This is a genomic window from Streptomyces sp. NPDC008125 (assembly GCF_042957125.1).
Lineage (GTDB): Bacteria > Actinomycetota > Actinomycetes > Streptomycetales > Streptomycetaceae > Streptomyces.
The window spans coordinates 1-50100 of record NZ_JBIBHR010000031.1 but is presented as its reverse complement, the minus strand read 5'-3'; the positions used below and the strand labels follow the sequence as shown (position 1 = coordinate 50100).

Genomic DNA, 50100 nt, shown 5'->3' with positions numbered 1-50100 from the left:
GAACACCTCATCCCCACCCACCTCACCACCCTCGACAAACTCCCCCTCACCCCCAACGGCAAAATCGACAAACGCGCCCTCCCCCAACCCGCCGCGGTCGAGTCGGGCGGTCGCGCCCCGCGCAACCCGCTCGAAGAGACCCTCGTCGCCCTCTTCACCCGCGCACTGGGTGTCGACGCCGTGCTGAGCATCGACGACGACTTCTTCCACCACGGCGGCCACTCCCTCCTCGCCGCCCGCCTCACCAACCACATCGCTGTGGCCCTCGACGTCCGGCTCACCGCCCGCGACGTCTTCCAGCACCCCACACCAGCCCGGCTGGCCGCGCACATCAGCGCGCAGCAGACCGCGCCGGCCAAGAAGGCCCGGCCCACCCTCCGCCGTCGCACCGAGACAGAACGGATCACCTCATGACCGCCTCCCCCGCCCCCGAAGACGTCGTCTGGGACCTCCCCGGTGACACCCCGCACAGCCTGTCGCTGCTGGTGCTGCCGCACGCCGGGGGCAACGCCCACGCCTACGGCGGCTGGCGCGAGCACCTGCCGGCCGATGTGCGCCTGCTGATCGGCCAGTACCCGGGACGTGGCGCCCGCTACTGCGAGGACCTGCCGTTGTCCGTGGACGATCTGGCGCAGCCCGTGGTGGACTCGCTGCCGGCCGACACCGGCGAACTGGTGGTGTTCGGGCACAGCATGGGTTCCCTGGTGGCCTTCGAGGTGACCCGTGCCTTGCGGGCCGCCGGGCGCGGCCCGCGCGGGCTGATCGCCTCCGCGTGCCGGGCGCCGGTGCTGCCCAACCAGTGCCCGGTGCACCCGGAGCGGCTGGACGACGACGAGTTGGTCGCCGCCATCAAGGCGCGCGGCGGCACCGACGACGGCATCCTGGACGACCCGGAGTTGCGCGAGATCGTTCTGCCGTCCATCCGGGCCGACTTCGCGATCGACGACGCCTACCGGTGCACCGCCCCGGACACCCGGCTGGACTGCCGGGTCACGGTGTTCGGCGGGGACGCCGACCCGATCGTTCCGCGGGACATGCTTGCCGGGTGGTCGCGGGTGTCCGGCCACGAGGTCCTCCCGCACGTCCTGCCCGGCGACCACTTCTACTTCCAGCAGGACCTCCGCGGCTTCTTCGACCGCCTGATTCCGGTCCTGGACGTCCATCGCGACTCCGCCACCGCGGCCGCGTAACCGCACCGGCCGCCTCCGCACTCCACCGAAACTTCGCTCAGGGAAGAGGAACCACCATGACCGCTCTCGCACAGCTGCCCGCCGCCACCGGTATCGCCGTCGTCCGGGAGCCCGGCAAGCCGGCGATCGTCAGCACACCGGAGTTCGCCACCATGGCGGAGGCCACCGCGTGGCTGGCCTCCCAGCGGCCCGCGATCCAGGCGGAACTGCACCGCTCCGGTGCGGTCATGCTGCGTGGCCTGCCGGTCACCGACGCGACGACGTTCGCCAGGGCGCGGGACGCGCTGATCGCGGAGCGGGCCGGCTACAAGGAGAAGGCGACCCCCCGCACCGACTTCGGGGAGGGCGTGTTCTCCTCGACCGATCTGCCGGCCGTCCAGCCCATCCGGCTCCACAACGAGAACAGCTACACCCTGGACTTCCCCGGCGTGCTGCTCTTCGGCTGTGTCACCGCCCCCGAGACGGGTGGCGCCACCACCGTGGGTGACATGCGCCGGGCCCTGGCCGAGCTGCCGCCGGAGCTGACCGCGCGGTTCGCGGAGGCCGGCTGGCTGCTGGTGCGCAACTACTCCGACCTGGCGGGCATGCCATGGCGCAAGGCGTTCTCCGCCGACCGGCCCGAGGACGCCGAGGAGTACTGCGACGCGCACGCCATCGGCTGCGAATGGCTGGACGAGGAGACCCTGCGTACGCGTCAGAGACGTGCGGCCATCATCACGCACCCGGTGACCGGTGATCGGGTCTGGTTCAACCACTTCGCGTTCTGGAACGCGCGGACTCTCGACGAGGACGTCCGCGACGTGCTGATCGACACCTTCGGTGCGGACGGGCTGCCGTTCAACACCTACCTCGGTGACGGCACCGCACTCACCGACGCCGAGGTGGACGCCGTCAACGAGGTGTACCGGTCGGTGACCGTTCGGGAGACCTGGCGGGCGGGCGATCTGATGCTGGTCGACAACATCCTCTGCGCCCACGGCCGCGAGGCGTTCACCGGTGACCGGAAGATTCTCGTCGCCATGGGTGAGCCGGTGCCGCTGTCCGATTGCTCACCGGCCTCCGCCCCCTCGACCACCCTGTACGGAAAGTGAGCCCCGCCATGACCGCCGTACTCCCGGAGCGCGCCACCGCCCCCGCCATGACCGCCGTACTCCCCGAGCGCGCCACCGCCCCCGCCACGATCCACCCGGCGGCCTGCCCCTGCGACGTGTGCGTCTCGGCCGGGACGGGCGCGGCGGACCTGATGGCCCGGCTCGCCGTCGTACCCGGTGACCGCACCGCCGTCGTCGCCGGCGGCCGGGAACTGAGCTTCGACCAGTTGCGCGAGCGGGCCTCGGCCTTCGCGGCGGGGCTGGCCCTGATCGGCGCCGGGCCGGAAAGCGTCGTCGCCCTGTGCTTGCCGCGCGGCGCCGATCTGGTCACCGCGATCATCGGCACGCTCGCGGCGGGCGCCGCCTACCTGCCGGTCGATCCGGCGCTCCCCGAGGAGCGGCGGCGTGTGCTCGTCGAGGACTCGGGCGCCGAACTGATGGTCGCCGACGGAAGCGGCCCGGAGTTCCCCGGGCTGCGCACCCTGACGCCGGCGGAACTGTCGGCCTCCGCCGGCGGCGCGGGCACCGGCTGGGCGCCGGTGGCGGTCGGCCCGGGCACGCTCGCCTACGTCATCTACACCTCCGGCTCCACGGGCAGGCCCAAGGGTGTGGAGATCGGGCGCGGTGCGGCATCCCTGCTGCTGCGTGAGCTGGAGGAGGCGGGCGCCGCGGCCGGCGCGGGCCGGCGGGTGGGCTGGAACGCCTCGCCGTCGTTCGATGCCTCGGTCCAGCAGTGGGTACGGCTGTCGCGCGGCGACACGCTGGTGATGATCGACGAGGAGACCCGTCGAGACCCCGCCCTGCTGGCCGCCTTCGTCGATGCCCAGGCCCTCACCGATCTCGACATCACCCCGTCCCACGCGGACCCGCTTCTGGACCTGCTCACGCCGGACGGCGGCCCCCGCCCGCTGACCCTGCTCGTCGGGGGCGAGGCGATCGGTCCGGTGCTGTGGGACCGTCTGGTCGCCGCGCACCGTTCCGGTCTGCTGAACGCCGTGAACGTGTACGGCCCCACCGAGTGCACCGTCGACGCGACCGCCGGCTGGATCGACGAGCCGGGCGAACCGCACATCGGGGCGGTGCTCCCGGGTCTGCGGATGCGGCTGCTGGACGAGCGCCTGCTGCCGGTCGGCGCGGGTGGGGCGGGCGAGCTGTATCTGGCGGGTCCCCGGGTCGCACGCGGCTACCGCCGCAGCCCCGGCCTCACCGCCCAGCGTTTCGTCGCGGACCCGTTCGGCGCGCCGGGCGAGCGCATGTACCGCACCGGGGACCGCTGCCGGCTGCTGCCGGACGGCCGTCTCGTGCACCTGGGACGGCTCGACGGCCAGGTGAAGCTGCGTGGCCACCGCATCGAGGTGCAGGAGATCGAGGCGGTCCTGAGCCGGGCCGGTGGCGCCGCCGAGGCAGCCGTGATCCTGGGCGAGGACGCCGGGGGCAACCCGTGCCTGATCGCCTATCACCGGGGCGGGGACGCCGCCGCGTTGCGTGCCGCCGCGGCGTCCACGCTGCCGGCCTACATGACGCCGTCCGCCTTCGTCGCCGTCGACCGGTTCGCGACGACCCCCAGCGGCAAGCTCGACCGCTCCGTCCTGCCGGCCCGGATCGAGGCGGCCGGAACCACCGGGGAGGCGCCGGAGGGCCAGGGCGTCGAGGGGCGGGCCGAGGAGCTGATCGCCCGGGTCTGGGCGCACGTCCTGGGCGCGGCCTCGATCGGCCCCGACGACAACTTCTTCAAGCTGGGCGGCCATTCACTGCTCGCCATCAAGCTGGTCTCCCGCGTCCGGGCCGAGCTCTCGCTGGCCCTGCCGGTGAAGGCGGTCTACGCCCACCCGAAGCTGTGCGACCTCGCCGCCCACATCGAGGAGTTGCTGGCCGCGAAGGATGGCTGAGCGCCGACTCCGCCCCGCCACCGGCCCGTACGTCCACCCGCCCCCGCCCTCACCGAGGAGCAGCAACCGTGATCCCCCTCTCGTACGCCCAGCACCGGCTGTGGTTCCTGAACCGTCTCGAAGGCGCGTCGGCCGCCTACAACGCGCCCGTCGTGCTGCGGCTGGAGGCGGTCCCCGACCGGCCGGCGCTGGAGGCGGCGGTACGTGACGTGGTGGAACGCCACGAGGTGCTCCGCACGGTCTACCTGACCGAGGACGAGGAGCCGTACCAGCACATCGTCGGCGATCCCGACGTGCCGCTGGAGACCGAGGAGTGCGTCGCCGGCGACGACGTGGACGCGCGGGTCACCGCCTTCGTGCGCCTCCCCTTCGACGTCACCCGCGACCTGCCGCTGCGGGCCCGGTTGTTCGCCGTGCACGACGGGACCGCCGTGCTGGTCCTGCTGGTGCACCACATCGCCACCGACGGCTGGTCCGTCAACTGCCTGCTCACCGATCTCGACCGGGCCTACCGGGCCCGCGCCGAGGGCCGCGCCCCCGGATGGGAACCACTGCCCGTCCAGTACGCGGACTACGCGCTGTGGCAGCGGGACATGCTCGGAGATCCCGGCGATCCCGACAGCACGGCCCATGAGCAGCTCGCCCACTGGCGGGCGGAACTGGACGGCGTGCCGGCCGCGACCCGGCTGCCCGCCGACCGCCCCCGCCCCACCGAGCCCAGCCATCGGGGGGCGGTGGTCACCGACCGCCTCGGCGCCGGCGCCCACAAGGCGCTCGCCGGCATCGCCCGCACCCGACGTGCGACGTTCTTCATGACCGCCCGGGCCGCTCTCTGTGTCGCCCTGCGGGCGGCCGGGGCACAGCCGGACGTGGTGGTGGGGACGCCCGTCGCCGGCCGGCCCGAGGAGGACCTGCACGACCTCGTGGGGTTCTTCGTCAACTCGCTCGCCCTGCGTGCCGACCTGTCCGCCGACCCGGACCTCGGCACTCTTCTCGACCAGGTCCGCGAACGGGACCTGGCCGCCATGGCCCACGAGGACCTGCCGTTCGACCTGCTGGTCGAGAACCTCGACCCCGAACGGTCCCTCGGCCTGCACCCCTTCTTCCAGGTGATGCTCACCACGCAGACCGCGCAGGACACCACCTGCCGTCTCGGTGCCGTGTCCGGCACCCTCGACGCCGCGGACCTGGCCACCGCCAAGTTCGATCTGAGTTTCAACTGTGCCGAGACGTACCGCCCGGACGGCGAACCCGACGGAGTACTGCTCGGCCTCCAGTACGCGACGGACCGCTACGACGAGGAGACCGCTCGCCTGCTCCTCACCCTGTTCCGACGCGCGCTGGACGCGTACGCCGAGCAGCCGGCCGGCACACCCGTCAGCCGGACCGGTCTGCTCTCCGGCACGGAGCGCGAGGCTCTCGACCGCCGTCACGAGGCCCTCACCCGGGCCGAGCAGCGGAACGCCGCCACCCCCGGCGAGCCGCGTGACGGCGGGAAGACGCGCACCCGTGCCGCGGCCGACCCCCGCGAGGAGATCCTTCGCGGCCTGTTCGCCGAGGTGCTGGGACGGGACGAGGTGGGGCCCGGCGACAGCTTCTTCAAGCTGGGCGGGCACTCCCTGCTCGCCGGGAAGCTCACCAACCGCATCCGCAAGGCGCTGGGCGTCCAGGCCGCCATCCGCGACATCTTCCTGGCACCCACCCCGGCCGGGCTGCTGCGCCGTCTCGCGGAGCAGGGCGACGGGCCCGTCCGGCCGCAGCTGCGGCCGGTGCCCGCCGCCCTGCGGCCCGAACGGCTGCCGCTGTCCGCCGCGCAGCAGCGGCTCTGGTTCGTCGGCCAGATGGAGGGACCGAGCGCCACCTACAACATCCCGGTGGTGACCCGGCTGCACCACCCGGTCGGCCAAGCCGCCTTCGCCGCCGCCCTCGCCGACGTCGTACGCCGGCACGAGGTGCTGCGCACGGTGCACAGGTCGGCCGGCGGCGAGCCGTACCAGGAGGTGCTGGAGCACGCCGGACCCGTCCTCGAAGTGGTACGGACGGACGGCCCGGACGAACTGCGCGCCGCCGTGGACGCCGCGGCCGGTCATGTCTTCGACCTGGCCGAGGAGATCCCCTTCCGGGCCTGGCTCCTGGAGGACACCGCCGGGGACCAGGTGATGGTGTTGCTGGTGCACCACATCGCCGGTGACGGCTGGTCCACCGGATGCCTCCTGGCCGATCTCGCCGCCGCCTACGCGGCCCGCGCCGAGGGCCGGGCCCCCGGATGGCAGCCGCTGCCCGTCCAGTACGCCGACTACACCCTCTGGCAGCACGAGCTGCTCGACGGCGAACACGGCATCGCCGCCGAACAGCTGGCGTACTGGCGCACCGCCCTCGACGGGATACCGCCGCTGCTCGCGCTGCCCACCGACCGGCCCCGCCTGCCCGAACCTGACGGCAAGGGCGCGCTCGCCCAGTTCGAGGTGGGCGCCGACACCCACCGGGCACTGCTGCGACTGGCCCGGCACCACGGGGCCACCCTGTTCATGGTGGTGCAGGCCGCTCTCGCCGCCCTCCTCACCCGGCATGGCGCGGGCGAGGACCTGGCGATCGGCACCACCGTCGCCGGCCGGGCCGACGAGGCGCTGCACCCGCTCGTCGGGTTCTTCGTCAATACGCTGGTGCTGCGCACCGACTCCTCGGGCGACCCGGCCCTCACCGAGCTGGTGTGCCGGGTTCGCGACGCGGGCCTGGCCGCCTACAGCCACCAGGACCTGCCGTTCGACCGGCTGGTCGAGCACTTGAGTCCGCACCGGTCGACCGCGCACGCGCCGCTCGTGCAGGTGATGCTCCAGGTGAACGCGGCGGGGTCGGACGACGCCCCAGCCGTCCCGTCGGCCCTGGACGGCGAACCGTTGGTCGTGCCGGGCACCGGCGCCAAGTCCGACCTGACCTTCGCGCTCACCGAGACCGTCGGCCCGGACGGGACGCGGACCGGTCTGCGAGGTGTCCTGGAGTACGCGACCGCGTTGTACGACGCGGACACCGCCCGCCTGCTGACCCGGCGTCTCGTCGACACTCTCGAAGCGTTCGCCGAGGACGCCGGGGCTCTGCTCTCCGCCCTGCGCTACGGGGAGCCCGCGCCCGGGGACGGCCCGGCGGTGGTCCTCGACGCGCAGGGGCGTCGCACCGCCGTCCGAGTCCCGGGCGAAGTGCACGAGCCGGCCCCCGGTGGCGGGCTGCTCGCCACCGGGCGGCGCGCCTACCGGAGCGCGGACGGCGCCCTCCGGCCGGTGGCCGTCCACACCGTCCACGGCTATCCGGTCGAGCCCGGTCAGGTGGAGAGCGTCCTCGTCCGGCACCCCGCCGTGACCGGTGCGCGGGCCCTCGTCCGCGACGGCCGGCTCCTCGTCTTCGTCACCTGCGCCCCGGGGGCGCCACCGGCCGAGAGCGCGCTGCTCGGCTGGGCGGCGGAGCGGCTGCCCGAGTACCTGGCTCCGGCCCGGGTGATCCGGACGGCCTGGCTGCCGGCGCCCGGTGAGGACCCGGCCGTCGCGGAGGAGACCGTGCCCGCGCCCGGCGGCGGCACCGACGCCCGGCTGCTCGGTCTCTTCCGCGAGGTTCTGGGCGGCCGTGACATCGGGGCCGGAGACAACTTCTTCAAGTCCGGCGGACACTCGCTGCTGGCGGTGCGTCTGCTGAACCGCATCCGCACCGAATTCGGGCAGGACCTCACCTTGCGGGACGTGTTCCGCAACCCGACGGCAGCGGGCCTCTCGCGACGCCTCGCCGGTGCCGTCGCCGACGCGGTCGAGCCGGAGGACGCGGGGCCCGCCCCGGCGGACCGGCGCAGGGCCGCCCCGGCGCTTCGCCGTCGCACCCGGGCGGGCGCCCGCCGGGGCTGAACGCTCCGCGTGGAGAGCGGGGCGCGGAGCGGCAGCTCCGTGCCCCCGCTTTCTGCCGCTCCGAGCTGCCGGGCCGACTGCCTCGGGAGAAGGCCCCGGGCCCCTAGCGTGAGGGCACGGAGGCGAGAGGAACCGTTCGCCCCGGTCCCTCGCCCCGACAGAAGGAAAGCCCAGGATGCCTCCCATCGGAACGGAAGACCTGCTGGACGGCGGTCCCTCTCCCTCGGCCGCCCCACCGGTGCTCGACCTCATCGCGCATCAGGCGCGCACCCGGCCCGACGCGGTGGCCCTGATCCACGACGGCACCGCCCTGACCTACGGCAGGCTCGCCGACGCCGTACGGGAACGTGCCCGGGCTCTGGCCGACGAGGGCGCCGCCCCCGGCCGCCTGGTCGCCCTGCACCGGCCGCGCGGAATCGACGCCGTCGTCGGCCTCCTCGCCGTCCTCGGCACCGGTGCCGCCTATCTCCCTCTCGACGTCCGGGCCCCCGAGGCCCGTAACGCGGCCGTCCTCGAGGCCTGCTGCGGGAGCGGGGCACCCGCGCCCGCCGAGGTGGCCCGCAGCGGCGAGCTCGTCCTCCCGGGTCCCGGCGCGCCGGCCGGGGCCGCCTACGTGATCTACACGTCCGGGTCCACGGGCACCCCCAACGGTGTCGTCGTCGCCCACGACTCGCTCGCGCACTTCATAGCGGGCGCCACCCCCGCGTACGGCGTCGGTCCCGCCTCCCGTGTCCTGCAGTTCTCCCCTCTCCACTTCGATGCCAGTGTCCAGGAGCTGTTCACCACCCTCGGGGCGGGCGGCACCCTGGTGCTGCGTACGGACGACATGCTCGACGTACGCGATCTGCTCGCCGGCTGCGCAGACCACGGCATCACCCTGCTCGACCTGCCGGCCGCCTACTGGCACGAGCTCGTCCACGTCCTCGCCACCGGCTCGGTCACCCTCCCCGCGTGCCTGGAAACCGTGATCATCTACGGGGAGGCGGCGCTGCCCGAGCGGGTCGCCCAGTGGCGCCGGCTCACCGGCGAACGGGTCCGGCTGCTCAACGCGTACGGACCCACCGAGACCACGGTGGTCGCCACGGTCGCCGACCTCACCCGCCACGGTGACGGGCCCGTCCCCATCGGCCGCCCGCTGCCCGGTGTGCGCGCGGCCGTCGTCTCCGGTGAGCTCTGGCTGCTCGGCGGGGGCCTCTCCCGGGGCTACCTCGGCAACCCCGGGCTGAACGCCCGCCGCTTCACCGAGCTCGGCGGCGAGCGCGCCTACCGCACCGGTGACCTGGTCACCATCGGCGAGGACCGCCAGATCCTGTACCACGGCCGCCTCGACGACGAGGTGAAGATCGGCGGTCAGCGCATCGACCCCGCCGCGGTCGACTCCGTCCTGTCGGGCCACCCGAAGGTCCGCGAGGCCGCCACCGTCGCCCAGCAGGACTCCGACGGCACCAAGCGGCTCGTCGCGTTCGTGGTCACCGAGGGCGGCGTGGGAGCTGAGGAACTGCGCGGTCTGGTGCGGGAGCGCATGCCCGCCGCGGCCGTGCCGGCCGCCGTCTCCGTCGTCGCCGCCCTGCCCCGTACCAGCTCCGGGAAGATCGACCGCAAGACGCTGAGGACCACGGATCCGCGCCTGTCCGTCGTGCACGAGGACCCGCTGCCCGCCGAGGACCGGGTGCTGCTCTCCCACGCCCAGCGGCGGCTGTGGCTGCTCGACCAGCTCGAAGGTCCGTCCTGCGCGTACAACATGCCGATCGTGCTGGAACTCGACGGTGTGCCGGACCGTGCGGCGCTCGCCGCCGCGGTCTTCGACCTCGCCGAACGCCACGAGGTGCTGCGAACCGTCTTCCTCGCCCCCGAGCACGAGCCCTACCAGCACGTCCTGGCACCCTCCACGGTCCGCGCCCGGACCGTCGAGTGCCCGGTCGGCGAACTCCACGCGAGAGTCGCCGAGTTCACCTCGGAGACCTTCGACCTCTCCCGCGAACTTCCGGTGCGCGTCGCACTGTTCGTGCCCGACGGCGAGACCGGTTCCGGACCGGCAGCCGTGCTGGCCGTGCTGCTCCACCATGTCGCGGGGGACGGCTGGTCACTGGCCCCGCTGATGAACGACCTGGCCACCGCGTACGGGGCCCGCGCTCTGGGCCGCGCCCCCGAACAGGATCCGCTTCCCGTCCAGTACGCCGACTACACCCTCTGGCAGAACGACGTCCTCGGCACCGCCGACGACCCGGACTCGGCCGTATCGCGCGGGCTCGCCCACTGGCGGAGCGCGCTCGCCGGTCTGCCCGCCGTCACGGACCTCCCGCTGGACCGCCCCCGCCCCCCTGTACCGGGCCACCGCGGCGGCCTGGTCACCGCACACCTCGGACCGGACGCGCACGCACGCCTCGTCCGGCTCGCCGACTCGCTGGGCGCGAGCATGCTGATGGTCCTCCAGGCGGCCCTCGCCCTGGCCCTGCGCGCGGCCGGCTGCGGCGACCGGGTCGCCGTCGGAACCCCGGTCGCGGGCCGCGACGACGAAGCGCTCGGCGCCCTGGTCGGCTTCTTCGTCAACACCCTCGTCCTGCCGACGGACACCTCCGGCGACCCGTCCTTCACCGAACTGCTGGAACGGGTCCGCGACACCGACCTCGCCGCCTACGCCCACCAGGACATCCCCTTCGACCTGCTGGTCGAGCACCTGAACCCGCCGCGCACTCCCGGTGTGCACCCGCTCTTCCAGACGATGCTCACGCTGCGCGGCGCCGCCCCGGCCGACGTACCCTTCGCCTTCGGGGGGCTGACCGGCGTCTTCAGGGCGGACGGCCCCACGACCACCAAGTTCGACCTCACCGCCGCGTGCGTGGAGCACCGCGGGGCGGACGGCACTCCGGCGGGTCTCGAACTGGGGGTGGAGTACGCGCGGGACGTCTTCGACGAGGCGACCGCCCGCCTTCTCGTGAGCTCCCTGGAGCAGGCCCTGCGCACGGGCGCCGACCGGCCCGGGGCGCCCGTCGCCGACAGCGCGCTGCTCGGCACCGGGGACCGCCGGTCCCTCGACGACCGCCGTGCGCGCACCGCCGTCCGGGCGGCCCGGGAAGCCGCCGCCCGGGCTGCCGCACGGACCGGCGACGGGGCGGACGCGGAACACGTCGAAGCGCTGAGGGAGATGTTCGCCGAGATCCTGGGCCTGGACCGGGTGGGGCCGCACGAGGGGTTCTTCACGATCGGCGGGCACTCCATGAGCGGGGTACGCCTGGCCAACCGGATACGCGCCCGTCTGGGCGCCGACGTCCACGTGCGCGACCTGCTGCTGGCACCGACCCCGGCCGCCCTCGCCCGCCGTATCGCGGACGCCCGCGACTGCGGGGGCGCCGAGCCCGGGACGACGCCCGCGCTGACGGCCCGCACCGCCCGGCCGAAGCGGCTGCCGCTCTCGTACGCGCAGCGCCGGCTCTGGTTCATCGACACGCTCGAAGGCCCCGGCTCCTCCTACAACATCCCGCTGGTGCTGCGTCCCACCGAAGCCTTCGACGCCGAGGTCCTGGCCCTCGCACTGGCCGACCTGACGGAGCGCCACGAGGTGCTGCGTACCCGCTACCCGTCGGTCGGGGGCGAACCGCACCAGGAGGTCCTCGACTCTGCGTGGCCCGTGCTGGACGTCCGGACCGTCCCGGCCGGGCGGTTGCAGGCCGCGGTCGCCGCCGCAGCGGGGCACGTCTTCGACCTCGCCGAGGAGATCCCGCTGCGGGCCTCTCTGCTCGGCCCCGACGACGGCGGCGACCGGCTCCTGGTCCTGGTCGTCCACCACATCGCCGCCGACGGCTGGTCCACCGGCCCTCTCCTGGCCGACCTGGCCACCGCATGCGCCGCCAGGGCCGGGGGCCACGCACCGGACTGGGAGCCGCTTCCCGTCCAGTACGCCGACTACACCCTCTGGCAGCAGGAACTGCTCGACGGCCCGGCCGCCGCGGAGCACCTCGCGTTCTGGGAGCGGGCTCTCGCCGGTGCCCCGCCGGTGCTCCGGCTGCCGGCCGCCCGCCCGCGCCCGGCGGAGGCCACCCACCGGGGCGGCCACGCCCCGCTCACCTTCGACGCGGCCACCCACCGGGCGCTGGAGGAGACGGCCCGGCGCAGCGGCGCCACCCTGCTCATGGTCCTGCAGGCCGCCCTCGCCGCGGTCCTCACCCGCCACGGCGCGGGCACCGATCTGCCGCTGGCCACCATGACGGCGGGCCGCGACGACGAGGCCCTGAGCGATCTGGTCGGCTTCTTCGTCAACACCCTCGTCCTGCGTACCGACACCTCCGGCGACCCGTCCTTCACCGAACTGCTGGAACGGGTCCGCGACACCGACCTCGCCGCCTTCGCCCACCAGGACATTCCCTTCGACCGGATCGTCGAGCATCTCAATCCGGTCCGCAGCACCGCCCACCACCCGCTGGCCCAGATCGTCGTACAGCTCCACCACGACTACACCGCTCGCGTCGGTGACGGCCCGGTGCTGCGGACCGAACCGGCCCCGCTGGAGACGCTGTCCACCAAGTTCGACCTGACTCTGGCCCTGGCGGAGCGACGGGACGGCGAGGGCCGGCCGGCCGGGCTCGCGGGCGGTCTGGAGTACGCCACCGACCTGTTCGACCCCGCGACGGCCGCCCTGCTCGCTGCTCACGTCGAGCGGTTGCTGCGCGTCGCCGCCGAAGATCCCGGGGTGCGCATCGGCGACGTGGACCTGCTCACCGACGCCGAACGGTTCCGGCTGGTCGCGGAGTACAACGACACGGCCACCGTGACGCGGGACCGGGCCACCGTCCACGAGGCGATCGCCCGCCGGGCCGTGCTCGCTCCCGGGGCGCCCGCCCTGATCGGTGAAGGGGAGAGCGTGTCCTACGGCGAACTCGACTCCCGTGCGACCACGTTGTCCGCCCGGCTGGCAGCGGCCGGGGTGCGCGTGGGCGACGTCGTCGGGGTGCTGCTGGAGCGCGGCGTGCCGCTGGTGGTGACGGCACTCGCCGTCCTCAAGTGCGGCGCCGCCTACCTTCCGCTGGACCCGGGGCTGCCCGGGGTCCGCCTCCGCACGATGATCGACGACGCGGGGGTCCGTCTCGTCGCCACGGGTGCTGAACACGCGGGAATGGTGGCGTCGCCCGGACGTCCCGCCCCTTCGGTGCTCCTGATCGACGAGCCCGCCCCGGAGGCCGGGCCGGCGGAGCAGCGGGACGTGGCGGTCGGTGGGGACGATCTGATGTACGTGATGTTCACGTCCGGATCGACCGGCCGCCCCAAGGGTGTGGGCGTCACCCACCGCAATGTGGCGGAGCTCGCCGCGGACCGGGACACCGCGCCCGGCGGTGCCGGCCGGATGCTGGTCCACTCGGCGACCGGGTTCGACGCCTCCGTCTTCGAGATCTGGGTGCCGCTCCTGAACGGCGGCAGTCTGGTGATCATGCGGGGTGACGGCACCGACCTCGCCGAGACCGACCGCACCGTCCGTGAACACGGCGTGACCTCCGCCTACTTCACGGTGGGTCTGTTCCACGTGATGGCCGACGAGGCGCTGGACACGCTCCGGCTGCTGCGCGAGGTGTGGACGGGCGGCGACGTGGCGTCGCCGACGGCCGTCCAGCGGGTCCTGACGCACTGCCCGGACACCGTACTGGTCCACTCGTACGGGCCGACGGAGACGACCTTCGCCTCGCACAACCAGTGGCTCACGGGCGGCCGGAGCTCCCTCGGCGACAGCGGGCTGCATCTGGGCCGTCCGATGGACAACACCCGCAGCCACGTGCTCGACGAGGCGCTGCGGCCCGTTCCGCCGGGGGTGCCGGGCGAGTTGTACATCGCCGGGTCACACGTGGCGCGCGGCTACCTCGGCCGGCCCGACCTGACCGCCGAGCGGTTCCTCCCCGACCCGTTCGAAGCCGACGGCAGCCGGATGTACCGGACGGGCGACCGCGTGGTGTGGACGTCCGACGGCGAGCTGCGGTTCCTGGGCCGCGCGGACGGCCAGGTCAAGCTGCGCGGTGTGCGGATCGAGCCCGGGGAGGTGGAGCACGCGCTCGCCGCCCACCCCTCGGTCGGCCAGGCCCTCGTGGTCGTCCGGGAGGACCGGCCGGGCGATCGGAGCCTCGTCGGGTACGCCGTACCGCGTGCGGGGAGCACGGTCACGGAGGCGGAACTCCTCACCCTGGCCCGCTCCTCCCTGCCCGGACACCTGGTACCTTCCGCGGTGGTCGTCCTGGACGCCCTCCCGCTGACCGTCAACGGCAAGCCGGACCGCCGGGCGCTGCCCGCGCCGGACCGCCCGGCCGCGTCCCACCGTGCGCCGCGCAACGCCCGGGAGGAGGTGCTGTGCGGGCTGTTCGCCGAGATCCTGGGGGTCCCGAGGGTCGGCCTGGACGACAACTTCTTCGCCCTGGGCGGCCATTCGCTGCTCGGCGTACGCCTGGTGAGCCGGGTGCGCTCCGTACTGGGCGTCGACCGGACGGTCCGCGACCTGTTCCGGTCCCCGACACCGGCCGGGCTGCTCGACCCGCACGACCACGACGGCGCCGCGGGTGCCATGGACGTCCTGCTCCCGCTCAGCGACCGCGGCTCCCGGCGCCCGCTGTTCTGCGTACACCCCGGCACCGGGGTCGGCTGGTCCTACGCGGGTCTCACCCGTCACCTCGGCGAGGACCAGCCGCTGTACGCGCTCCAGGCCCGTGCGCTCAGCGAGCCCGGCTACCGCCCGTCCACCGTCGAGGAGATGGCCGACGACTATCTGGAACGCATCCGGCAGGTCCAGCCCTGGGGGCCCTACCGGCTGCTCGGCTGGTCCTTCGGCGGCATCGTCGCCCACACCATGGCCGTGCGGCTGCGCGAGGCCGGCCAGCGGGTCGAACTCCTGGCGCTGATGGACGTGCACCAGACCGGCCCCGGCAGCGTGTCGGTCCTGCCGCCCGAGGAACGGGCGGCGGCCTCCGGCGCGCTCCACGAGGACGACGTACCGGCGGCGGTGGAGCGCGTGCGCCGGGAGGACCCCGTCCTCGGCGGCTTCAGCACCGAAGAGCTGCGAGCCGTGCTGCGCGCCTCCCGGACCCACGCGGCCCTCATGTCCCGGCACACGCCGGGCGTCGCCGGCACCGGTGCGGTCTTCTTCACGGCCCGCAGACCCGGTGAGCCGGAAGGCGCGCTGGCCGCCACCTGGAACGCTTTCCTGGAAGGCGCGGTCGAGAATCACACCGTGGAATTCGGTCATCTGCGGATGGCCGAGGAGGAACCTCTCGCGTACATCGGAAGAATCATCGCGGAGAAACTCTCCGCACTGCAGGGGAAGACCCTGCGGGAAAACGAAACGAGGAGTTATTCATGAGCGACAACGTGAACCCTTTCGACGACTCCGAGGGTGCCTTCCACGTCGTGGTGAACGACGAGGACCAGCACGCCCTGTGGCCCGCGTTCGCCGACGTCCCGGCCGGCTGGACCAGCGTGTGGGGTCCCGGAGAACGCTCCGGTGCGCTGCAGTACATCACCGCCAACTGGACCGACATCCGCCCCCGGAGCCTGGTCGCCCAGTACGCCTGAGGTCCCCTCGTCACCCCGTGCCGCGCCCCGCAGATCCTGCGGGGCGCGGCCCTTTTCGTACGCCTCGCGGGAGACCGCGGTGCCGGCACACCGGAGGCGGGTGGACGAGGAACCGGCGGAGCAGCGAGACGGGAAAGACTCGTGGAACGCCCCCGGAAGGCGACCGGGAGGGAACTTCCGGACCGACCACCGGGCGTGAAACTGCCGCCCGTTTCTGCCGCTCGACTTCCTCCCGGGGGGCATCGGGAGAAATATCGTCGGAGGCATGAAGATACTCCTGAGCGGAACCGCTTCGGACTCCCACACCTGGAACCTCGTATATCTCTGGCTGTTCCTGGAGGAGCGGGGGCACGACGTCGTCACGCTGGGCCCCTGCGTGAGTCCCGGCCTGCTCACGGCCGCCTGCCGTCAGCACACTCCCGACGCGGTCGTGCTCAGCAGCGTCAACGGCCACGGTTACCGGGACGCCCTCGCCGCCGTACGCACGCTGCGCGCCGAACCGGACCTGGCCGCACTGCCGGTGGCCGTCGGCGGCAAGCTCGGCGTCGTCGGCCACGGCCGCGGGTCCGAGGCGGCCGGGCTGCGCGAAGCGGGCTGTGACGCCGTCCTCGGTGACGAGGCCGATGACCTGGAGGCGCTGTGCGCCTTCCTCGCGGGCCGCGCCCGGGCGGCGGCGGCATGAACGACGGCCCGCGTCCCTTCGGCGCGTTCGTCGCGGACTCCGCCGCCGCCGGCCGGCTCGTCGTCCAGCCCCGCATGGGATTCGGCGACCCCGAGGCCATGCGCGCCGGTCTGGCGCGGACCAGGGCCGCCACCGCCACGACCGTCGGCACGCTCACCATCGACAGTTACACCCGCGTCGGCGACCTCGCCGGAGCCCGTGCCGCGCTCGCCGAAGGCACCCGGCTCAACGGCTATCCCCTCGTCACCCACCCGCTCGCCGTCACCCGGGCCCTGCTCGGCGGTCTCCACGACGACGGGTTCCCCGTCCAGGTCCGACACGGTTCGGCCCGCCCGCAGAACATCGTCCGGGCCCTGGTCGCGGCGGGTCTCGACGCGACCGAGGGCGGTCCCGTCTCGTACTGCCTGCCCTACGGCCGCACCCCGCTGCGGGAGTCCGTCACGGCGTGGGCCGAGGGCTGCGAGCTCCTCGCCGCGAGCGCCCGCTCCGGCTCCGTCCCGCATCTGGAAAGCTTCGGCGGCTGCCTGCTGGGCCAGCTGTGCCCGCCCGGGCTGCTCGTCGCCATGAGCGTGCTGGAGTGCCTGTTCTTCGCCCAGCACGGCCTGCGCAGCGTCTCGTTGAGCTACGCGCAACAGACCGACCCGGGGCAGGACGAGGAGGCCGTACGGGCGCTGCGAAGGCTGGCCGGCGAATTCCTGCCGGCCGGTGTGGACCACCACGTCGTCCTCTACACGTACATGGGTGTCTACCCACGCACGGAGCGCGGGGCGACCCGTCTGCTCGAGGCGTCCGCCCGCCTCGCTCTGCGGTCCGGGGCACAGCGGCTCCTCGTCAAGACGACCGCAGAGTCCCGGCGCATCCCCACCGTCGACGAGAACGTCCGTGCCCTGGAGACCGCCGCCGCGGCCGCGGCGCTCGCCGGCCCACCGGACCCGGCCGCCCACGACACCCGGAGCGAGGTCTACGAAGAGGCCCGCACCCTCGTGGAGGCCGTCCTCGGCCTCCACGCCGACCTCGCCCGCGCGCTGCCGATCGCCTTCGAACGCGGCCTGCTCGACGTGCCGTTCTGCCTCCACCCCGACAACGCGGGCCGCTCCCGCGGCGTCATCGGCGCCGACGGCCGCCTCCGCTGGTCGGACACCGGCGCCATGCCGATCCGCCCCGACGCCCCGGACGACCTCACTCCGCTCACTGCCGACGGCCTGCTCACCGCCCTCCACCACATGGCCGTGCGTTACGACCGGGCGCCCCGCGACCCGGTGGCCGTCCGGGCGCCCGACAGCCTGGCACCCCGCCCGACCTGACCGCCCGGCCACTCCCCGACCCGGCCCGCGGCCCTTCCCCGCGGCCCCCGCGCCACGCCCCCTCACCACGGCCCTCCCGCACCAGCTCTCCCGCCACGTCCCACGAACAGGAGCCCTGCCATGGACCACGCCCCGCAGCCGACCGGCCCCGCCCTGCCGCCTCCGCTCGGCGAACACCTGCGCTCCCCGCAACTGCGCGCCGCCATGCTCGTGCAGCAGGAGGTTCTGCAGGCGACCCGCGATCATCTGCGGCAGTCGGGCTTCACCGAGCTGCTGCCCCCGCTCGTCGGCCCCGTCACCGACCCGGGCGGCCGGGGGGCGAAGGCCCTGGACGTCGACTACTACGGGCGCCCGTACAAGCTGATGACCAGCGCCATCCTCTACAAGCAGGCGTCCCTGCGGGGCTTCCCGAAGCTCTTCTACATCGCCCCCAACGTGCGTGTGGAGCCGGAGGAGACGGCCACCACCGGACGCCACCTGGTGGAGTTCCACCAGATCGACGTCGAGATCGCCGGCGCCCGTCGTGAGGACGCTCAGGAGATCGCCGCCGGGCTGCTCACCCACGTCGTCGAGCACGTGTGGACGGCCGTCCCCGACATCCTCACCGGACTCGGGCGCCAGGAAGCCGACTTCGCCGACATCCGCAGCGGCAAGTACGACGTGTGCACCCATCAGGAAGCCGTCTCCCGCCTGCTCGGGGCCGGTCACCCGCAGAGCCCGGACAGCGAGATCGACTGGACCGGCGAACGGCTTCTCTCCCTGGAGAGCGAGCGTCCCTTCTTCATCAACGACTACCCCAAGGGCTCCCGTGGCTTCTACGACCGTGAGGACCCCGACCGTCCCGGAGTTCTGCGCAACTTCGACCTCATAGCCCCGCACGGCTACGGCGAGCTGGTCTCGGGGAGCGAGCGCGAATCGGACTACGCGACCATCGTCACCCGCATGCGTGAGAGCGGGGAGAACCCCGCCAAGTACGCCTGGTACCTGAAGGAAGCGCGTGAGGGCATCCCGGCGAGCGCCGGATTCGGCATGGGTCTGCAGCGCCTGGTCCGCTTCCTCACCGGCCTCGATTCGCTGTGGCAGGTCAGCGCCTACCCGAAGCTCCCCGGGGTGGTGGCCCCGTGAGCGCCCTCACCGCACCCGGCTTCCCGGAAGGGCGGATCCGCGCCCGCGCCCGGCGCGGCACCGCGGAGGTCTTCCCGGACCCCGACTCGTACGGCGCCGAGCTCTTCGGTCCGGCCGCCGGGGCCGCGGCCGGCGACGCACTCGACGGGGCCCGCGTCGCCCCGCCCGTCTTCATGCCCGAACGGCTCGAAAAGCTCATCGACCTCGCCCGCGAGCCGGAGTACGGCGACGTCGACCTGACCACTCGGACCGGCGGCTTCGACGCCTCGCTGCCGCTGTACCTGTCCGCGTTCGGATCCACCCGTGCGGGCAGCGGCGACCTCGCTCTCCACGCCTCGCGCCAGGCAGGCCGGCTCGGCATTCCGATGGTCGTCGGGGAGAACATGGTGCCCGTCCACGGCTACCGGCGCGGCGGGGAGGTCACGCGCTCCGCACTGCTCGACCGTATCGAGGCCTACCTGGACGCCGCGCCCGACGGTGTCGGCGGGGTCGTCGTACAGCAGTCCACCGAGGACGCCGACTCCGAGGTCTGGAACCTCCTCTACAGTGACCCCGCCACCCGTCCGCTGCTCGAATCCGGGCGCCTCGCCTTCGAGTTGAAGACAGGCCAGGGCGCCAAGCCCGGTCTCGGCGGCATGACCGTCGTCTCGGGGGCGGAGGCGGAGCAACTGGCGGGCCGGTTCACCGTCACCGGGCCGTTCGGCGAGGACGACGACCGCCGTCTGAGGTGCGCCACGCCCGGGACCTTCACCGACGAGATCCTGCGCCAGCAACTGCGCTTCATGCGGAACAACTTCCCCAGGGCCCGCACCTGGGTGAAGTTCCACCCGGGACGGGACGTCGCGGACGCCGCCCGTGTCGCCTGGGCCGCCGGAGCCGATGCCGTCACGGTCGACGGCGCCGAGGGCGGCACCGGCTGGGCTCCCCGGGTCTTCCTCGAACAGGTCGGGCTGCCGCTCTCCGAGTGCCTGCGCCGGATCGGCCGCCCCGACGGCTGCCTGCTCGCGAGCGGCGGCATGTGGGAGGGCGGACGCGCCCTGCGCGCCCTCGCCCTCGGCGCCCGGGCCGTCGGGCTGGGCCGCGCCGCCCTGATCGCCGTCGACGAGGACCCCCGACACGGCCTGGAACGCCTCGTCGAGAGCATCGCCCTCGAACTGCGCCTGCTGACCAGCGCCCTCGGCAAGTACGACGTCGCGGCGCTGGACCGCGACGACCTGTGGTGGCCCGACGGTTCCTTCGACGGACGGCTGCCCCTCGCCAGAGGGCAGGCGGTCGCCGGAGCGGCGACGTGACCGCCCGGGCGTACCTCCCGCACGGCCGCACCGTCCGGGCCCGGTTCCTGGTACGGGAGTCGCCCGGTGTCACCGTGGCGGCCCCCGGCGACGGCGCGGGGCGCAGGGAGGGTGACGGCCGGGACACGCTGTTCGACGCGGCCCGCCGCGCCGCCGAGCGCGCCCTCGCCGGAGAAGGACGGGGCTACCTCGGCGGCCATCTGGAGCTGCGCACCCCGGGTGGCTTCCGCGGTGTGCGCGGCCGCCGTTCCCTGCACCACGCCGTGAGCCGCGCGGCGTCCCTGGCCGTCACGGCCTCCCTCCGCGGCGACGACGCCGGCGACGACACCGGCGTCACCGTGCGCGCCCCCCGATTCCCTGCCTGAACCGTCCACCCCTCCCGCGCCCCTCCGCCCCGCCCGAACCGTCCAGCCCGTCCACCCCGGCCGCAGTGCTGTGCGCCCTCTCAGAAAGCCGACCCCATGACAACCAATTCCTCCGCCCCGTCGTCCGACGCGGCCCCCGCACCGGACTGGCGGCGCATCGGCAGCTTCGTCACCGGCCAGGCCGCCGTCCAGTGCGGGAGCTTCGCCCTGATCATCGCCATGAGCTGGACCGCGGTCCAGATAGGTGGGCGGGGCGCCGTCACCGTCGTGATCCTCGCTTCCACGCTGCCGCGCGCCCTGATGCTGCTGTTCGGCGGCGCTCTCGCCGACAGCCTCGGCCCGCGCGCCGTACTGCTGCGGGCCACCGCCACCCGACTCGTCGTTCTCGCCGTCGGCGCCCTGGTCGCCGCGAGCGCCGACAGCCTCTGGCCGCTGATCGCCGTCGCCGTGGTGGAGGGCTCCCTGCTCGGCCTGACCGGCCCCGCCTCCGGCGTCCTGCTGACCGGTCTGGCTCCCCAGGAGCACCTGGGCCGCGCCAACTCCCTGTTCTCCATGGTGATGCGGCTGGCTCCGATCGCCGGTTCACCGCTCGGGGCCTGGCTGGTGGTGGCGGGCAGCCTGTCCCACGTCATGCTCGTCTCGGCCGGCGGATGCGCCGTGTGGCTGTTCTGCGCCTTCCACGTCACCCGCGGCATGGCCCGCCCCGAGCGTCGCTCCGACGCGAGCCCCTCACTGCTGCGCCGTTCCGGCGACGGTCTTCTGCTGCTGGGCTCTCACCCCAGGCTGCGCTGGATGTTCATCGCCTGCTTCTGCATGGACTTCTCCTTCCTGTGGCCGGCCGAAGTCGCCCTGCCGCTGCGGGTCTCCGGCGAGGGATGGGGCATCGGCACCGTCGCGGCGGCCCTGACCGCCTTCAGCGCGGGCGCCCTGGCATCGGCCGCGGTGGGCGCCGCGCTTGCCCACCGCATCCCGGTCCCGGTCAAGCTCATGGTCACCGGCACCGGGCTCGCCGTGGGCCTGGGCTCCATGGCGCTGGTCTCCTCACCGGCCCTGCTGGCCGTCACGGCGTGCGCCGCCGGTCTCTTCTCCGGACTGAACGGCCCGGCTCTGGTCACGGCCTACCAACAGGCGGTCCCCGAAGGCCGGCTGGGAGCCGCGATGTCCACCTTCTCCCTCTCCAGCATCGGGGCCGCGCCCCTCTCGCTCGCCTTCTTCAGCGCGCTGTCCACGCCGCTGGGCGTGACCGGGACCTGGTTGCTCTGTGCAGCCGTCGCCCTGTTCTCGCCGGTGGCCGCCACCCTCGCCCTGCGCTCCCCCGTGACACGGAAGGCCCCCGGCACGGCGGAGGTCTCCGTCGCCGCCGAGCCCACGGCCACAGCCGTGTGAGACGGACACCCGCCTCAGCGCAGGCGCAGCGTCACTTCGGCGACGTTCTGGTCGTCGAAGGTGACGCTGAACGTCTTCCGGGTGCCGGATCCGCAGGCCTGGAACTCCCGGGTCCCGCCCGCGGCCGGGCCGATACGGACGACAGCGCATTTGCCGTCCGTACAGGTGTCATCGACCCACCCGTAGACCTTCACGTCGCCCCTGTCGCAGGCGAGAGTCCACTGCGCCTCGGCGCCGTCGATCCTGGGGTGGCGGCCGGAGGGGCAGCGGTCGGCGTTTGCCGTCGCGCCGGTGGCGACGACGAGGCCGGCGGCGAGGACGCAGCTGAAGGCGGCGCAGGCCAGGGTTTTGGAAAGCGAGGGTTTTGGAAAGCGGGTGTTGCGGTCTTTTTTGATAGGTGGACGACGTCACGAGGTACGTCGTCGAGTGAGGTCAGCCGATGGTGACGCTTCGCTGTGCTGTCAGGTGGCGGGACGAGCTTGCCGTGGCAAAGGTGTACAGGCCCGGGCCGAGGGTCCAGCCGCTCGACTGCCAGCTGGACAGGTCTTCCTGCGGGATGGTGAAGGTCAGCCGCCGGGAACCCGCCGCGTCGAGCGTGAGCTTGCGGAAGGCGACCAGGCGGCGGGGTTCCGCTGCTGCCGCCCCCGGCAGGGTGGCGTAGATCTGGACGACTTCCGTGCCCTTGCGCGGCCCTGTGTTGGTGACCGACACGGAGAGGCTGACGTGTCTGTTCGCGCGGTCGTAGGCGACTTCCAGGGAACCGTGGGCGAAGGATGTGTAGGAGAGGCCGTGGCCGAAGGCGAAGCGTGGTTGCTGGCCTGCGGCGTCGTAGTAGCGGTACCCGACGGAGATGCCCTCGTCGTAGGTGACCGTGCCGTTCGTGCCCGGGTAGGTTGCGCCGGTGGTGCCGGGTCCCTGGGAGGCGTCGGTGGGGAAGGTGACGGGAAGGCGGCCGGAGGGATCGCTGTCGCCGAAGAGGACGGCGGTGAGGGCGGTGCCCATGCCCCGGCCCCCGTACCAGAGCTGTATGACGGCTTCCACCTCGTTCAGCCAGGGGGTGGCCACGGGGCCGTCGGTATTGAGGACGACGATCGTGCGCGGGTTCGCGGCTGCCACGGCGCTGATGAGCTGGTTCTGGTCGCCCGGCAGGTCGAGTTGTGCGTGGTCCATGGCCTCGCCGGCGACCCGGTTGACGAAGACGACGGCGGCGTCGGCCGCTCGTGCCGCCGTGGCGGCTGCGGGGATGAGGGAGTCGGGCTGCCAGCCCAGGGTCAAGCCGCAGGTGCCGGTTTCGGCGGGGGCGTTGGTATAGGTCAGTTCGACGCTCACCGGGCGGCCCGCGGTGAGGCGGGTGGTCCCTTGGAGCGGGTAGTCGAACGGTCCGAGGAAGAAACGTCGCATCTGGCGGGTGCCGGAGACCACCGTGGCCCCGTTGATCTTCAGGGTGGCCGTACCGGCGGGGAGCAGGGAGAAGCGGTGGAGGCCGGTGGTGGTCGGCAGGAGGGTGCCTGTCCACTTCACCGACCAGACGGCGGGCAGATTCGGAGCGGGGGTGGTGGTGAAGTCGACCCCCGCGTCGGTCCTGGTCAGTAGCGGAGTCCCGCTGAGGTCGGCGCCCGCGAAGTAGGCCGCGGTCAGGCCGGCCGCGCCCGCGTTGTCGCGCAACACCGTCGTGGGGACCGTGGTCAGGGGAAGGTCGCCCTTGGTGCCCTGCGCATGAGTGACCGTGACGGTGCTTCCGGCGCGGTCACGGATGGACTGGAGGGGGGTGGTCCAGGTTCCGGGATCGACGTAGCTGGATCCGCCGACTCCGGTCAGGGCGTCGGTGCCGGCGGGGCCGATGACGGCCAGCGACCTCACCGAGGCGGTCAGCGGAAGGGCGGAGGAACGGTTGGCGAGCAGGACCGTGGAGGAGATCACGGCCTCATGGGCAAGGTCCCGGTGGGCCTGTGTGCTGACGTCTGCGGCAGGGACAGGAACGGGGCTGTCGAAGAGGCCGTTCGCGAACATGGTGACGAGGATGCGGCGAGCGGCGTCGTCGAGCCGCGCGGCCGGGATCGCCCCTCCCGTAAGGCCGCCCTCGGGAACCGTCACCGCGCCGGTGCCGAGTCCGGCGAGGTCCATGCCCGCCCGGGCGGCGGCGACCTGGTCGTCGCCGGCCCAGAAGTCCGGCACCGTGTACCCCTGGAAGCCGAGACCCGTCTTGAGATCGTTGAACAGCGCAGGGTTCTGCGTCGCGAAGACGCCGTTGACCTTGGGGTAGGCCATCATCACCGACGTGGTCGGCGCGGCGGCGACCACGTGGCGGAAGGGCGCCTCGTAGATCTCGTGCAGGGCACGATCGGACACCCTGGTGTCGGTGAAGAACCGGTTGGTCTCCTGCGTGTAGGCGGCGAAGTGCTTCACGGTGGCGACCACCTGCCGGCTCTGCAAGCCGACCGTGGCAGCCGCGCCCAGCCGGCCGGCGAGCAGAGGGTCTTCTCCCATGCCCTCGGACTGGCGTCCGGAGTGCCAGGTGCGCGTCACATCGACGGTCGGTCCCAGTACGTTGTTGTAGCCCTTGCCCCTGCCCTCGGCACCGATCGCTTCTCCGACGCGCCCGACGAGGTCCTCGTCGAAGGTCGCCGCCTGAGCGACCGGAACGGGAAAGGCCGTCACCCCCTTTTCCCCCCGGAGGCCGGCGGACCCGTCGACCATGGTCAAGGCGGGGATGCCCAGGTGGGCGACGGCCGCGAAGTCGCAGCGCACGAGCGCCTCCTTCTCGGTCGCCGTCATCCTGGCCAGCAGGGCGTCGGCCCGGTCCTGCGTGGCGGAGTCCGTCACGCCTACGGCCTGGCCGCCCATGACCGGGACCATGGCAGCGGCCAACGCGGTGAAGGTGGCGGCAGAGAGGAATCGTCTTCTGTTCACAGCGGCTCTCCGGATACCTATGGACGGCTGCTCCGCATTCCGTCACGGGGAAAATGGGGGCCACTCAGGATGTCAGGATCCCGAGTGGCCTCCGGCTGGCGGGAACAGCATGGAATTCATGCGTCGCACGCATGCTCATGCCTCTTCTTTTCCGCTTCTTTCGAGACATCCCTGCCGCGTCCCACGGCAGTGGATTTCGCACGCCTCGGCGCCGACTCGTGAAGCGTTTTGCCCAACAGACCGAAAGCTATTGCCTGTTCACCTTCGGGTCAACCCTCGGAGGAGACCTCTTAAAATAAGTCGCTGACCAGCGGATACGATTTCTCTCCGGATTGAAACAGATTGAAACGGATTGAAAATTCCCATGGACGCTCGCCTGGAACCCCCCTCCATTGTCCTGCCGGATAGCAGGCATCCACCACATTGATACAGGACTCATGAACAGATACCGAAAACGCCTGGGCCGCCCGGCGCAGGAAGGGGTCGCGCCGGGCGGTCCAGGGTGGGGAGATACGTTTCGTTCAGGCGGTCGCTCCGGCGATTACGGCGGCTTCCAGGACGTGCTCACCCGGACCGAGGGAAACGGACGGGCCACCGGGCAACTCGGCGACGGCGCGGGTTCCTTCGGGAACGGTGCAGCGGGCGGTCAGGCCGGTGCCGGTCAGTTCCCAGGAGAGGGCCGCGGTTCCGTACGGGGTCTCGTGGCGGGTGCGGGCCCAGGTGATGCCTCCTCCTGGCCGCGGCCGGAAGGCGATTTCCCGGTAGCCGGGGCCCGTGGCGGTGATCCCGCCGACGACCCGGTGCAGCCAGTCCGCGACGGCGCCGAGAGCGTAGTGGTTGAAGGAGGTCATGCCGCCCGGGTTGAGGCTGCCGTCGGTTCGCAGGCTGTCCCAGCGTTCCCAGATCGTGGTCGCGCCCTGGGTCACGGTGTACAGCCATGAGGGGCACTCGGTCTGGAGCAGCAGCCGGTAGGCGACGTCCAGGTGGCCGGTGTCGGTGAGCGCGTCGCAGATCAGTGGGGTACCGACGAAGCCGGTGGCTATACGGGCGTCGTCCGCGAGAACGAGTTCGGCGAGCCGGTCCCCCGCGTCCCGGCGCTGTTCGGGGGTGAGCAGGTCGAAGACGATTGCCAGGGCGTAGGCGGTGGGGCTGTCGCTCGTCATGCGGCCGGCCGGCCGGACGTACCGGTGGCGGAAGGCTGCCGTCACCTCGGCGGCCAGGGTGGTGTACCGGTTTGAATCCGCGGTCTTCCCCAGCTCGGCCGCGGCACGTGCGAGATGACGGGTGGAGTGGGCGTAGTAGGCCGTCGCGACGAGGTAGCGGTCGGTGACGCCGGCGGCCGGGTCGTCCGGCGGTGCGGCGGGGTCGAGCCAGTCGCCCAGCTGGAAGCCGGTGTCCCACAGGCGCGTCGGGCCGGCGAGGCGCTCCACCAGGTCGACCCATTTCTTGGCCATGGGGTAGTGGCGCCGGAGGAGACCGAGGTCGCCGAAGCGCTGGTGGAGGGTCCAGGGGGTGAGTACGGCGGCGTCTCCCCAGGCCGCCCCGGGGTGGATCGGCGTCCACGTGGGAGCGCCGGGTATGACGGGCACGTACCAGGGGACGGTGCCGTCGGGGAGCTGTTCCAGGCCGACGTCGGTGAGCCACGAGTCGAGCATGCCGGCGCAGTCGTAGAGGAAGCTCGCGGTGGGTGCGAAGACCTGTATGTCGCCGGTCCAGCCGAGGCGTTCGTCGCGCTGAGGGCAGTCGGTGGGTATGTCGACGAAGTTGCCGCGCATGCTCCAGAGGACGTTCTCGTGCAGTCGGTTGACCAGGGGGTCGCTGCACTCGAACCAGCCGGTGCGGTGCATGTCCGTGTGGTGGACGCGCGCTGTGACCATGTCGGCGTTCAGTCCGCCCGGCCAGCCGGTCACTTCGGCATGGCGGAAGCCGTGGAGGGTGAAGCGCGGCTCCCAGGTGAGCGGTCCGTCGCCGGAGAGGATCAGGGTGTCGGTGGCGTACGCCTCGCGCAGCGGCCGGGTTGCCAGTGCGCCGTTCTCCAGCACTTCGGCGTGGCGCAGGACGATGGTGGTGCCGGCCGGCCCGTCGACGGTGACGCGGAGGCGGCCCACGAGGTTCTGACCGAAGTCGAGGAGGTGCCCGCCCTCGGTGGGGGTGATGGCGACCGGGGCGATCTCCTGGGTGCAGCGGACCGGTGGCCCCATCGGGGCGACCAGCGTCGCGGGGTCACGGTGCCCCGTCCGGACGGGGCTCCACGTGTCGCAGGCAGTACGTGAGGGCGAAGGTGTGCACCACTGCGGATCGTGGAGCCGGGCGTCGAAGATCTCGCCCTCGTAGAGGCCGCTGGTCAGGATCGGGCCGGGAGCGGCGTGCCAGGTTCCGTCCGTGGCGATGACGGTGACGGAGCCGTCGTCGTGCACCACTTCGAGTTGGGCGACGAGCGCCTGGTCGGTGCCGTAGATGTTGCGGGTGCCGCCGTCGAAGCCGTACTTGCCGCGGTACCAGCCGTCGCCGAGCCAGGCCCCGATGGTGTTGGCGCCCTCGGTGAGGAGGTCGGTGACGTCGTGGGTGCGGTAGCGCAGCCGGCGCGGGTAGACGGTCCATCCCGGGGCCAGTGTCTCGTCCCCGACGCGGCGACCGTTGATCTCCGCCTCGTACAGGCCGTGGGCGGTGGCGTACAGGCGGGCGTGGGCCACGGGGCGGTCGAGCCGGAAGTCCTTGCGGACCCGCGCCGGGCGGCGCTCGGCCTCCGGCTCCTCGTCCCATCCCGCGCCCACGGGCACCGCCTGCCAGTCGGTGGGCGCCAGCAGGCCGGCTTCGACGGTTCGCGGATCGCTCCATCCCGATGGCTCCGGGGCGTCCGGGGTCCAGACGCGGACCCGGACGAGCGCGCGTTCCCGGGAAGCCAGCGGCTCACCCGGCCAGGGCGCGAGCACGTGGGTGTCGACGTCGACACGCCCCGTGCGACGGACGGTGCCGGAGCGGTCGACCTCCAGTTCGTATGCCTGCTGTCGGCCGGATCCCGGTGGCAGCGTCCAGGTGAGCCGGGGGGCGGCGACTCCGATGCCGAGTCCGTCCGGCAGATGCTCGAAGGACACCGGGGAAGGCTGAGGGGGGAGCAAAGGAGGGACCTTTCTTGCACGTGCGGGAGCGGGCGTGGTGGTGGGCGGGGGTCAGCCCTTGACCGCTCCCGAGGTGAGGCCCTTCATGACCTTCTGGTTGAGGAAGAGGTAGATCAGGAGGGTGCCGAAGACGTTGATGCAGATGGCGGCGAAGAGGGGGCCGTACTGGGTGGCGCCGAAGTCGCCGGTGAAGTTGAGCAGCCCGACCTGGATGGTGCGCAGGTCCTGGTCGTTGGTGAAGGTGAGGGCGATGAGCAGGTCGTTCCAGATGAAGAAGAACTGCACCAGACCGACGGTGAGCAGGGCGTTGCGGACCAGGGGGACGCTGATGGTCCAGAAGGCGCGCAGGATGCCGGCACCGTCGACGGTGGCCGCCTCGAACAGCTCGCGCGGGACCGTGCGGTAGTAGGTGGCCATCATGAAGACGGTCAGCGGAAGGCCGGTGCCGGTGTAGGTGAGGATCAGCGGCCACAGCGTGCCGGACAGGCCGGTCTGGAAGTACACGGTGAACAGGGGCAGCAGGATCATCTGCGGCGGGATCATCATGCCCGCGAGGAAGACGAGCAGGGTGAGGCTGCGGCCCTTCCAGACCATGATCTGGAGGGCGAAGCCGGCGGCGGTGCCCAGCAGCAGCATCAGGGCGAGGGCGGGGACGACGGCGAGCAGGCTGTTCTGGACGTACAGGCCGATGTGGCCGGTGTTCCACGCCTCGCCGTAGTTGCCCCACTCCCAGGAAGTGGGCAGGCTCCAGGTGGAGTTGTTCAGGTAGTCGTCGTTGGACTTCAGCGAGGTGAGGAACATCCATATCAGCGGGTAGACCTCGACGACCAGCAGAAGTGCGACGACGGTCTTGACCCACAGGCGGCTCCCCCGGCGGCCGGCCCGGGGCCGTCGAGCCAGGTCCGGGGCGCGGGCCGAAGTTCTCGCGGGGGTCGTCTTCGGGGGTGTGTCGATGGTGGCCATGGGTCTCAGCCCTCCGTGAGGTCGCGCCGCGAGACGCGGTAGACGACCAGGCTCACCAGCAGGCTCACGACGGTCAGCAGCAGGGCGATGGTGCTGCCGTAGCCGTAGTCGCCGTAGGTGAACGACGTCTGGAACATGTACAGGGTCAGCGGGGTGGTGCCGTTGCCCGGACCGCCGTTGGTCAGGGCAACGATCGAGTCGAAGGCTTTGAGCGTTCCGTTGATGCTGAAGATCAGCGAGGACATCAGGACCGGCAGGGACAGCGGCAGCACGATGTGGCGTACGAGCCTGAGTCCGGTCGCCCCGTCGAGACGGGCCGATTCGAGGACCTCGTCCGGGATGTCGACCAGGCCGGCGAAGAGCAGCACGGCGTAGAAGCCCATGGACCGCCAGATGTCCATGGTGACCAGAACCCAGAAGGCGCTGCCCGCGCTGCCGAAGAAGTCGATCGAGTCGATGCCGACCGCGTTGAGCAGCGAGTTGACCGGGCCGGTCTGCGGGGCGACCTGGAAGAACTTCTGGAACAGCAGGCCGACGGCGACGGTGGGCAGGACGACGGGGAAGAAGACCAGGGTGCGGATGAGCGCCGAGGCCCGTCTGAGGAAGAACACGTAGAGCAGGGCCAGGAGGTAGCCGGCGACGACCTGACCGGCCGTGACGATCACCGCGTATTTCAGGGTGAACCAGAGCGCGTCCCGGACCGCCGGATCGTCGACGAGACGCGAGAAGTTGGCGACACCGTTGCCGGTGAAGCCGTCGATGGTGTTGCCCTTGGTGAAGGAGTAGCCGAGCGACCACACCATGGGGACCAGCATGATCAGCGAGTAGACGAGGAGGGCGGGACCGAGCAGGAGCGCGATCGCCCTGCGGTCACCGAGTACGCGGTGCATGGATGGTGTCCGTCTCGTTTCCGTTGGCGGGATCCGCGGCGGTGCGCGGCGGCTGGACCGTCGGGGCCGGGGCGGCTCGCACCCGATCGTGCGAGAAGGCGGGCGGGCCGCCCCGGGGAGGTCACTGGGCGGCGAGTGCGTCCTGGACGGTCCGCATGAACTGCTGGGGGCTCATGCTCCCCGAGACCAGGCTCGCGGCGTTGGTCTGGCTGATGGTGGTGGCCTTGGTGCTGAACAGGGCCTCGAACCACAGCACGTTCTGCCGGGAGGAGCTGACGGTGTCGCGGACCTGGGCGGTGACCGCGTTGGCGTCCTTCACCTCGGTGTTCACCTTGAAGCCGGTGATGGTCCCGTGGTCCTTCAGCGCCGTGGCGCCGTAGTTCCGGGTGATGCAGGAGACCCAGGCGCCGGTCTTCTCGTCGAAGGACTTCGCGGCCAGGGTGATGCCGAGGCCGACGTTGGACGGGTACTGGTCGACCGAGCCCTTGCCTCCGGCGACGGCCGGGAAGGGCATGAAGCCGACGTTCGCGGCGCCGACCTTGTTCTGTGCGGCGTCGGAGATGTTCGCCAGCGCCCAGCTGCCCATGTAGAACATGGCCGCCTTGCCGCTGAGGAACTGGTTCATCGCGGTGTCGTAGTCGATGGAGCCGACACCCTTGCCGAAGTACCCCTTCTTGCCGAGCGCGGCGACTTCGTCGGCTGCCTTCACGTATTCCGGGTCGGTCAGCTTCGCCTGCCCGTCCGCGACCTTCCGCAGCGCGTCGGGGCCGAGGCTGCGGAAGAGGTAGTCGCTGATCAGCCGGGTCAGCGGCCAGCCCTGCTGGCCGGAGGCGGAGAAGGGCTGGACGTCCTTGGACTCCAGCTTCGCGGCCGCGGACACCAGTTCGTCCCACGTGGCGGGCACGGCCAGACCGTTGTCGGCGAAGATCTTCTTGTTGTAGAAGATCCCCTCGATGTTGTACTCGTACGGCAGCACTTCCAGCTTCCCGCCGTACAGGGCCTTGATCGTCGAGACGGCGGCGGGCTCCAGCTGGTCCAGGACGCCGAGCCCCTTGAGTTTCGGCTCCAGGTCGGCGACCTTGCCGGACTTCGCGAGCTGCTGGGTGAGGGCGGGGGCGTTGCCGGCGGCGAACTGCACGGGCAGTGCGTTCTGGCCGGCCAGAAGCTGGAGCTTCTGGTCGAGGCTCGCCTGCGGGACGGTTTCCACCTTGAGCGGCAGTGCGTCGTTCGCCGGCTTGCACGCGCCCTTCGACAGCGTGGTGAGAGCAGTCTTCACGGTGGTGTTCTCGGTGACGCCGAGGTAGTCGAAGGTGCCGGGTGCGGCGGAGGAGCCGCCGCCGCTGCCGCCGCAGGCGGTGGCGAGCAGTGCCAGCGAGGCGGTACCGGCGGTGAACAGACTCAGTCGCGTACGACGGCCACGGGGCATGCGCAGAGACACGGGAACTCCCAGGTCATGGAGGAGGACGGAGCAGGACGCAGTGGTGCAAGAGCGCCAGGGCGGGGCAGGGCCCGGCAGCACGGGGAGAACTTTGTAAAACGTTCTCTACGTCGAGTGGGCAAAACCTTGCACTCCACATCAGGACCCGTCAAGACACATCCCGGTAACAGCACGGCGATACAGAAGGACTTGACAGCTACCCGGGGCTACCGTGTAGACCGTTGCACGACACGCATCAGAGAGCAGAGGTAGATCGATGGAGCGGGCCGGCGAAGCCAGGCAGAACAGACGCGTGACGATCACCGATGTGGCCCGGCACGCCGGCGTCTCCACGGCAGCCGTCTCCAAAGTGCTGCGCAACGCCTACGGCGTGAGCGGGAGCATGCGTGAGAAGGTCACGGCGGCCATCACCGAGCTCGACTACCGGCCGCACGCGGCGGCCCGCGGCATGCGCGGACGGACCTACACGATCGGCGTGCTGCTCGACAACGTGCGCAATGCCTTCTTCGCGGACATCCTCGACGGCATCCGGGACGAACTGCGCCAGACCGAATACACCGTGCTGATCGGCGCGGCCGGATTCGACCCGGAGGACCAGGCGAAGACCATCCGCTCCATGGTCGACCGCCAGATGGACGGGCTGGTCCTCATCGCCCCCGGCACCGCACGGGCCGAAGTCCTGGCCACGGCTGCGACGACTCCGACCGCGGTCATCGGCCACCACGACACGGACGACACCTACGACTCCGTCGTGGACGCCGACGACACCGGCGCCGGCCTGGTCGTCGACCATCTCGCCGCCCTCGGCCACCGCGACATCGCCCTGGTCTCCGCCCCGGGCACGAAGGCCAATCAGTGGAAGCGCACACCCGAAGTCGTGCTGCGGGACGGCTATCTGCAGGCCATGGAACGGCACGGCCTGACCGGACACGCCCGCGTCCACCACACCGCCTACTCCGACGAGGGCGGATTCAAGGCGGGAATGACCCTGCTGACCGCGGCCCACCGGCCTACCGCCGTCATGGCGGGTGCCGACGTCGCCGCCCTGGGCATCTTCCGCGCAGCCCACGAGCTGGGGCTGCGCATCCCCGAAGACCTCTCGCTCGTCGGTTACAACGACACCGCACTCGCCGCGCTCGCCCCCGTCCAGCTCACCAGCGTCGACCAGGCCGGTTACACCATGGGCTCCACCGCCGCCCGCATGCTCGTCGAACGGGTGGAGGGCCGGAGGGACCGGGCCATGCGGACCACCATGACCCCCCGGCTCGTGGTACGCACCACCACCGCTCCGCCACGGAGCCGGTAGACCGTGCACCGGCCGGCCGCCGCCACACCCGCCACGCCCCCGGCGCTCCGTCCACCGGGCCCCGGTGGAGCAAGCGCGGGGCGGGACAGCAGAGCACGCCCGCGGGTCGGCATCAAGGACGTGGCCAGGGAGGCCGGTGTCTCGCTCGGCACCGTCTCGAACGTCCTCAACCGGCCCGAGATGGTGGCTGACGCCACCCGTACACGCGTCCTGGAGGTGATCGACACGCTGGGCTACGTCCGTGCCGAGGGCGCGCGGCAACTGCGGGGATGGGCTTCGCGAGTGATCGCCCTGATGGTCCTCGACATCGTCAACCCGTTCTTCACCGCCCTCGCCGCCGGCGTGGAGCAGGCCGCCCGCGAAGCGGACCTGGGCGTCATGGTCTGCACCGGCGCCCATGATCCGGCGGAAGCGGCCCGCTACCTGTCGCTGATCACCTCCCACCAGGTCCGCGGTGCGGTGATCACCGCGGGCGAGGGCACCGACCGCACGATCGCGGCCTTCCGTCGCAACGCGGTCCCCTTCGTCGTCGCCGACCGCAGCGCACCCTGGACCGAGGCCTGTTCGGTCGGCATCGACGACGTCGCCGGGGGCTACGCAGCGGCCCGCCATCTGATCGCCCAGGGGCACCGGTCCCTCGTCTACGTCGGCGGTCCCGAGACCCTTCCGCAGGTACGGGACCGCCGCCGAGGCGCGCTGCGTGCCCTCGGCCTGGCCGGCCTGCCGGCCACCGCCCTGCTCGAAATCCCCTGCCGCACGCTCACGGTGGACGCCGGAAAGGACGCCGGACACCGCGTCCTCGGCCTTCCGCGGCGGCCGACGGCTGTCTTCTGCGCCAACGACCTGCTGGCTCTCGGCGTTCTGCAAGCGCTGTACGAGGCCGGGCTGAAGGTCCCCGAGGACATCGCCGTGGTGGGCTACGACGACATCGAGTTCGCCGCCTCCGCCGTCGTACCGCTCACTTCGGTACGCCGGCCGGCCGTCGCCATGGGCCGGCGGGCCGGCCGGCTCCTCATCGAGGACACGGCCGACGGTCTCGCTCATGAACACGCGCACATCGTCCTTCAGCCGGAACTCGTCGTGCGCCGGTCGACCATGGCGGTACCGGTTCGCTGATCCCTCCGGGTCGCGACCAACAACGCATCCGGACCACAACCGGCTGCGGGGGCGCAGGTGCGCGGTTGCGCACGACCTGGACCGATGATGCCTCGGGGACGCCCCGCTGCCCACCGGTGGCACGATCCATGTATCGGATGCCTTCCATCCAGCCGACGGATGGCCACGGTCTCTGTGCGCCGGACCTGATCCGTACCCGGCTCACGCCCCCGACTCCTCGGCCATCCGGCTGCCGACCCGGGCGGCCGTCTCCCGCAGCCAGATGTGGGCCGCGTCGTGGGTGTGCACGGGGTGCCACCACATCGCTTCCCTGAGGGGGACGGCCTCGTAGGGCGGTTCGACCACGCGTACGGCGGCCAGCGGTGCGAGGAGCCGGGCGAGGCGCGCCTGGATCAGGGCGATGCGCCGGGTCCCGCCGACCAGCAGCGGGATGGTCTGGAAGCTGTCGACGGACACCTCGACGCGGGGTTCGATACCCAGCATGCCCAACTGGCGGACGGCCGGGGCGTCGTAGGTGCGCTGGTAGGTGACCCAGGGCAGCCGGGCCAGGTCCTCCCGGGTCAGCCGGTCGTCGACGCTCGGGTGGTCCTCGGCGACGAGGAACACCCAGCGGTCCTGGTAGAGGTCGGTGGCCGGGAAGTCGCTGATCACACCGTGGGGCATGAGCAGCCCGTCAGTGGTGCTCAGCAGGGTCTCGGTGGCGTCCACCACGGTGGTCGGCGTCTGCGCGAAGCGCAGCCGGATGCCGGGGGCCTCCTGGTGCACGACCCGGGCGAGCTCGGCGCCGAAGACGGCCACCGCGTAGTCGGACGCCACCAGCTTGAACTCGCGGGTCTCCTTGGCCGGATCGAAGTGCGCCTGACTCGCGAAGAGGCGTTCCAGCAGGTCGTAGGCGGTGGATGCCCGGTCGAGGAGGACCTGGCCGAGGGCGGTGAGTTCGTAGTGGCCGCCGACGCGGGCGAGCAGGTCGTCGTCGAAGTGCCGGCGCAGGCGTGAGAGCGCGGCGCTCATGGCGGGCTGGCTGAGGCCGACGCGCTCCCCGGCCCTAGTGACGTTGCGCTCCTCCAGCAGGGCACGCAGGGCGACGACGAGATTGAGGTCGAGGCGACTCAGATTCATGGCGGTTTTCCTCGCTGTCCGGCGACGACCTGCGGCAATTTGTCAGGCGGATGCCGACCATCCACAGAATCGATTTCCGTGATCACTGGTGGCGGGTCCAGATTAGTGCCACCGCAATCAGGAGGACATGTTCGTGAAACCTGAAGTCTCGTCCGCCCTCTTCGCCGGGCCTTTCGCCCTGGCCACTCTCTCCGCCCCCGAGGGGGCACCCTTCCCCGCTCTCGTCACACCCGACGCGCAAGTGACCGACCTGCGGTCCGCCCTGGGCAACGCCGAGTTGACCGTGCGGGCCGTCCTGGAGGACTGGGACGCGGTGGAGCCGCGGCTCACCGCGCTGGCCGCCGGCGACGGTCCGCGCCGCCGGGCGCTGGCGGAATTCCGGGTACACGCACCGGTCGAGCCGCGCCAGGTCTTCCAGTCCGGGGCCAACTACCGCCGGCACGTCATCGATCTGCACGTCGCCCACCGGGCGCCGGGCGACGAGCGGCCGGAGGAGGAACGGCGCGCCGAGGCGGCGGCAATCATGGACCGACGGGCGGCCGAGGACCTGCCGTACGTCTTCATCGGTCTGCCGAGCGCGATCACCGGACCGTACGACGACGTCGTACTGCCGGCCTGGGCCGAGAAGCCCGACTGGGAGCTGGAGCTGACCGCGGTGATCGGCCGCCCCGCCCACCGGGTGTCCGTCGAGGAGGCCCTGGACCATGTTGCCGGGTACACCATCGCCAACGACCTGACCGACCGGGCGACCGTCTTCCGCCGGGACATGCCCCAGATCGGCACGGACTGGCTGCGCAGCAAGAACGCCCCGGGCTTCACCCCGCTCGGCCCCTGGATCGTCCCCGCCACCTCGGTCGCCGACACCGACGACCTGCGCCTTGTCCTGAAGCTCAACGGCGAGACCATGCAGGACGAGTCGACCAAGGACATGATCTTCGACGTCGCGCGCATGGTGTCCTACGCCTCCCAGTCGGCCCGCCTCCTGCCTGGCGACCTGGTCCTCACCGGCTCCCCCGCCGGCAACGGCATGCACTGGGGCCGACTGCTGCGCGACGGCGACGTCATGGACGGCTCCATCACCGGACTCGGCGCCCAGCGCACCCGTTGTGTGGCGGAGGAAGCCCGGTGACCCCCGACCGCACCGACCCCGAGGGCTCGATCGCACGGGCCGCGAAAGCGTGCTCCAACTGGAACCGCTGGGGCGAGGACGACGTACTGGGCACCCTCAACTTCCTCGACGAGGCGAAGCGCCGGGAGGGCGCCGCGCTGGTCCGGCGGGGCGTCAGCTTCTCCCTCTCCCAGCGCTTCGACATCGACGGCCCGCAGAAGGGCTGGCGGCGGCGCACCAACCCGGTCCACACCATGCTGGACACCGGCACCGACGCGGCCCTCGGCAACCAGGGCCTGCCGCACGGTATCGGCGGCGCCGACGACGTGATCGCCATGCCGCTGCAGTGCTCCACGCAGTGGGACGGACTGGGGCACATCTTCGACCACGGCAAGGCGTGGAACGGACGCCCGGCCGAGCAGGTCGTCACCTCCGACGGCGACCTGGTCACCGGCATCGAGCACATGGCCCCGCACGTCGCCGGGCGTGGGGTGCTCCTCGATGTCGGCCGGGTCGTCGGCGAGGACGACGAGCTGCCCGACGGATTCGCGATCACCGAGGAGCACCTGGTGGCGACGGCCCGGGCGCACGGCGTGACCGTGGAACGCGGAGACATCGTGCTGGTACGCACCGGGCAGCTGAGCCGGGTACGCCGCAACGGCTGGGGCGAGTACGCCGGAGGGCCCGCACCGGGCCTGTCGTTCACCACGGCCGGCTGGCTCCACCGCACCGAGATCGCCGCGATCGCCACCGACACCTGGGGCTTCGAGGTCCGCCCGAACGAGTTCGAGCACGCCTTCCAGCCGCTGCACCAGGTCGCCATCCCGAACATCGGCCTGCTCATCGGCGAGATGTGGGACCTCGACGCCCTCGCCGAGGACTGCGCGGCCGACGGCGGGTACGCCTTCTGGCTCACCGCCGCGCCGCTGCCCATCACCGGTGCCGTCGGCTCGCCGGTCAACCCGATAGCCGTCAAGTAACACCGAGGAACAGAGGAGTTCCCCATGCCCCCATCCCGCACGGTCCTCGTGATCGGCGGCGGCGCGGCCGGCAACGCCGTGACGATCCTGCTGCGCCGCGCCGGGTACGCCGTGGACCTCGTCGAGGCCAAGGCCGACTGGAACGCGACCGCCGGCTCCGGCATCACCCTCCAGGGCAACGCCCTGCGCGTCCTGCGCGAACTGGGCGTCTGGAAGCAGGTGGAGGCATCCGGTTTCGGCTTCGGCTCGGTCGGCATCACCGCTCCCGACGGCACGGTCCTGCACGCCCAGGACGACCTGCGCACCGGCGGCGACGACCTGCCCGCCACCGTCGGCATGCAGCGGCCCCTGCTCCAGCGGATCCTCATCGACGCGGTGCGCGCCAGTGGCGCGACGGTGCGTCTCGGCACCACCGCCGAGATCCTGAGCCAGGACGCGCACAGCGTCTCCGTACGGCTCTCCGACGGCTCCGAACACCGCTACGACCTGGTGATCGCCGCCGACGGTCTCGGTTCCAGCACCCGAGCCGCCATCGGCATCACCGTCCGGCCGGAGCCCACCGGCATGGCCATCTGGCGCGTCGCCGCCCCGCGCCCGGCCGGCGTCACCCGTACCGACCTCGCCTACGGCGGCCCTGCCTACATCGCCGGCTACTGCCCCACCAGCGACACGACGCTGTACGCGTACGTGGTGGAGGCCAACCGCGACCGCGCCGGGATACCGCCCGAGTCGTACGCGGACGAGATGCGACGCCTGACCCGGCACTACGGCGGGTTCTGGCCGGAGATCACCGAGCACGTCACCGACCCGGCGAAGGTCAACTACACCTGGTTCGACCGCATGCTGGTCGAGGGCTCCTGGCACCGCGGCCGGGTCGTCCTGGTCGGCGACGCCGCGCACTGCTGCCCGCCCACCCTCGCCCAGGGCGCCGCCCTCTCGCTGGAGGACGCGTGGGTGCTCGCCCAGATGCTGACCGGGGCCGACGACTGGGACGACGCGTTGTTCCAGGCGTACTACGAGCGGCGGATCGTCCGCGTCCGCCCCGTCGTCGAGGCATCCGTCCGCATCGGGCAGTGGCAGCTCGACGGTGCACGCGACGCCGACGTGCCCGGTCTGATGGCCCGCACCATGACCATGCTCCGGGAACTGCCGTGACCGCGCCGCAAGTCCGGTTGGCCGCTCCCACGGTCGACGTGCACGCCCACGTCCTGCTGCCTGGGATCGAGGCGCTGGTGGAGGGGCGGCCGGGGCTGGCCGGAGCGCGGGCGCTGGACGCCCGCCGCAACGGCCCGGCGGCCCTCGCCGTGAGCGGTCCCATGGTCCGCGAGCGCTTCCCCCGCCTGACCGACGTCACCGTACGGCTGGCGGCGATGGACGCGCAGGGTGTCGACGTCCAGCTGGTCAGCCCCTCCCCCTCGCATTACCACTACTGGGCGGACGAGGAGACGGCCGGGGAGGTTTTCCGGCTGGCCAACGAGGCCACCGCGAAGCACTGTTCGGCCGCGCCGGCCCGCTTGCGCGGACTGGGCCTCGTACCGCTCCAGCACCCGCAGCTCACCGTCGACGCCCTCGACCACGCTCTCGCGCAGGGCCTCCTCGGCGTCGAGATCTCCAGCCACGCGCCCGGCCGCGAACTCTCCGACCCGGCCTACGAACCCTTCTGGACCCGGGCCGAGGAGACGGGCGCGATCGTCTTCCTGCACCCCTTCGGCTGCACCCTCGACGAGCGCCTCGACCAGTGGTATCTGTCCAACACGGTCGGCCAGCCCACCGAGAACGCCGTCGCGCTCTCGCACCTGATCTTCTCCGGGGTACTCGACCGGCACCCCGGACTGAAGCTGGTCGCGGCCCACGGCGGCGGCTACCTGCCCACCCACATCGGCCGCTCCGACCACGCATGGTCCGCCCGGTCCGACGCGGGAGCCGGCTGCGCCCACCCGCCCAGCAGCTATCTGAAGCGGCTGTACTTCGACTCCCTCGTCCACGACCCCCGTGTACTGCGGGAACTGGTCCGCGTCGCCGGGGCCGACCGGGTCCTGCTCGGCTCGGACTTCCCCTTCGACATGGGATCCGAGGACCCGGTCGGCGCCCTGCGCGCCGCCGACCTGCCCGAGGCCGACTTCCACGCGATCCGCGGCCGCAACGCGGCCTCCCTCCTCCGGACGGACTGACACCATGCGCCTGCTCACCCACCTGAGGCACGTCGACCTCGCCGTGCCCGACTACGACAAGCAGCTCGACTTCTACGCGGGCGTCTGGGGACTGACCAAGGTCGCCGAGGATTCCGGCATCTCCTTCCTCGCCGCCGAGGGCTCCCCCGAGCAGTACGTCGTGCGGCTGCGCAAGGCCGACGAGAAGCGACTCGACCTCGTCTCCTACGGCGCCGCGTCCGCCGCCGACGTGGACACCCTGGCGGAGCGGCTCCTCGCCGGAGGCGTGCGGTTGGTCTCCCGTCCGGGCAAGGTCGACACCCCGGGCGGTGGATACGGCTTCCGCTTCTTCGACGTCGACGGCCGCACCATCGAGGTGTCCGCCGACGTCGCCGTGCGGCGCCACCGGAAGATCGAGGAGAAGGAGGCCATCCCGGTCAAGCTCTCGCACGTCGTGCTCAACTCACCGGACCTGAACCGCACCCGCGCGTGGTACGAGCGCCATCTCGGCTTCGCCCTCTCCGACACCCTCAGCTCCCCGCACATGGGCGAGGTGATGCACTTCATGCGGATCAGCAACCAGCACCACTCCATGGCCATCGCCCAGGGGCCGCACACCGCCCTGCACCACGTCTCCTTCGAGATGCGCGGCATCGACGAGTACATGCGCGGCTCCGGCCGTGTCATGCGCGCCGGCTTCAAGAAGGTCTGGGGCCCCGGCCGGCACATGGCCGGCGACAACACCTTCACCTACTTCCTCGACCCGCACGGCAACACCGTCGAGTACACCACCGAGCTGGAGTGCCTGGACGAGGACACCTGGCACCCGCACGTGTACGACTTCTCCCGGCCCGAGGTCACCGACCAGTGGGGCACCGCCAACGCCATGAACGAGCTGGTCGCCAAGGAGTCCTTCAACGATCCCGACCGCGGCGTCTTCATCGCTCCCCCGGTCTGATCCTTCTCGCCGAGTCCGGGTGCCTCGGGGGCGCGGGCCACGGCCCCCGCCCCCGAGGCGCGCCCCCCTTCCCGCCCGACCACACTCCGCCGGAGCCGCACCATGCGTTTCGCCACGTACGAACATCAGGAGCACCGCCGGGTGGCGGTCGTGGAAGAGGACGGCACCCTCTTCCCCCTGCCCGGGGTCACCTCGCTCACCGCTCTGATCCGGGAGACCTCCGGGCTCCCCGCGCTGCTCACCGCCGGATCGACGGCCCTGGACGGGCCGGCCGGCCCGCACGTCTCCCAGGTCCGGCCGCTTCCCCCGCTCCAGCCCGCTTCGGTGCGGGACTTCGTGACCTTCGAGGAGCACGTGGAGGGGGTGCGCCGGTCCGTGGAAGGCGTCGGCGGCGTCCCCGAACAGTGGTACGCGGCCCCGACCTTCTACTTCACCAATCCACACGCGATCCAGGGCCACCGCGACGACATCCCCGTACCGCCCGGCTCGTCCGTCCTGGACTTCGAGCTGGAGGTCGGAGCCGTCATCGGCCGCGAGGGCCGTGACCTGACGCCCCGTCAGGCCCGTGATCACATCATCGGCTACACCGTCTTCAACGACTGGTCCGCACGCGACCTCCAGAGCGCCGAGATGAAGGTCGGCCTCGGCCCCTGCAAGGGCAAGGACACCGCCACCACCCTGGGTCCGTACCTCGTCACCGCCGACGAGCTGGAGCCCCACCGCGACGCGGACGGCTTCCTGCGGCTGGCCATGCGCGCGGAGATCAACGGCCGGGTGGTCGGCGAGGACCTGCTGTCCCACATGAGCTGGACCTTCGAGGAGATGACCGCCTACGCCTCCCGCGGCACCCGGGTCGTCCCGGGCGACGTCCTCGGCTCCGGTACCTGCGGCAACGGCGGCTGCCTCGCCGAACTCTGGGGCCGGCGCGGCGAACAGTCCCCACCGCCGCTGAAGCCCGGTGACACCGTCACGCTCACCGTCGAGGGCCTCGGCGTCCTCACCAACACCGTCGTCGCCGGCACCGACCCCGTCCCCCTCCCCACCGGGCGCCGCCGCCTCCGGGAGCGGCCGTGACCGACCCACGCTCCAAGAGGCTGCTCGGAAAGGTCGTCGTCGTCACCGGCGCGGCCCGCGGACAGGGCGCCGCCGAAGCCCGGCTGCTCACCCTGGAAGGGGCCCGCGTCATCCCCACCGACGTGGCCGGCGCACCCGGCTGCCGACGCCTCGACGTCACCAGCGAGAGGGACTGGGCCGAACTCGCGGACGAACTGCGGGAGTCGTACGGGCAGGTGCACGGCCTGGTCAACAACGCCGGCATCACCTGGCGGGCCCGGCTCGGCGACGTGCACCCGGCGGACATGGCCCGCGTCCACGCGGTCAACGTCACCGGTCCGCTCCTCGGCATGCAGTACGTGACGCCGCTCATGCGCCCCGGCGCCTCGATCGTCAACGTCGGTTCGTCCGCTGCCCTCACCGCTCACTACCCGGTCGCCTACACGACCAGCAAGTGGGCACTGCGCGGCCTGTCGAAGACCGCCGCCCTGGAGCTCGGACCGCTTGGTATCCGCGTCAACACGATCCACCCCGGTTACATCGAGACCGGGATGACCGCCTCGGCCGCACCCGCGTTCCGCGAGGTGAACGTCCGCGAGACGCCACTGGGCCGCACGGGCACCGTCGGCGAGGTCGCGCCGCTGGTGGCGTTCCTGCTGTCCGACGACGCGTCGTTCATCACCGGTGCGGAGATTTCGGTGGACGGCGGCATGACCGCGCACGGCGCCGTCAAGTCCGTCTCCGACGCCCTGCGCGAGGCCCCCAACCCGAAAGGCACCACGCACCCATGAACAAGGTCCGCCCCGACGCCGCCGAAGCGGTCGCCGACATCCCCGACGGTGCCTCGCTCGCCGTCGGCGGCTTCGGCCTCAGCGGCGTACCCGAAACCCTGATTCGCGCCCTGTACGACCGGGGCACGACCGGTCTGAACGTCGTCTCCAACAACTGCGGTGTCGACGGCCGCGGTCTGGGCATCCTGCTCGCCGCCGGCCGCATAGCCCGCGTCACCGGCTCCTACGTCGGCGAGAACAAGGAGTTCGCCCGCCAGTACCTCGGCGGTGAACTGGAGGTCGAACTCACCCCGCAGGGCACCCTCGCGGAACGGCTGCGCGCGGGTGGTGCGGGCATCCCCGCCTTCTACACCCCGGCCGGAGTCGGCACCCAGGTGGCGAACGGCGGCCTGCCCTGGCGGTACGCGGCCGACGGCACGGTGGCCGTGGCCTCCCCGCCCAAGGAGACCCGCGACTTCGCGGGCCGCGCCCACGTCCTGGAGCACGGCATCACCACTGATTTCTCCCTCGTACGGGCCTGGCGCGGCGACCGCCACGGCAACCTGCTCTTCCGCCGTGCCGCCGCCAACTTCAATCCCCTCGCCGCCATGGCCGGCCGCGTCACCGTCGCCGAGGTCGAGGAGCTCGTCGAACCGGGCGCACTCCACCCCGAGGACGTCCACCTGCCCGGCATCTACGTCCAGCGGATCGTGGCCCTCACCGCCGAGCAGGCCGCCGACAAGCAGATCGAGAAGAGGACGGTACGCGTCTGATGGCCTGGACCCGCGACCAGATGGCCGCCCGCGCCGCCGCCGAACTCACCGACGGCTCCTACGTCAACCTCGGCATCGGCCTGCCCACTCTCCTTCCGGGCCATCTCCCGCCCGGCGTCCACGTCGTCCTGCACTCCGAGAACGGCATCCTCGGCACCGGCCCCTACCCCGTGGAGAGCGAGGTCGACCCCGACCTGGTCAACGCCGGCAAGGAGACCGTCACCGTGCTGCCGGGAGCCTCCTTCTTCGACTCCGCACTCTCCTTCGGCATGATCCGCGGGGGCCACATCGACACCGCGGTACTGGGCGCCATGCAGGTGTCCGAACGCGGTGACCTCGCCAACTGGATGATCCCGGGAAAGATGGTCAAGGGCATGGGCGGCGCGATGGACCTCGTCCACGGGGCCCGCCGCGTCATCGTCCTCATGGAACACACCGCCAAGGACGGCACTCCCAAGATCCTCGGCGAGTGCACGCTCCCCCTCACCGGCGAACGGTGCGTCCACCGGATCATCACCGACCTCGGGGTCCTCGACGTCACCCCCGACGGGCTCGCCCTGGTCGAGACCGCCCCAGGCGTCACCGTCGAGGACATCACCGCCCGGACCGACACCGCCGTGCGCGTGGACAGCGTCTCCGCGGTCTGCTGAGCACTGAGGCACCGCCGTCCCTCCGGGACCTGTGGCAACCCACCACCGATGGACCCACCGCACGACAGAACCCCGATGCTCCCTCACGGAGGCCAGATGCCCGTCACCTCTTCCCCACTCCACATCGCCGTAGTCGGCGGCGGCATCGGCGGACTGGCAGCCGCGCTGGCGACCGCCCGCGCCGGCCACCGCGTGACTCTCGTGGAACGAGCCACCCGCTTCGGCGAGATAGGCGCCGGCCTGCAACTCGCCCCGAACGCCTCCCTCGCCCTCGACGAACTCGGCGTACTCGCCGCCGTACGGCACGCCGCTGTGGCACCACCCCGGCTGGTGATGATGGACGCCCTCACCGGACACGAGGTCACCGCCCTCGACCTCCGCGGCGCGGCCTACTCCGACCGCTTCGCGCACCCCTACCTCGTCACCCACCGGACCGACCTGCACACCGCGCTGCTGACCGCCTGCCAGGAGCATCCGGGCGTCACCTTGCGCACAGGGCACACCGTCACCGAGGCGGAACAGAACGGCTTCGGCGTCCACCTGACCTTCGCCGAGAGCCACGCGAAACTGAGCGCCGACGCGGTGGTCGCGGCCGACGGACTGCACTCCCGCCTGCGCCAGTCGTTGGTGAACGACGGAGAACCGGTCTGTTCACGGTACGTCGCCTTCCGCGGCGCCCTCCCCACCGGGAGGATGACCGGCCCGATGTCCCGACACGCCGCGTCGGAAGCGGTGATGGTCTGGGCCGGGCCGCGCATGCACCTGGTGCAGTACCCCGTACGCCGCGGTGAGCTCTACAACCAGGTCGCCGTCTTCGAGAGCGACCACTACAGCCCGGTCTCCGACGACTGGGGCACCGAAGCCGAACTCGAGGAGCGCTTCGCCGGCACCTGCCAGGCCGTGCGGGACGCCTTGCCCCTCATCTCACGCGACCGGCGGTGGCCGCTCTACGACCGCGCCCCGATCGACACCTGGGTGCACGGACGTATCGTCCTCCTCGGCGACGCCGCACACCCCATGCTCCAGTACCTCGCGCAGGGCGCGTGCCAGGCACTGGAGGACGCGGTGGCGCTCGGACAGGCTCTCGGCCGATGCTCGGACCCTGCTGAGGCCTTCGCCGCGTACGCGGACCGGCGCCGCGAACGGGCGGCGCTCATTCAGACCAATGCCCGCCGTTTCGGGGAGATCTGCCACCTGGAAGGCATGGGCGCCACGCTGCGCAACATGCTCCTCTCGGCACGCGGCCCCGAGGCGTTCGACGACATCTCCTGGGTGTGGACACCCACCCCCGCATCTGCTCCCGCCCGGTGAACGGGCTCGCCGAGGAGGACACCGTGATGACCGACAACAACGCCTACGAGGCCCTGGAGAGCCTGGGAGCCGCCCCGTTGTGGCGCTTCTACGGCAATCTCTTCCCCGCACAGCCCAAGAGCCGTGCCGTGCCCCACCGCTGGAGCTGGCGGGAACTGCGGCCGCATCTGTTGCACTTCTCCGAGACGCTATCGCTGGACGAGGCGGAACGAAGGGTGCTCATGCTGGTGAACCCCGGCCTGACCGATCCACCCGCCACCGTCAACACCCTGTACGCGGGACTGCAGATCATCCTGCCCGGCGAGACCGCCCAGGCGCACCGCCACACGTCCAACGCCTTCCGCTTCATCCTGGAGGGCAGCGGTGCGTGGACGACGGTCAACGGCGAGCGTGTCTTCATGTCGCCGGGCGACCTGCTGCTCACTCCCGGCTGGCACTGGCACGACCACACGCACGAGGGCGACGCTCCGATGATCTGGCTCGACGCCCTCGACTACCCCCTCGTCAACGCCCTGGAGGCGGGCTTCTACGAGAAGTACCCGCAGCGCCTCCAGCCCGTGACCCGCCCGGACGACGCCGGCACAAGGCAATTCCTGCACGGTCGGCTGAACCCGGTCTGGCTCACCCAGGACGGGCCCAACTCCCCTGTGTCCCGCTACACATGGGACGAGACCCGACGTGCTCTGGAGGGGATCTCCGACACCGCGGCGGGCAGCGACGTCGACGGCATCGTCCTCGAGTACACCAACCCGTGGACGGGCGGCCCCGTCATGCCGACCATCGGCTGCCGCATCCAGCGGCTGCGCCCGGGCTTCCAGGGAGCCGGGTACCGGCACACCGCCTCCACCATCTTCACCGTGGTCCGCGGTGAGGGCACCACGATCGTGGACGGCGAGCGGTTGGAGTGGTCCGGGAACGACACCTTCGCCGTGCCGGGCTGGGCGTCCTACCGGCACCTCAACCACTCCGCCTCCGACGACGCCGTCCTGTTCTCCTACAGCGACGAGCCCGTCATGCGCTCCCTCGGCCTGTACCGCGCGGAGGACGCCGACCCCGGCGCCTGAACCGCACCCCACCCGGACATCCCGTATCCGTATCCCGCAATCCGCAAGGAGGTCCAGATGCGTCTGGCCCTGTTCAACGACGGGCGACTCGGAGTCGTCGACGGCGACGACCTCGTCGACGTGACCGAGCAACTCGTCGGTACCGGCACGCCCGGCCCGGCCGGAGCGCTGCACCGGTACATCGAGACCACGGCCGGTGGGGGAGCTGCCCTGCTGGATCTCTCCGGCCTCACGCGCGTTCCCTTGGCCGAGGCTGTCCTGGAGGCGCCGTTGCCCCGTCCCGGCAAGATCATCGGGGCGCCGGTCAACTACCTGGACCACAAGGCCGAGATGGAGTACACCACCTCCATCTCCGACCTGGGTGTATTCCTCAAGGCCAACTCGTCGGTCATCGGGCCGGGCCAGGACGTCCTCCTGCCCTACACGGACAAGCGCACCGACCAGGAAGGCGAGCTGGGCGTCGTCATCGGCCGCACCGCCGGCCACGTCGACGCCGCCGACGCGCTGGACCACGTCTTCGGCTACACCTGCGTCCTGGACATCACTGTGCGATCCGGCGAGGACCGTTCCACACGCAAGTCGTTCGACACGTTCACGCCGATCGGGCCGTGGATCGTCACCGCCGACGAGATACCGGACCCGGACTGCCTCGACCTGCGCTGCGACGTCGGCGGTGTCACCCGGCAGCGGACGAACACCAAGGATTTGATCTTCGGCGTCCGCGAACTGATCGCCTACACGTCGTCCGTCATGACCCTCCATCCTGGTGACGTGATCGCGACCGGCACACCGGCCGGCGTGGGGCCGCTCAGCCACGGTGACACGATCGTCCTGGACATCGAACAGGTGGGCCGTCTGGAAGTGGGCGTCGACGGGACCCTGGCCGTCCCCTACGAGCGACGCCCCGGGCGTCGGGCGCGCTGACAGCGACACGTCCTTCGAGGTGGTGCGGGTACTCCCGGAACCCCGGGGCCACCGACTTCCTGACCCGCACCACCTCACACGCACTCGTCCGGGGAGCGCCGGCGCGGAGCAGCGCGGCAGGAAGCCCCCGAGCGGCAGGGATCGCGGCCCCTGCCGTTCGAAGTGCACGCCTGGACCGGTTCCTCGACGCCTTCGCGCACCTCGACGCCTTCGCGCACCTCGACGACGGCACCACCCGGACGAAGGGCGCGATCCGGACGCGCTGGAGCTGGACGGGGACGATGACAGCGGTGGCCAGGAGCGAGGGCCAGGGCCCGAAACGAGGTGCTGTTCAGCATGCGCTGCCACTGGGATGCCAGGGGCGTGGCGTCAGAGGGTGACCTGCGGGTGGGCGGGGCTCAGGTAGTGGACGGTGCTCCGGGAGGAGTGGTCGGTGAGGAGAACCTGCAATTCGGCGGCGGCGGCGGTCAGGAGGTGGTCGTCGCGGGTGGCGTTCAGGGTTTCGAGGACGAAGGCGACGTGGGTGGAGTCTTCGGTGACGCGGGTGCGGTGGGCGTCGCGGTGGTTCCAGTGGCGGGTCAGGACGTCGGTGGTGTCGGTGTAGATGATCTCGCCGGGCCTGGGGTTCTCTACGGTGTCGGGTTCGCCGAGCGGGGTGAAGGTCTCGGTGCCTTCGGCGTAGCGGATCTCGACGTCGCCGGTGACGTGGCCGAGGTCGAAGGCGCCGGCGGGCAGGCCGTGGCGGACGGAGACGGCGTTGTAGGAGTCGACGGCCGGGTTGATGCGGGGCAGGGTGCCCTTCTTCGCCAGACGGCGGCCGAGGGCGTCGACGCTGGGCCGGATGCGGCGGGGGTTGGTACCGAAGGAGCGGTAGGCGGTGTGCCATGCCTCGATGCGCGGGTCACTCTCGTCGGCCGGGACCCAGGTGCCGGAGGCGAGATCACGCTCCACGTCCTCCATGGCGGCGGCGGTGTGGGGCCAGGTCTCGCGGCCGTTCAGGCCGGTGGCGGTGACGACGGCGATGAGGGTGTCGGGGAAGGCGTCGGCGACGGCGGGGGTGATGCGGAAGGCGGTCATCGTGGGAGCAGTTCCGTTCGGTGAGCGGGCCGGGGGATGGTCAGGGCTTCCAGGTGCCGATGCGGTCGAGGCGGCGGAGCTGCTGGGCCGCGGTGAGTGCGTCCAGGGCGGTGCCGCGTTCGGCGAGCCGGCGGGCGGTGTCGGTGCGCTGTCCGGCGGGTTTGGGGTCGTCGTACGTGAACGTGGCGCGGACCTCAGTGACGTCGAGGCGCAGGCCGCGGATGCCGGGCAGCATCCGCCCGTAGGGGGGTTGGTCCCTTTCGATGGGGGCGTGGTCGCCGTCGGACTGGAAGTGGGCCATCTGGCGGCGCAGCAGTTCGGCCTTGGCCTCGGGTTCGTCGACGGCGGTGGCCTGGCAGGTGAACTGGACGGCGGCGTAGTAGCTGGTGGGGACGCCGTCGGTGGGCGGGACGTCGTGCTCGGCGCGCCAGGGTCCGGGGATGAAGGCGTAGTCACCGGTGATGGTGAAGGTGACGTTCGGATCGGCCTCGATCATCTTCCAGACGGGGTTGGGGCGGGCGAGATGAATCAGCAGGGCGGTGCCGTCGACCGTGAAGTGGGTGGGCACGGTGCTCAGTGCGTGTCCGAGCATGCCGTTGACGCTGAGGATGCCGAAGTCGTGGCCGTCCGCGATCCAGGTGCGCCATTCGGCGTCGTCCAGGGCGGCGTCCCAGGGCTGAATGAATATGGCCGTGCTCCTTCCAGAGGTACGGGGGCGGGGTCAGGTGAGGGCGAGGAGGCTGACGGCGACGGCGGCGGTGCCCAGCCCGATCAGCTGGCCGCGGTGGACGCGTTCGGCCAGGACACTGCGGGCGAGCAGGACGGTGCCGGCCGGGTACAGGGCGGTGATCACGGCGACGACGGCGAGGTCGCCGCTGCGGGCGGCGAGCAGGAACAGCAGGTTGGCCACCGAGTCCAGCGCACCGGCCGCCGCCGAGATCCCGTACGCGGGCCTCTCCGCGCCCAGGCGCCGGAACATCACGCCGGCGGCGACCAGGGTGACGGCGGCGGAGACGGCACGGCCGACGATCAGCGGACCCACGCCGCTGTCGGAGGGCGCCTGGTGCAGGAAGATCAGTTGCAGGGCGATCGCGGCCCCGGCGCCGAGGGCGAGCAGCAGCGCGGTGCGCGAGGGACGGGCCTGCTTCGCGCCGTGTCCGGCGCTGACCAGCACCACGGCGGCCAGCGCCAGCGGCAGGCCGACCAGCCCGGGCAGACCCAGGCGCTCGCCCTGCACCAACCCCACGCCGACCGGCAGCATCGCCGACACCAGCGCGGTGACTGGGGACAGCACGTTCATCGGGCCGATCGCCAGGGTCTTGTAGAGCAGCGCGAACGCGGCGGCCGATGCCACGCCGGAGGCCGCGCCCCAGGCGAGGGTGGCCGGCGCGAAGGAGGCGCCGAGGAAGGGCCACAGCAGCAGCTCGACGGTGAGCGACGCCGGGGCCGCGATCATCACGGTGCGCAGGACGTGGGTCGTGCGGGCACCCAGACCGCCGAGGAAGTCGGCACATCCGTAGGCCAGAGAACTGCCCAGGGCCAGCAGCAGAGCGATCACAGGTGACACATCCCTTACTATCAATGGAACGACTACACCGTACAACGCACCGACCGAGGGTCGTCAACCGACCGACCGCACAGGCCAGTGCAGTGACCGAACCGCCTGAAGGGGTGACGTGATGGCCGAAACCGAGGCGGCACTGCGAACGCTCGCGCACAACGTCCGCGCGGCCCGCACCCGCGCCGGGCTGTCCCTGGATGAACTCGGCCGCCGCGCCAAGGTCAGCAAGGGCGCCCTCGTCGCCCTGGAGAAAGCGCAGGGCAACCCGAACTTCGCCACGCTGGTCCGCCTCGCCGACACCCTCGGCATCTCCGTCTCGGCCCTGATGGAAGGCCGCCCCGAACAGCGGGTGCGGGTAGTGGACGCCGACAGCGTCATGCCCCTGTGGAAGGGCGAGCACGGCAGCGAGGCCCGGCTCATGCTGACCACCGGCGGACCGGCGGCCACCGAAGTCTGGCGCTGGACCCTGGAGCCGGGCGAGGAATACCCCAGCCACCCCCACCAGGCCGGTGTGACCGAGACCGTCAGTGTCACCGTCGGCGAGATGGTCCTCGTCGTCGACGGCACCGAATACCCCGTCGCCGCCGGACAGACCGCCACCTTCGACGCCGACACCACCCACGCCTACCGCGGTTCAGGCGCCGAGGCTTGCCATCTGATCATGACCGTCCACCTGCCCCCGGGGCCCGGGTAGCGTCCCGATGGCCCCGGCCGGCCGGACGACATCCGGCTCCCCGGCCGGCCGGACGACATCCGGCTCCCCTGTCGGCGAACGAAGGACACCTACACCTGGGCCGGTCCCCTGTGGAAGGTCACCGACCGCAACGACGGCGTCATCACCGTCGCCTGTGTCACCAGCCGCCGTCGTCGTTCGGAGCGACTCCACGTGGGCCCGGTTCCCGGCATCCAGACAGCAGACGGAGACCGCCATCACCTGACCACCGGCCAGGAACGTCGGCAAGAGGTCAGCGGCGATGGAACCCCGACGCACAGCCCGAACACGGGACTTGACTACTGAGGTTTAACTCGTGGTGTCGTCAGTCGGTTCTGATGGTCAGGCCGGTCTCGGTGAGGCAGCCGTCGATGAGGTTGCTGCGGTACTGGATG

At 71.8% G+C, this 50100-nt stretch carries 38 protein-coding genes; 28 read left to right on the top strand and 10 right to left on the bottom strand.

Going from position 1 to position 50100, the window contains the following annotated elements; translation table 11 throughout:
* The 13 genes from ACFZAX_RS33255 to ACFZAX_RS33195 form a co-directional block, all read left to right on the top strand.
* Window positions 1-414: phosphopantetheine-binding protein (locus ACFZAX_RS33255; protein WP_390966366.1), on the top strand; the 414-nt coding region annotated here is incomplete at its 5' end.
* Window positions 411-1190 (top strand): alpha/beta fold hydrolase, encoded by a 780-nt coding sequence (locus tag ACFZAX_RS33250; RefSeq protein WP_390966364.1) that lies wholly within the window; start codon window positions 411-413, stop codon window positions 1188-1190. The genes ACFZAX_RS33255 and ACFZAX_RS33250, both read left to right, overlap by 4 nt.
* A gap of 56 nt (window positions 1191-1246) precedes the next feature.
* A complete protein-coding gene (locus ACFZAX_RS33245) occupies window positions 1247-2281 on the top strand; it encodes a TauD/TfdA family dioxygenase (RefSeq protein ID WP_390966362.1) in 1035 nt (344 codons plus the stop codon).
* A gap of 8 nt (window positions 2282-2289) precedes the next feature.
* Window positions 2290-4170, top strand: a complete 1881-nt coding sequence (locus ACFZAX_RS33240; protein ID WP_390966361.1) for an amino acid adenylation domain-containing protein — start codon at window positions 2290-2292, stop codon at window positions 4168-4170.
* Between the two features lie 68 nt (window positions 4171-4238).
* A complete protein-coding gene (locus ACFZAX_RS33235; protein WP_390966360.1) occupies window positions 4239-8057 on the top strand; it encodes a condensation domain-containing protein in 3819 nt (1272 codons plus the stop codon).
* A 175-nt stretch (window positions 8058-8232) separates the two neighbouring features.
* The gene (locus ACFZAX_RS33230) at window positions 8233-15387 is read left to right on the top strand and encodes an amino acid adenylation domain-containing protein (RefSeq protein WP_390966359.1); all 7155 of its coding nucleotides are present in this window, start codon (window positions 8233-8235) and stop codon (window positions 15385-15387) included.
* Complete coding sequence (locus tag ACFZAX_RS33225) at window positions 15384-15599, top strand: MbtH family NRPS accessory protein (protein ID WP_390966357.1); 216 nt, start codon at window positions 15384-15386, stop codon at window positions 15597-15599. The genes ACFZAX_RS33230 and ACFZAX_RS33225 overlap by 4 nt, the downstream gene beginning before the upstream one ends.
* Before the next feature lie 265 nt (window positions 15600-15864).
* Window positions 15865-16281 (top strand): cobalamin-dependent protein, encoded by a 417-nt coding sequence (locus ACFZAX_RS33220; protein ID WP_390966356.1) that lies wholly within the window; start codon window positions 15865-15867, stop codon window positions 16279-16281.
* Window positions 16278-17585 (top strand): methylaspartate mutase, encoded by a 1308-nt coding sequence (locus tag ACFZAX_RS33215; protein WP_390966354.1) that lies wholly within the window; start codon window positions 16278-16280, stop codon window positions 17583-17585. The genes ACFZAX_RS33220 and ACFZAX_RS33215 overlap by 4 nt, the downstream gene beginning before the upstream one ends.
* 120 nt (window positions 17586-17705) lie before the next feature.
* Window positions 17706-18710: an amino acid--tRNA ligase-related protein gene (locus ACFZAX_RS33210; protein WP_390966352.1), complete on the top strand. Its 1005-nt coding sequence runs from the start codon at window positions 17706-17708 to the stop codon at window positions 18708-18710.
* Window positions 18707-20002 carry a glutamate synthase-related protein gene (locus tag ACFZAX_RS33205; RefSeq protein ID WP_390966350.1) on the top strand — a complete coding sequence of 432 codons (1296 nt, stop codon included), beginning with the start codon at window positions 18707-18709 and terminating at the stop codon, window positions 20000-20002. The genes ACFZAX_RS33210 and ACFZAX_RS33205 overlap by 4 nt, the downstream gene beginning before the upstream one ends.
* Entirely contained in the window at window positions 19999-20367 is a 369-nt protein-coding gene (locus tag ACFZAX_RS33200) for a hypothetical protein (protein ID WP_390966348.1), read from the top strand. The genes ACFZAX_RS33205 and ACFZAX_RS33200 overlap by 4 nt, the downstream gene beginning before the upstream one ends.
* A 96-nt stretch (window positions 20368-20463) precedes the next feature.
* Window positions 20464-21753, top strand: a complete 1290-nt coding sequence (locus ACFZAX_RS33195) for an MFS transporter (RefSeq protein ID WP_390966346.1) — start codon at window positions 20464-20466, stop codon at window positions 21751-21753.
* Between the two features lie 14 nt (window positions 21754-21767).
* On the opposite strand, the gene ACFZAX_RS33190 is transcribed toward ACFZAX_RS33195, so the two are convergent.
* The 6 genes from ACFZAX_RS33190 to ACFZAX_RS33165 form a co-directional block, all read right to left on the bottom strand.
* Window positions 21768-21947, bottom strand: coding sequence for a hypothetical protein (locus ACFZAX_RS33190; protein ID WP_390966345.1), 180 nt, complete (start codon window positions 21945-21947; stop codon window positions 21768-21770).
* Window positions 21948-22185: 238 nt separating this feature from the next.
* Complete coding sequence (locus tag ACFZAX_RS33185) at window positions 22186-24663, bottom strand: glycoside hydrolase family 3 C-terminal domain-containing protein (protein ID WP_390966344.1); 2478 nt, start codon at window positions 24661-24663, stop codon at window positions 22186-22188.
* A gap of 521 nt (window positions 24664-25184) precedes the next feature.
* Complete coding sequence (locus tag ACFZAX_RS33180) at window positions 25185-27758, bottom strand: family 78 glycoside hydrolase catalytic domain (protein ID WP_390966342.1); 2574 nt, start codon at window positions 27756-27758, stop codon at window positions 25185-25187.
* A 75-nt stretch (window positions 27759-27833) separates the two neighbouring features.
* Window positions 27834-28745, bottom strand: a complete 912-nt coding sequence (locus ACFZAX_RS33175; protein ID WP_390966341.1) for an ABC transporter permease subunit — start codon at window positions 28743-28745, stop codon at window positions 27834-27836.
* 5 nt (window positions 28746-28750) lie between these two features.
* Window positions 28751-29635: an ABC transporter permease subunit gene (locus tag ACFZAX_RS33170; protein ID WP_390966339.1), complete on the bottom strand. Its 885-nt coding sequence runs from the start codon at window positions 29633-29635 to the stop codon at window positions 28751-28753.
* 121 nt (window positions 29636-29756) lie between these two features.
* On the bottom strand, window positions 29757-31073 hold the full coding sequence (locus ACFZAX_RS33165) for an extracellular solute-binding protein (protein WP_390966337.1): 1317 nt from the start codon (window positions 31071-31073) through the stop codon (window positions 29757-29759).
* Window positions 31074-31365: 292 nt separating this feature from the next.
* On the opposite strand from ACFZAX_RS33165, the gene ACFZAX_RS33160 reads away from it, so the two are divergent.
* Window positions 31366-32379, top strand: a complete 1014-nt coding sequence (locus tag ACFZAX_RS33160) for a substrate-binding domain-containing protein (protein WP_390966335.1) — start codon at window positions 31366-31368, stop codon at window positions 32377-32379.
* Window positions 32380-32499: 120 nt separating this feature from the next.
* Window positions 32500-33495, top strand: coding sequence for a substrate-binding domain-containing protein (locus ACFZAX_RS33155; RefSeq protein ID WP_390966333.1), 996 nt, complete (start codon window positions 32500-32502; stop codon window positions 33493-33495).
* A 201-nt stretch (window positions 33496-33696) separates the two neighbouring features.
* On the opposite strand, the gene ACFZAX_RS33150 is transcribed toward ACFZAX_RS33155, so the two are convergent.
* On the bottom strand, window positions 33697-34614 hold the full coding sequence (locus ACFZAX_RS33150; RefSeq protein ID WP_390966331.1) for a LysR family transcriptional regulator: 918 nt from the start codon (window positions 34612-34614) through the stop codon (window positions 33697-33699).
* Between the two features lie 127 nt (window positions 34615-34741).
* Between ACFZAX_RS33150 and ACFZAX_RS33145 the strand changes: the two genes are divergently transcribed.
* From ACFZAX_RS33145 to ACFZAX_RS33090, 12 genes are all read left to right on the top strand, one after another.
* The gene (locus ACFZAX_RS33145; protein WP_390966329.1) at window positions 34742-35743 is read left to right on the top strand and encodes a fumarylacetoacetate hydrolase family protein; all 1002 of its coding nucleotides are present in this window, start codon (window positions 34742-34744) and stop codon (window positions 35741-35743) included.
* A complete protein-coding gene (locus tag ACFZAX_RS33140) occupies window positions 35740-36702 on the top strand; it encodes a cyclase family protein (RefSeq protein WP_390966327.1) in 963 nt (320 codons plus the stop codon). Before ACFZAX_RS33145 ends, ACFZAX_RS33140 begins: the two co-directional genes overlap by 4 nt.
* A gap of 24 nt (window positions 36703-36726) precedes the next feature.
* Window positions 36727-37857, top strand: a complete 1131-nt coding sequence (locus tag ACFZAX_RS33135) for an FAD-dependent monooxygenase (RefSeq protein WP_390966325.1) — start codon at window positions 36727-36729, stop codon at window positions 37855-37857.
* Between the two features lie 17 nt (window positions 37858-37874).
* Window positions 37875-38873, top strand: a complete 999-nt coding sequence (locus tag ACFZAX_RS33130; protein WP_390966370.1) for an amidohydrolase family protein — start codon at window positions 37875-37877, stop codon at window positions 38871-38873.
* A gap of 4 nt (window positions 38874-38877) precedes the next feature.
* Window positions 38878-39810, top strand: coding sequence for a VOC family protein (locus tag ACFZAX_RS33125; protein ID WP_390966323.1), 933 nt, complete (start codon window positions 38878-38880; stop codon window positions 39808-39810).
* A gap of 102 nt (window positions 39811-39912) precedes the next feature.
* Window positions 39913-40884, top strand: a complete 972-nt coding sequence (locus tag ACFZAX_RS33120; protein WP_390966321.1) for a fumarylacetoacetate hydrolase family protein — start codon at window positions 39913-39915, stop codon at window positions 40882-40884.
* Window positions 40881-41654, top strand: a complete 774-nt coding sequence (locus tag ACFZAX_RS33115) for an SDR family oxidoreductase (RefSeq protein ID WP_390966319.1) — start codon at window positions 40881-40883, stop codon at window positions 41652-41654. Before ACFZAX_RS33120 ends, ACFZAX_RS33115 begins: the two co-directional genes overlap by 4 nt.
* Window positions 41651-42406 carry a 3-oxoacid CoA-transferase subunit A gene (locus ACFZAX_RS33110; RefSeq protein ID WP_390966317.1) on the top strand — a complete coding sequence of 252 codons (756 nt, stop codon included), beginning with the start codon at window positions 41651-41653 and terminating at the stop codon, window positions 42404-42406. The genes ACFZAX_RS33115 and ACFZAX_RS33110 overlap by 4 nt, the downstream gene beginning before the upstream one ends.
* A complete protein-coding gene (locus ACFZAX_RS33105) occupies window positions 42406-43056 on the top strand; it encodes a 3-oxoacid CoA-transferase subunit B (RefSeq protein ID WP_390966315.1) in 651 nt (216 codons plus the stop codon). Before ACFZAX_RS33110 ends, ACFZAX_RS33105 begins: the two co-directional genes overlap by 1 nt.
* A 96-nt stretch (window positions 43057-43152) precedes the next feature.
* Complete coding sequence (locus ACFZAX_RS33100; protein ID WP_390966313.1) at window positions 43153-44367, top strand: FAD-dependent monooxygenase; 1215 nt, start codon at window positions 43153-43155, stop codon at window positions 44365-44367.
* Entirely contained in the window at window positions 44331-45431 is a 1101-nt protein-coding gene (locus ACFZAX_RS33095) for a cupin domain-containing protein (protein ID WP_390966311.1), read from the top strand. The genes ACFZAX_RS33100 and ACFZAX_RS33095 overlap by 37 nt, the downstream gene beginning before the upstream one ends.
* 57 nt (window positions 45432-45488) lie before the next feature.
* Window positions 45489-46355, top strand: coding sequence for a fumarylacetoacetate hydrolase family protein (locus ACFZAX_RS33090; protein WP_390966309.1), 867 nt, complete (start codon window positions 45489-45491; stop codon window positions 46353-46355).
* Window positions 46356-46724: 369 nt separating this feature from the next.
* On the opposite strand, the gene ACFZAX_RS33085 is transcribed toward ACFZAX_RS33090, so the two are convergent.
* From ACFZAX_RS33085 to ACFZAX_RS33075, 3 genes are read right to left on the bottom strand one after another with little or no spacing between them, the layout of a single operon-like run.
* Complete coding sequence (locus tag ACFZAX_RS33085; RefSeq protein ID WP_390966307.1) at window positions 46725-47432, bottom strand: phenylalanine--tRNA ligase beta subunit-related protein; 708 nt, start codon at window positions 47430-47432, stop codon at window positions 46725-46727.
* 40 nt (window positions 47433-47472) lie between these two features.
* A complete protein-coding gene (locus tag ACFZAX_RS33080; RefSeq protein ID WP_390966369.1) occupies window positions 47473-48120 on the bottom strand; it encodes an FMN-binding negative transcriptional regulator in 648 nt (215 codons plus the stop codon).
* Window positions 48121-48153: 33 nt separating this feature from the next.
* Complete coding sequence (locus ACFZAX_RS33075; protein WP_390966368.1) at window positions 48154-48990, bottom strand: EamA family transporter; 837 nt, start codon at window positions 48988-48990, stop codon at window positions 48154-48156.
* Window positions 48991-49111: 121 nt separating this feature from the next.
* On the opposite strand from ACFZAX_RS33075, the gene ACFZAX_RS33070 reads away from it, so the two are divergent.
* On the top strand, window positions 49112-49687 hold the full coding sequence (locus ACFZAX_RS33070) for a cupin domain-containing protein (protein WP_390966305.1): 576 nt from the start codon (window positions 49112-49114) through the stop codon (window positions 49685-49687).
* The last annotated feature ends 413 nt before the right edge of the window (window positions 49688-50100 follow it).

Coding starts and splice junctions, on each gene's coding strand:
- ACFZAX_RS33250 (WP_390966364.1), top strand. CDS start 411: ATGACCGCCTCCCCCGCCCCCGAAGACGTCGTCTGGGACCTCCCCGGT.
- ACFZAX_RS33245 (WP_390966362.1), top strand. CDS start 1,247: ATGACCGCTCTCGCACAGCTGCCCGCCGCCACCGGTATCGCCGTCGTC.
- ACFZAX_RS33240 (WP_390966361.1), top strand. CDS start 2,290: ATGACCGCCGTACTCCCGGAGCGCGCCACCGCCCCCGCCATGACCGCC.
- ACFZAX_RS33230 (WP_390966359.1), top strand. CDS start 8,233: ATGCCTCCCATCGGAACGGAAGACCTGCTGGACGGCGGTCCCTCTCCC.
- ACFZAX_RS33225 (WP_390966357.1), top strand. CDS start 15,384: ATGAGCGACAACGTGAACCCTTTCGACGACTCCGAGGGTGCCTTCCAC.
- ACFZAX_RS33220 (WP_390966356.1), top strand. CDS start 15,865: ATGAAGATACTCCTGAGCGGAACCGCTTCGGACTCCCACACCTGGAAC.
- ACFZAX_RS33215 (WP_390966354.1), top strand. CDS start 16,278: ATGAACGACGGCCCGCGTCCCTTCGGCGCGTTCGTCGCGGACTCCGCC.
- ACFZAX_RS33210 (WP_390966352.1), top strand. CDS start 17,706: ATGGACCACGCCCCGCAGCCGACCGGCCCCGCCCTGCCGCCTCCGCTC.
- ACFZAX_RS33195 (WP_390966346.1), top strand. CDS start 20,464: ATGACAACCAATTCCTCCGCCCCGTCGTCCGACGCGGCCCCCGCACCG.
- ACFZAX_RS33175 (WP_390966341.1), bottom strand. CDS start 28,745: ATGGCCACCATCGACACACCCCCGAAGACGACCCCCGCGAGAACTTCG.
- ACFZAX_RS33170 (WP_390966339.1), bottom strand. CDS start 29,635: ATGCACCGCGTACTCGGTGACCGCAGGGCGATCGCGCTCCTGCTCGGT.
- ACFZAX_RS33150 (WP_390966331.1), bottom strand. CDS start 34,614: ATGAATCTGAGTCGCCTCGACCTCAATCTCGTCGTCGCCCTGCGTGCC.
- ACFZAX_RS33145 (WP_390966329.1), top strand. CDS start 34,742: ATGTTCGTGAAACCTGAAGTCTCGTCCGCCCTCTTCGCCGGGCCTTTC.
- ACFZAX_RS33135 (WP_390966325.1), top strand. CDS start 36,727: ATGCCCCCATCCCGCACGGTCCTCGTGATCGGCGGCGGCGCGGCCGGC.
- ACFZAX_RS33125 (WP_390966323.1), top strand. CDS start 38,878: ATGCGCCTGCTCACCCACCTGAGGCACGTCGACCTCGCCGTGCCCGAC.
- ACFZAX_RS33120 (WP_390966321.1), top strand. CDS start 39,913: ATGCGTTTCGCCACGTACGAACATCAGGAGCACCGCCGGGTGGCGGTC.
- ACFZAX_RS33110 (WP_390966317.1), top strand. CDS start 41,651: ATGAACAAGGTCCGCCCCGACGCCGCCGAAGCGGTCGCCGACATCCCC.
- ACFZAX_RS33105 (WP_390966315.1), top strand. CDS start 42,406: ATGGCCTGGACCCGCGACCAGATGGCCGCCCGCGCCGCCGCCGAACTC.
- ACFZAX_RS33100 (WP_390966313.1), top strand. CDS start 43,153: ATGCCCGTCACCTCTTCCCCACTCCACATCGCCGTAGTCGGCGGCGGC.
- ACFZAX_RS33090 (WP_390966309.1), top strand. CDS start 45,489: ATGCGTCTGGCCCTGTTCAACGACGGGCGACTCGGAGTCGTCGACGGC.
- ACFZAX_RS33085 (WP_390966307.1), bottom strand. CDS start 47,432: ATGACCGCCTTCCGCATCACCCCCGCCGTCGCCGACGCCTTCCCCGAC.
- ACFZAX_RS33070 (WP_390966305.1), top strand. CDS start 49,112: ATGGCCGAAACCGAGGCGGCACTGCGAACGCTCGCGCACAACGTCCGC.